A 55,213-nucleotide genomic window follows, 5' to 3' on the forward strand; every position below is an offset into this window, starting at 1 on the left:
GGCCTGCACTACCGGCATTTTTGCATCCCCATCACCTTCGCGGCCGGTGTCGCCGCCCTCGTTGCCAGCGTTCTGGCGCTGGTCATCGCCATTGCACCCGATTTTGCGGAAAACTACCTGCGCCCTGTCCTGCTTGTCTGCGGCATCGCCGTCTTCGCGCTTGCCATGCGCTTCGACCTCAGCGACCCGCAACGCCTGACCCGGCGCACCGACATCGCCTTCTGGCTGCACATGCTGGCAGCCCCGCTGGTCGTCCATCCGCTGATCAGCGGGCTGGTCGCCTCCGGAAACCTGAACGCGGCAACGTCGCTTGGCGTGCTGGCGATCTTCATCGGGCTTGCCGTGGTGGCCGTGCTGGTGGACCGTCGCGCCGTTCTGGTGTCCGGTCTTTCCTATGCCGGCATCGCCTTCGGCTCGCTGGTCCGGCAGATCGGCCTTGGCGAAGTCATGGTGCCGTTGACCCTTCTGGTGCTGGGTGCGCTGGTGCTGCTGCTGAGCGCCGGCTGGCATGCGCTGCGGCGGCGCCTGTTCGCGTTGCTGCCCGCTGCCCTTGTACACAGGCTGCCAGCCCATACATAAGCCGCAGCATCTGTTTCACGAGTTATTCAATATGAGCAATTTTTCCCCCCGCGAGATCGTTTCCGAGCTCGACCGCTTCATCATCGGCCAGAAGGACGCCAAGCGTGCGGTGGCCATTGCGCTCCGCAACCGCTGGCGCCGCCAGCAGCTCGACGGCCAGATGCGCGAAGAGGTGACGCCGAAGAACATTCTGATGATCGGCCCCACCGGCGTCGGCAAGACCGAGATTTCGCGCCGGCTGGCGAAGCTCGCCAACGCGCCCTTCGTCAAGGTCGAGGCCACCAAATTCACCGAAGTCGGCTATGTCGGCCGCGACGTGGAGCAGATCGTGCGCGATCTGGTCGAAATCGCCATCGGCCTGACCCGCGAGAAGATGCGCGAGGACGTCAAGGCCCGCGCCCATCTCAACGCCGAGGAACGTGTGCTCGAAGCGCTTGTCGGCAAGACCGCCTCGCCCGCGACCCGCGATTCCTTCCGCAAGAAGCTGCGCGATGGCGAGCTGGACGACAAGGAGATCGAGGTCGAGGTGGCCGATACCGGCAATGGCGGCATGCCCGGCTTCGACATTCCCGGCATGCCGGGCGCCAATATCGGTGTGCTCAACATCAACGACATGCTGTCGAAGGCCATGGGCGGCAAGCGCACCAAGATGCGCAAGACGACCGTCAAGGAATCCTACGATCTGCTGATCGCCGACGAGTCCGACAAGCTGCTCGATCAGGACGAGGTCGTGCGCCAGGCGCTGGAATCGGCCGCCAATGACGGCATCGTCTTCCTCGACGAGATCGACAAGATCGCAGCCCGTTCCGACGTTTCCGGCGGTCCTTCGCGCGAAGGCGTGCAGCGCGACCTGCTGCCGCTGGTCGAGGGCACCACGGTGGCGACGAAATACGGACCGGTGAAGACCGACCATATCCTGTTCATCGCTTCGGGCGCCTTCCACGTCTCCAAGCCTTCGGACCTGCTGCCCGAGTTGCAGGGCCGCCTGCCGATCCGGGTCGAGCTGCGGGCGCTGGAGAAGGAAGACTTCGTGCGCATCCTCACCGAAACCGAAGCCAGCCTCATCAAGCAATATGTGGCGCTGATGGAAACCGAGGGCGTGAAACTGGAAATCACCGAGGACGCCATCGACGCGCTGGCCGGCATCGCCGTGGACCTCAATTCGACGGTCGAGAACATCGGCGCGCGGCGCCTGCAGACGGTGATGGAGCGGGTTCTGGACGAAATTTCGTTCGATGCACCCGACCGCGACGGCACCACCGTCACCATCGATGCCGCCTATGTGCAGAAGCATGTCGGCGAGATGGCAAGGAACACGGATCTGTCGCGCTTCATCCTGTGAAGCGCGGCCCGGCCATCCTCACATCAGCCTGAACGGAATGCCGGAAGCCAGCGCCTTTACATAGCGCGGCTTCTGGTAAAGGCCGTTCAGCGACACCCGAGGCAGCGCTGTCGGCTGACCGAGGCTGGCCGCCCCCAGCACACCTGGCCGGGTGGTCACGGCGATGGAGAGCCCCGCCGCGCGCGCAGCGCTGAACTCTCGCTCCCCGGCCGCCGCGGCGAAGCCATAGGGATAGGCGAAACTCGATGGCCGCTTGCCCGTCCACTCTTCGACCGCCCGGATCGATCCTTCGATCTCGCTTGCCAGCCGGGTCGCATCGACACGCCTGAGATTCACATGGGTAAGCGTATGAGCGCCGAAACAGGCGAGCTGATCCCGCGCCAGTTCCCGTACCTCGTCCGCATCCATGATGAGATCGTCCACGATCGCCAGCGGATCAACGCCGTGCCTGATCGCTTCGGCATCAAGCCGGGCAATGGCGTCATCCTCATCTTCTGCCTGAATGAAGGATGAAAGGCGGTCGAACGCCGCCTGCTTGCGGGCAATCGTGTTCAGCGGCAGGTTCTCCGGCCCGCCGCCGAAATCGAATGTCAGCTCGTTGGTCCGGCGAATGAGGGTCTCGGCCGTTTCCCACCACAGCGAACGGGTGCGCTCGACAAAGCCACGGCACAGGAAGATCGTGTAAGGCACGCCATGCCTGCGAAACACCGGCGCCGCATGCCGCGCATTGTTGCGATAGCCATCATCCAGCGTGAAGCAAACGAAACGCCGGCGGTCGTCGGGATCGGCCAGCAATTGCGGCAAATCCTCCAGCGCCACCGGCACCATGCCGGTGCCAAGGCACGTTTCGATCGCCGCATCGAGAAATTCCGGCGTCACCGAAAGCAGGGCATTCGGATCGAACGCGTGGCCCTGATGCGGACGCACATGATGCAGGGTGAAGATAACGCCGCGCCCTGCCGCCTGCGGCCAGACCGCACCGGCATTGGTAAGTGCGACGGCTTCGAGCCCCGCCCTGATCGCCGCATTGCGGATCGCACGCCGAAGCTTGGTTTTCATGGTCATGAGCGCGCCGCGCCTTTTCCAAGCACGCGCCGCGTCAGCACCCGCCACGCCGTCAGCGGCAGGTCCAAAAGCCCCGGCCGCAAATCATTGGCCGCCCAGGCAGCACAGGCGCGGACGGACATCAGCGACACCAGAAAGGTGCCGGGCGTCAGCGCGCCGCGCCAGCAAAGCTGTGCGCCCGCGATGATGTCGCGCGACAGATAGGTCCACGCGGCGCCTTCATCGGCCTGCGCTGCGGAAGCAGTGCCGCCGCTCGTCACATCCCACAGCATCCGGCCAAGATCGACGCCCGATGCTGCCGCCAGCGCGAACCACGACCATGGCCGGGGATTGACGTCGAGCAGCTTCAGAACCCGGTCGCGCGCATCGTATTTGAACTCGATTTCCACCAGACCCGAGAAATCCACCGATCGCAGCAGAAGGCGCGCGGCTTCTGCCGCATCCAGGCGCTCGACCACCTCGACGAAGGTGCTGGTGTAGCCAAAATCGACGGGATACTGCCGCGCCCGACGCGCCGTGAATTCCGCCACCGGCTGGCCCTCATGCCAGAGCGCGGCATAGGAAAACTGGCTCTCGCCCCCACCCGGAATGAGCTGCTGCACGACGACGTTTGCCGCGCCGATTTCGCCGGCTGCATCTGCAAAAGCTGCACGGAATGAAGCGGCGTCGTCTGTCCGTAGCACCTTGGCCCGTGCCAGATGCGACGAACCGCCCCCCATATTGGGCTTCAGCACCACCGGAAAAGCGATATCTGCCGTTTCAGCTTCATCCACCGAGGCGAAGGCATAAGTGTGTGGAACGGCAAGGCCCAGCTCCGCCGCCCGCCGATAGAGCAGCGGCTTCTCGCACAGCCATTGCAGCCTTTCCCACGGCGGCAATGTCAGGCGAAAGCGTTTCTCAAGCATCTCCCGAGACTGCGAAACCAGACGCACCTCCGCATCGCCACCGGCAACGAGAAGCCAGCCGCTCAGCCCGTGCAAATCCCCAAGCCCGGTCAGATATGCCGCCGCACCCGGATCATCCGGCCCCGGCCAGCCGAAGCTGTGCCGCACATGACGCGACCAGCCCGGCAAAGGCGTGTCATGGGAGACGTAGCACACCGGCACGTTTGCCGCCCCGAGGCTGCGCGCGAGCGCCAGCGAGCCATGGGCGCCGCCAAGAATGACGACGCCGCCCGGTACTGAGGGAATTGAACTGTCCGTATGCGACACGCTGGCATTCATGAAAGAATGCTAGCGCATTTGCGTTAACAAGGGCTGGCGACAGCCGCCCTGTTCAAGCGCCTTCCACCAGCACGATCTCGCCATCGGCAACCTGCTGCCGGATGGCGGCCGCGACCTGATATTCCGGCGAATGATAGCATTCGCGGGCCGTGGCGAGCGAGTCGAACTCGATGATGACATTGCGCTCCCGGCCCGGCCCCTCGGCCACCTCATGCTCGCCGCCACGCGCCAGGAATTTGGCCCCGAAACGGTCGAAAGCCAGCTTTGCGGCGGCAACATAATCCTTGTAGCGCTCGGCATCGCGAATATCGACGCGAGCGATCCAGTATCCCTTGGGCATGATGGTGACTTTCCTCCGGTATGTCGGTATCGCGCTCAGGCCGAGCGCATGTCGTCGAGAATAGCCTGCGCAGCGGCCCGTCTGTCAACCGCGCCGACGATCGGCCGCGCCACCACCAGATGGCTGGAACCATTGCGCATGGCATCGCGTGGCGTCACGACGCGCTTCTGGTCGCCACGCTCTCCACCGGCAAGACGGATCCCCGGCGTCACCACCGCCATGGACGGCCCAACGATACGCCGCACCGCTTCGGTTTCCTGCGCCGAACAGACGATACCGCCCATGCCGGCCTGCAGGGCCTGTTCGGCGCGCCGCAGCACCAGCGTATGCGGATCAAGCTCATAGCCGGCCTCGATGACATCCTGCTCATCCATGGAGGTGAGCACGGTCACGCCAAGCAGGCACAGATCGCTGCCACGCGCGGCTTCGACAGCCGCACGCATGGCTTTCGGATAGGCATGCAGGGTCAGCATGGAAACGCCCATGCGCACGATGTTCTCCACGCCTTTGGCGACGGTGTTGTCGATGTCCAGAAGCTTCATGTCGAGGAACACCTTGTTCCCGGACGCCGCCAGATCACGCGCGAACTCCAGACCACCGGCAAAGACGAGCTGGTAGCCGATCTTGTAGAAGGAGGCGACACCCTCAAGGTCGCGGACAACCTTCTCCGCCTCGGCAACCGTCGGCACGTCGAGGCCGACGATCAGATGTTCCTTCATGTCACTTGTGGCGGTCATGCTTCCATCCTTGCTGAAACTGCCGCCTGCGCGACAAGGGCGGCAGCCACGCGCGCCATGGTCTGCTGCAGGCGCTGGTCACGAAAGTCGCCATTGTCGTCGAAGGCTTCACCGCCACGCGGCACCGAGCATTCGGGCGTCACCATCTCCATCTGGCAGCGCAGCAATGTGGCGCGCAGATGGGTGATGGCGCGAATGCCCGCGAACTGCCCCTCCGAAGACGAGCAGAGCGCCGCCAGCTTGCCGGTGAGCGGCTTCAGCGGAGCGTCCCCGTCGCGGCGCACCCTGCTCAGCCAGTCTATGGTGTTCTTCAGAAGCGGCGGCAATGAGCCATTATATTCCGGCGTGGCGATCAGCACCCCGTCATGCCCGGCAACCAGTCGCGCCAGTTTCATGGCGTTTTCCGGAATGCCGTCTTCTTTCTCGAGATCCTGATCATAGATCGGCAGCGGGTAGTCGAGCAGTGAAATCCGCGTCACATACGCGCCTTCCAGAGCAAGCGCTTTTTGCGCCGCGTCGGCGGTCTTGCCGCTGTAGGCGCCGGTCCGTACGGACCCGGCGAAAACGAGAATGCGTGGCATGGCTGTCATGGCTGTCCCCGATGCTTCGGGCAGCTATAGATCATCGGCGTGCGAAGTGAAATGCGCCTTTGTTACCGTCCACGCGAGAAGGCCGCACGGAACGCGACCACGGCAAGGATCAGGCTGGCGATGACGTTCCAGCCGGCCATGGACAGGCCGAATATGCGCAGCGCCGCCTTGTCGCAGGAGGGCGGCACGAACTGGTCGAGCGCATCCAGAACGCCGTTTCCGCCCGTATCGACAGGGGCTGCGATATTGGTGCAGTCGCTCGGCCCCGGCCACCAGCCCCATTCGACGCCGGCATGATATCCGCCGAGGAAGAACCCATAGGCCATCAGCACGCCGCCGGCGCCGAGCAGCGCCTTCACGATCCACAAAGGCAACTTAAGGAAGGCGGCAAGGGCGCCCAGCAGCATCAGCGGCACGCCGATATAATAGGGCATGCGCTGCTCGTAGCAGAGCTTGCAGGGAATATAGCCACCGATGTACTGGAAACCGAGCGCGGTCCCGACGGTCGCAGCCATGGCAACGGCCAGAAACAAGGCTGTGAACAGCAATCTGCGGCGCGGGTCGGGAGTGGCTGTGTCGGTCATCAGGTGTCTTCCGGATTGTCAGTGCAGATATCTGACCAGCAGGTAAAGCAGAATTAGGGCAGCCGCTCCCAGCGCTGCGATGGTGCCAAGGCGCTTTTCGATGAACTCGCGGATCGGCTCGCCATAGCGGCGCAGAAGCCACGCCAGGAAGAAGAAGCGCGCACCGCGTGCCACGATGGCAAGCAGGATGAACAGCAGGAGATTGACGCCGATGACGCCCGACAGGATCGTCACCACCTTGATCGGCGGCAGGTGCGCGAGACCAGAGGTAATCAGCATCAGGATGATGAAGCCGATGCCGGACGAGGTCCGCAGCGCCTCGAACTGTTCATATTTACCGTAGAATTCCAGCACCGGCCGGGCCAGCGCTTCATAGGCATAATGGCCAAGGAACCAGCCGGCGATGCCGCCCAGCACCGAAGCCACGGTCGCCACCAGCGCATAGCGGTAGGCCCGATCCGGGCGCGACAATGCCATCGGCAGGTAGAGCACATCCGCGGGCACCAGAAAGATGGAGCTTTCCACGAAAGCGATGAAAGCCAGCCACCATTCGGCCGATTTCCTTGCCGCGAGCGACAAGGTCCAGTCGTAAAGTCCGCGAAGCATGAGGGTCCTCAGATTATGCGCAGCATGCATAAAAAGAAAATCATGCTGGCACAATGGCCACGGATCACGAATGCTTGATCTCTCAGAACGATTCCGGCCGCCGATGGCCAACTGGCTGTTGACGGGCCATGCACGAACCTATAGTTCGCCGTTGGAATGAGTGTGTCGCTCATAGCTTGAAAGCCCTTGCGGGTGTGGCGGAATTGGTAGACGCAGCGGACTCAAAATCCGCCGGAGCAATCCTTGTCGGTTCGAGTCCGACCACCCGTACCATCTCATTCTGACTTATCTTCCAGAACAACACGCAGGCCGTCTTTGCCCGGCATTGACGCCTCCGTTTACGCGCAGCAAGGTATGCAGCGTGGGACTTGGGGGGGAAGACATGCGATCTCTTTTGATCATCGCCACGGTCATCATGGCCGGGGCGGCGCCTGCGATGGCTGCCGACTGCCTGAAGATCGACAACGATCTCGACCGTCTGGCCTGCTATGACAGGGAGGCAGGCCGCACACCTTCCGCTTCCACCCTTCCACAGGGTACGGGGAAATGGGTGGTGCGCAAGGAGACATCGAAACTCACCGACCAGCCCACCGTCGTGATGTCGATCGACTCCGATGAAGTCGTCGATTGCGGCTGGAACCGGGGACAGAAAATCGGTCTGGTCCTGCGCTGCATGGAAAACAAGACGGTTCTTTACTTCTCAACCGGCTGTCACATGACCGCGAGCCAATACAATGATTACGGCAACATCACCTATCGGCTGGATGATGAGAAAGCCCGCACGGTCGGTGGCGATGCGTCCACCGACAACCGTGCGCTGGGCCTGTGGAATGGCGGCAAGTCCATCCCCGTGATCAAACAGATGTATGGCAGGAAGCAGATGATCGTTCGGATGACGCCCTATTCGGAGAGCCCGTTTACCGCGACCTTTGACATTTCCGGAGCAGAGGAGGTTTCAAAGCCCTTGCGGGAAGCATGCGGCTGGTAGAGAGCGCATGCTCCCCCTGAAGGTTTTGAAACGACTTGGCGCCCTGCAGCTGCATTTTACAAGGGCAGCCGCTCCATCTCCTTCAGGCATGCCGTCAGCCGCTCGCCCCATGAGGTGACGCCTTGTGCATCCCTGATAAGGTCGTGGCGGATTTCGATCAGCGCACCGGGCAGACCACGCGCATCGGCATGAACCGGAACCGTATAGTCTTCATCGGGATGGATGTCGTAGGGCTGGTTGTCGCCGATGCACAAAGCAGGATCGGCGGCGAGGCAGTCTATAATCGCGCGGCCAAACGCCTTCGCCTCCCCGTAAAGCACGCCCGCATGCCAGGGCCGCTGCTTGCCGAAGTAGACCGGCGTAAAACTGTGAACCCCGATGATGATGGTCCGAAGTCCCTGCTGCCGGCGCTGGTCCAGACGCCGGCTGACCGCCTCGGCAAAAGGATGGAACAAGGTGTCTATGCGTTGCTGCCGCTCCGCATCGCTGAGACCGGCATTGCCCGGCACGGCCGTTGTTTCGCTGACCTCAGGGATCAGCGACGGCACATGCAGCGGCCTGTTGCAGTCTATGACGAGACGCGAATAATTCGCCATGAACAGCGGCGCGTCGAGCGCTGCACTCAGATGCTGCGAAAGCGCCGAAACGCCGATGTCCCATGCGATATGGCGCTGGCGCTCCGCGAGCGGCAAGCCAAGATCGCCCAACGCCCGCGGAATACGGTTCGACGCATGCTCGCACAAAAGCAGATAGGGTGACGAGCCATCGGGATTGATCACCGCATAGGGCGGCGGCTCATCTATTCCCAACAACGGCAATGCGGGATCATGGCGAAGCGCCGCCGCTGGCCTGACGGTCGTGTTCATATGCATTTCCGTGTCAGTAGATGGCCGCGTAGCGCCGGCACAGTTCTTCGGGAGTGGCCTCGGCAACAAGGCTGATCTCCAGCCGCTTCATGGCCAGATAGCAATCGATGAAGTCTTTCGAGAACCAGCCGGTCACCGTCTCGTCCTGCTGAAGCGCATCGAGCGCTTCCGGCAGGCTGGCCGGCAGCCGGCGGATGCCGAGACGCTCGCGCTCGGCCTCATCCATGTCGGCGGGGTCCGCGTTGGTGAGGGGCGGTGTCTCCAGTCCGGCGCGGATGCCTTCGAGGCCTGCGCGCAGCAGCACCGCAAGAGACAGATGCGGGCTGGCGCAGGCATCGGCGGCACGGAATTCCATATTGAACTGCCGCGCCGGATTGCTTCCCGGCAGATCGAGCGTCGGGCAGATGCGCAACGTCGCTTCGCGGTTCTTCTCGCCCAGACAGGTGAAGGCCGCGCTCCAGTGATGCGGCACCAGCCGCAGATAAGACAGCACAGACGGCGCGGTAAAGGCGACGAGTGCCGGCAGATGCTTCAGGACGCCGGCAGCAAAGGATCCCGCAACCCTCGACAATCTGCCGGGCAGCGAAGGATCGAAGGTAACCGGATTGCCATCCAGATCGGTAAAGCTCACATGCAGATGCACACCGTTGCCGACGCCGTCGGCGGTAGTCTTGGGCGCGAAGCTGGCGTGCCAGCCGAAATGGGCCGCAACCTCGCGGGCAACGGCACGGATGGTAGCCGCCCGGTCGGCTGCCGCCAGAACCGGTGCGGGGCGGCACGTGATCTCGAACTGGTCCTTGCCATATTCCGGCAGGAACATTTCCGGCTCGGCACCCGCCTCCTGCAGCGCGCTCATCAGCAGTGCGGGAAAGGCGCCGGTGCGGCGCTGGGCGCGCAGGCCGAAGGCGGGGGCATCCGGCCAGTCGGCGCCAAGAATCTGGAATTCCTGCTCGACCGCGCTCGTCACCCGCAGGCCCGCCTCCTGCTCATAAGCGGTGATCGTGTCCTTGAGGAAAGAACGCACGCAGCAGTCCCATGCCGAACCGTCGAGACGGGTGATGTCGGCATGGTAGAAATGCAAAGGCGTCTCACCGGGCAGGCAGCTTACGCGCACGCGGCTTTCCGCGTCCGGCATCAGCCGCAGATCGCCCTTGGAACCCCACGGGTTGTCGCCGGCAATCTCGTCGAAAGGCGTCAGCGCCAGATTGGCCGGCACCCAGCCAACGCCTTTGCGAAGATAGCTTTCCAGATCGCTGGCGAAGAAGCTGCGCCCGCGCGTGATGCCGCAGATATCGGTGGTGACGATTGTGGCAAGTTCGGCCAGATCGGCGGCCTGAATGCGATTGTCCATCTGATGTTTCCTCCGATCCGCCTGTCAGCCAGCCAGTGCGCCAAGCCGTTCGATCACGGTCGCGGTATCGGTGATCCAGCCATATCCCGAATAAGCCCGGATCGCCGCCTCGTGACGCTCCTGCGTGTAGGTCGCACAGGCGTCTTCGACGACCGTCACCAGATAACCGCGGTCGGCGGCATCGCGCACCGCCATGTCGACGCACTGGTCGGTGACCACGCCGGCAATGATCAGATAGCGGGTGTTAAGATTGCGCAGCACGTAATCGATGTTGGTCGAATTGAAGACACCGGAGGAGGTCTTCGGCAAAACGATCTCGTTCTCAACCGGTGTCAGAGCATCGATGACCGCGCCTTCCGGAGCGTCCTTCGCCACATGCATGCCGGAAAGCTTGTGGTCGAGCGAGCGGTCGCGGCCATCATTGGTCAGGCTCTGGATGATGGTGTGCAGCACATTGCAGCCGGCCGCGCGGGCGGCATCCAGAATGCGCTTCTGATTGGGCACGACCTGCTCGCGCAGGCGGCGGTGATAATAGCTGTCCGCATCCTGAGGATGGGTCGGATCGAGGTTCGGCTCGCACCAGATACGCTGCATGTCGACCAGCAGCAGCGACGTCTTGCCCTGCTCATAGGCGCTGTCGCGCGTGAGGCGCAGATTGTCGAACTCAACTTCGATGGAAGCCATCGTTTCCTCCTCAGAAAAATCGGTGCCCGATGCCTTTCAGTCGGGCTGGCTGAAGGCATCTTCGGTGATTGCATAGCTGCGCCGCAGATCTTCCATCCGCTCGATGCGTTTCATGGCCTTGTCGGAAAGACGCGCGGTGAGCGCGGCGATCAGCGCTTCGGTCTGCGCCATGGCCGGCACCATGGTATCGTAAGGCGACGCCGTATCGACCGGCACGGTCAGGGTCACCGTCGCGAACCCGGAAATGGGCGACAGCCAGCGATCCGTGAACAGCACGATTTTCGCCCCCTGCTCTGCGGCATGGCGGGCGAAACGGATCGTCGTTGTCTGGTAGCGGCGGTAATCATAGACGAACAGCGTGTCCTTGCGACCGAGATCGACCAGATGGTCGACCTCGTCGGCCTGCGCTCCCTCGATCCAGTGCGTGCCAGGGCGAAGCTGCTTCATATGCGCCCACAGCATGCCGGCCAGCATGCCGCTGAAACGGCCGCCCAGACAGTGGACCTGCGTGCCGATGTCGGCGGCGGCCTCGACCGCAGCTTCGAAATCCCGGCCGGGCAGCGTCGCCTTGGCAGTCTCCAGCGCCTGAATGCTGGCATCGAGAAAATGCTGGTAGAAATTGTTCTGGCCGGGATTGGGCTTGCGGGTTTCCATCATGGAAAGCGGCGAGCTCATGCGCTCCTGAACTTCAGCGAGAAGCCCCGCCTGGAACTCCGGATAACCGCTGAAACCAAGCTTGGTGACGAGGCGCACCACGGTCGGATCGCTGACCCCGGCCGACGCGGCCAGATGCGCGACCGTGTTGAGGCCCGAAGCCGGATAGTTCGACAGAAGCTGGCGCACGATCTTCAGCTCCGAGCGCGTGAAGTCGATGGAATCGTCGGTAAGCCTGTCCCTGATGCTCATAGGTGCCCTCCTTCCCAAAGGCCGCACGCGTCATTATGTAATTTATTACAGAAATATGTTTTCAATATCAAACTGAAATAATATCTACTTTTCTGTGAGCCATTCTCGTCATTATCCGGCACGTATGCCGATCTGCGCTACGCCCCGCATATCCGGGATCATCGACAACAGATTTGCCGTGTATTCATGCCCGGGCGCATCGAAGAGGTTTTCGGTCTCGCTGATCTCGCAAATGCGTCCGCCATGCAGGACGGTGATGCGATCGCAGATCTGGCGCACCACCGGAAGATCATGGCTGATGAACAGGATGGTGAGCGACAGCTTCTGCTGCAGATCCTTCAGCAGGTTGAGAATCTGAGCCTGAATCGAGACATCCAGCGCCGAGGTTGGTTCATCGCAAATCAGAAAGCGCGGCCGGCTGGCGAGCGCCCGCGCAATCGAGATGCGCTGACGTTGCCCGCCGGAAAAAGCATGCGGATAACGACGGGCGGCGCTGGCGTCGAGACCGACCGCGTTCAGCAGTTCCTGCATGACCGGTTCGGCTGCGCGACGGCTGGCCGCCAGTCCATAATGCACCATGGGCTCGGCGATGATGTCGCCCACCCGCATCTGAGAATTGAGCGAGGAATAAGGATCCTGAAACACCATCTGCGTGTCGCGGCGGATGCGCTGGCGCACGGCGAAAGGCGCGGCATAGACGTCCTCCCCACCGAACAGCATATGCCCGTGGCTTGGCCTCGTCAGACCGGCGAAGATGCGCGCCATGGTGGATTTTCCGGAACCGGATTCACCCACCAGCCCCATCACCTCGCCGTTGCGGATGTCAAGGTTGATGTCGTGCAGCGCCTTGAAGCCGCCGCCGCTTGCGCCAAACAGCAGGCGCTTCGCGCCATAGACCTGCTCGATATGGCGCAGTTCGACAAGGCTGTCGCCAGCCGGCTTTACATGATCGGCTTCGCCTTCCAGCAGCCACTGCATGGCAGCATCGATATCCTTCGGCGCACCGGCCACGGGAAAGCGGTCAAGCTTCACATCGGCGCGCGGTACCACCGAAATCAGCGCACGGCTGTATTCATGTTGCGGACGTTCAAGAACCGTACGGGTCTCGTCCAGCTCGACGATCTCGCCGGATTTCATCACCGCGACGCGATCCGCGATCTGGGCGATGGCGCCCATGTCGTGGGTGATGAGCATCACTGCCACATGGCGCTCCTGCGCCAGCCTGCGGATCAGCTGCAATATCTGCGCCTGCACGGAAACGTCGAGCGCCGTCGTCGGCTCGTCGGCGATGATCAGTTCAGGCTCCGAGCAGAGCGCCAGAGCGATCACCGCGCGCTGACGCATACCGCCGGAAAATTCGTGCGGCCAGTTCTTCACACGCCGCGCAGCGTCGGGAATACCCACCGCCTCCAGCTGGCGCACCGCTTCCGCTCGTGCCTCGGCCCTCGTCATTGGGCGATGCGTACGGATGGTGTCGACCAGTTGCCGCTCGATGGTGAACAGCGGATTGAGGCTGGTCAGCGGGTCCTGAAAAATGGTCGAGATGCGCTTGCCCCGCAGCGCCTGCATGGCTTTGACATTGCGCGCGTCGATCACGTCGCCGGCAAGACGAACCTCTCCGGCGCTGATATGACCCGGTGCCTGCAGAAGACCGGTGATGGCCGCGCCCACGGTCGACTTGCCCGCGCCGGATTCGCCCACGATGCCCAGAATCTCGCCGGCAGCGATGTCGAGACCGACATTGCGAACGGCGCTGAAATTGCCGTGGCGGCTTGGAAAATCCACGCACAGGCCGCGGATCGACAAAACCGGAGGATGACTGACCGTCATGCTCATACCCCTCTCGGATTCAGCGCATCGCGCAACCAGTCGCCCAGCACGTTGATGGCAAGCGCAAGCGCGAGCAGGGTGACGGCGGGGAACAAAAGAATCCACCACTCGCCGGCGAACAGGAAGTCCTGCCCGCTGCGGATCAGGGTGCCGAGCGAGGGCTGCGTGGCCGGCAGGCCGGCACCCAGATAGGAAAGCGTGGCTTCGGTGATGATGGCGAGCGCCAGCGAGATGGTGGCGATCACCATGATCGGACGGCGAACGTTTGGCAGGATATGGCGCACCAGCACGATGCGGGTGGGCAGGCCCATCATCAGGGCGGCCTGCACATATTCGCGCTGCTTTTCCACCATCACCGCGCCGCGCACCGTACGGGCATAGGAAACCCAGCCCGAAAATCCGATGGCGAGGATCAGCACGTAAACAGCCATCGTATCGCGCGCGCCCGGCGGCAGCAGCGACCGGGTCAGGCCGAAAATAAGCAGCGCAATCAGCAGCGCCGGGATCGAAAGCTGCACATCCGCGATACGCATGATGATGGTATCGACACGTCCGCCGAAATAGCCCGAAACCAGCCCCAGCGTGACGCCAAGCGTCATGGAAAGGGCCACGGCGGCAAGGCCGACCAGCAGCGAAACGCGGGTGCCGTAGAGTGTAGCGGAAAGCACGTCGCGTCCCTGATCGTCCGTGCCGGCCACGAAGAACTGACCGGTGAACTCGTTGACGCTCCATGGCGGCGTGTTGGCGGCCATGAGGTCGAGATTGGCGGGATCGAGTATATCCTGCGGCGCCCACAACGGCGCGCCGAAGCCCGCCACCACGATGACGACCAGCACCAGCGTAGCCAGCAGCGCGCCGGGCGACCGCAGATAGGAATAGCCGATGTCCGACCGGGCAAAGCGCGCGAGCCGTGTGGTCAGTGCGGTCATTGGATGGCTCCGGCGGCACGCAGGCGCGGATCGATGAGGTAGTAGATGCAATCGACCACCATGTTGATCGTCACGAAGATGAGCGAGGTCAGAAGCAGATAGGTCGCCATGATCGGCACGTCCGAGAAATTGACCGAGTTTATGAACAGCAGACCCACGCCCGGCCACTGGAACACGGTTTCGGTAACGACGGCGAAGGCGATGATGGAGCCGAGCTGGAGACCGGCGACGGTAACGACCGGCACCATGGTGTTCTTCAGCGCATAGGAGAAATAGATCAGCCTTTGCGGCAGCCCGCGCGCGCGGGCAAAGCGGATATAGTCCGAATGCATCACCTCAAGCATCTCCGTGCGCACCAGCCGCAGGATCAGCGTCAGCTGGAAAGTCGCCAGCGAGATCGCCGGGAGAATGATCGCCTGCCAGCCGCTTGCGGTAAGCAGCCCGGTCGTCCACCAGCCGATCTTCACCGTTTCTCCGCGCCCGAACGCAGGCAGCCAGCCGAGCTGGACGGAGAAGACGTAAATCAGCGCGATGCTGATGAGGAAGTTCGGCAGCGAGACCGCGATCAGCGAACCTGTCATGCTGATGCGCGAAAAGATCGAGCGCGGGCGCAGGGCCGTCATGACGCCGAGCGCAATGCCAGCCGCCATGGCGAGAATGAAGGACAGCACGGCAAGCTCAAGCGTTGCCGGCAGCCTCTCCACGATCAGATCCAGCACCGGGCGCCCCACACGGGTGGAGACGCCGAAATCGCCATGCAGGATCGAGACGATGAACCGCCAGAACTGGATGTAGAACGGCTGGTCGAACCCCAGTTCCGCGGCAAGCCGCGCCCGGTCCTGCGCGGTGGCGTCCTGCCCCAGCATGTTCTGCAGCGGGTCACCGATGAAGCGGAACGCGGCAAAAGACAGAAATGCCGTGATCAGCATGACCGGCACGGCAGAAACCAGCCGGCGCAGGAGGAAAGCTATCATTTCTCTACCGAAATGGTTTTGACGAAAACGCTGTTGGAAAGGTTCGGCGTTATCCGGATATTCTTATGCGCCGCGCGGGCCAGCATCTGCGCATGGATCGGCAGATAGAAGCTCTCGTCCTGCACCACCTCCCAGATCTCGGCGATGGTGGCGTTGCGCTTTTCGATATCGGCTTCGGAACCCAGCGTGGCGATCTTCGCGTCGATTTCGGCATTGTTGAAATTGACGGAGCTCCACGCGCCGCGCCCTTCGCTGCGGGAATGAACCAGATTGTCGAAGATGTACTGGGAATCGAAGGTCGAGGCACCCCAGCCCATCAGGTAGAAATCCGTGTTGCCATTGCCCACCATGGGGAACACCACGCCGGCCGGCTGCACGTCGAGATGCACCTTGATGCCGATCTTCGCCATCATGCCCACCAGCGCCTGGCAGATGCGCTCATCATTGACAAAGCTGTCATTGGTGCAGTTGAGCGTCACGGAGAAGCCATCCCCGTAGCCGGCCTCGGACATGAGCTGCTTCGCCTTCTCGATGTCGACCGGAGGCAGCTTGCCCATCTCCTCGGTGTAGCCGTTGATGAAGGGCGGCGCGATGGTGCCAAGCGGAATGGACTCGCCACGCATGATCGCCTTGCCGATCACCTCGCGGTCGATGGCCATGTTCATGGCATGGCGCACGCGCTTGTCGGCGAAGGGATTGCCCCTGGCTTCGCCATAGGTGAGCTTGTCGGCACCCATGTTGACGCCGAAGAAGATGGTGCGGTTTTCCGGGCCGCGCACCACGCGCAGATCGGGATTCTGCTCCAGCTTGGCAATGTCCTGCGGCGGCACGTCCTGAAGGAAGTTCACCTCGCCGCTGATAAGCGCAGAGACGCGCGTGGCAGGCGACTGGATCGGCGTGTAAACGATGCGGTCGATGTCGAGCGGGAATTCGCCGATGCCCCAGTATTTGTCATAGGCCACAAGCTCCGTGCGCCGGTCGGCTTCGCGGCTGACAAGCCGGTAAGCACCCGTGCCGTTCTCGTTGCGGGCGGCAAAATTCTCCTTGCCCGACTTGAAATCCTGCGGCGCAGCAGCGTCATTTGCTTCCGCCCAGGCACGGTTCATGATGAAGATGTTCACCAGATTGTTGACGAGCAGCGGGCTAACGCCCTTCGTGGCTATCCGGACGGTATGCTCGTCGGGCGCAGTCACGGCATCCACTGCCGTAAGCAGCGAGCGGACGTTGGAAGTATCCGACATGGCGCGCTGAATCGAGAAAACAACGTCGTCGGCAGTCAGCGGCGCACCGTCGTGGAAAGTAACGTCCGGGCGCAGCGTGAACTCCCAGATGCCCGGCTCATCAGGCAACATCTTCCATTCGGTGGCCAGAACACCGATCAGCTTGCCATCGTCGGAGCGGGCAACCAGCGGCTCGTAAATCTGATGGTTGAAGGCATGGGTGATGCCCTCATTGTACGCGTGCGGATCAAGGGTCTGCACATCCGAACCGCGCGCCCAGTTGAGCGTTTCGGCCGAGACCGGCGCTGCCGCCATCAAAGCAGCAACCGCAGCCGTCGCCAGCAGCGAAAAGAGAGGCCGGCGGCCGTCCGGGCGGGATGCGGGAGAAAGCTTCTTCACGATACAGGTCCTCCATTGGCGCGGAAAAGCGCCTCAACATGTTCGGGCTATCAGGAGCGCTTCCGACCGGTCAGGCGACGCCGCACCAGTCGAGAATGCTTGCTGCGAATATTTTTGTTGTCGTCCTGATGGATTCGACATCCGCCCATTCGTCGGGCGCATGCTGGTTAGCCCCGAAGGGCCCGTAGCGGATCGGCTGGACGCCGGCGACCGCATAGTGCGCACCGTCGGTCACGCCGATGGAGCCACGCAGCGCGGTCGGCCTGCCGAGGCTGGCGCGGCGCGCGGTGACGATCTTCACCAGCTCATGATCGGCCGAGGTGTTCATCGGCGGGAAATGCAGATCGTACAGGTCCCATTTCACCTCGATCGGATTTTCACGCAGCCACGGATCGGTCGCGCAGAAATGGGCGACGAAGGCTTCGAAATCCGCACGAATCTCGGCACTCGTCTCATGCGGCATGAATTTGTGGTCGATGTCGATCACGGCGACGTCGGGCACGATGCCGGGATTGCTCATGATGATCGGCAGACCATCCTCGCCCAGTCCCGCGCCTATGCGCACCACCCCGACGCCGAAATGATTGATGCCGGGCGCCATCATCGGATGGCTTTTCACGCGGGAGTTGGCCGCTTCATAATCCCGCAACGCCGCAAGGAAGCGGCTGGCCAGATCCGCGGCACTGATCGGCGGAGCCTTGGGATTTTCCTGCCAGGGCTGCGGGTACATGCCGGTGAAGCGATAGGCCGAGTGGCCCTGCCGGCCACGAATGGTGATGCGCAGCCATTCCAGACCGCCCTGACTGATGAAAATCTCGTCGCCGCCGGGTTCTGCAATGATGGCGGCAGGGGCCAGATGCCCGGCGCGCACCATGGCCTTTGCGCCCGAACCGCCGGCTTCCTCGTCAACCACGGAGTGCAGGGACACCCTGCCCCCGAGCGCAATGCCCGCCTCGCGGATGACGCGCAGCGCCTCCACGCAGCAGGCCATGCCCGCCTTCATATCCATGGTTCCGCGGCCCAGCACCCTGCCGTTGCGCACATCGCCGCAAAATGGATCGTAGCTCCATTCGCGCAGGTCACCCACCGGCACCACATCGATATGGCCGCACAGAATAAGGTCGCGCTCGCCATTGCCGGCGCCTTCGGTCTGGGCCAGCAGATTGGGGCGACCGGGCAACGCATCGAAGGTGCTGACCGCGAGATCGCAGCCGGACAACTCGTCGGCGATCAGTGCCTGAACCTGCGCCTCCCTGCCCTCTTCCGGTTCGTCCTGAAACTTCGGATTGACGGACGGAATACGCACGAGATCGCTGGTCAGCCCCACGACCCTGTCGGACTTCGCATCCAGACGCGCCCACACGTCGGCAACAGCGCTATCGATCCTGTCCTGCATATTTCCTCCACATGGCAGCTGCCACCGCCCGGCTTCAGGGTCCGGCTCAAGGTCAGAGGATTGGGCTGTTCTTGCGCGCCCTTTGTGTTCCCCGGTGCAATCCGCAGATCAGTATGGGCACAAATCCGTTTGTGTCAATTAAATTTCACTACCGACATAAAAATGCATAAAAAATGATTTTATTACATTTTAGGCACAGGCTTCAGCTTTCATTCCGGGTGGTCGTCAGACGCGCCACAAGATCGGAGAAACGTTCCCCCTGCACGGCGACATGCACCCGCAAAGCCGCGGCCGCACCGTTGCTGTCTCCCGACAATATGGCCTTCACGACACGCTCGTGCTCCGCCAGCGAGGTCTTCATCCTGTTGTGCACACGCAATTGCAGGCGGCGATAGGGCCGCAGCCTTCTGTGCAGAGCAAGGCACTGCTCCTGCAGGAATCCGTTGTGGCTTGCGGCATAGACTGCTTCGTGGAAGACCTCATTGTCGTAATAGTAGGCATCCGCATCCCCCGCTTCAGCCGACCGGAGGCAACGACAATGCGCTTCCTCCAGCGCGGCGCGATCATCATCGGTGTAACGCCGCGCCGCATGTGCTCCGGCCATGGCTTCCAGCTCCGCCATTACCTCGAACATCTCGTAGATGCGATGCGGTGCCGGCTCGACCACGATGGCGCCCCGGCGCGGGCGGATTTCGATGAGGCCGATTGCGCCCAGCTGTATCAAAGCCTCGCGCACCGGCGTGCGTGAAACGCCGAACCGGGCGGCGAGCTGGGTTTCGTCCAGCCGCCTGCCGGCCGGAAATTCACCGCTGACGATTCCATTCTCAATCTGATCGCGCAGCTTCTGGACGATGTTTTGCGACATGGCACCAATCTGAAAATGCAATTCTTGTATACAAGAATGTTGACTTTGTACGCATGAGGAATAGCATGAATCGAAATTGCAGGAAACCTTGCGTAAAATCTCGCATCCTCACGGGTGCCGATACTGTACGTCATTCAACAGGGCGGACCAGCCACAAAGGGGCCTATAATGGGCAGCTTCTCTTCCTTTCGCGATATGCTCGACGCCATTGCCGAGCGCGGTCGCCGGCTGCTCGGCACGTCGCAAAACCCGAAGCAACGCGTGGCGATGGAGGAGATCGTCCTGCAGTGCGAGCACCTGCTCTCAAGCCGCGGCGAAGCATCAGGCCTGGCTCTGGCGCAGGACATTCTCTCCGCATGGAAAGAACTGGATGACGAGGAGCAACCCCGGTTCATGCGGGAGTTGCTGATCAGATTCGGCGCCGATGATGCCCATATCGAAGACGCCATCGAAATGTACCGCAGCGACCGCAGCCCGGAAAACCTCGCCGCCCTGCATGAAGCCGCCGAGCCGAAGCGGCAGGAGCTGATCCGCCGGCTCAATGCCGCGCCCGACGGCACCCGCAGCCTTGTGCGGATGCGCGAAAAACTTCTCGGCCTGCTGAAGTCCGAACCGGAACTCAAAGCCGTGGACTCCGATTTCCAGCATCTCTTCGCTTCCTGGTTCAATCGTGGATTTCTGCAGCTGCGCTCCATCGACTGGACCACGCCCGCGCATATTCTGGAAAAGATCATCCGCTATGAAGCGGTCCACGCCATCAATGACTGGAACGAACTGCGCAGCCGTCTCGCACCCGCAGACCGGCGCTGCTTCGCTTTTTTCCACCCGCAGCTTTCCGATGATCCGCTGATCTTCGTCGAAGTGGCGCTGACACGCGCTACGCCCGACAACATCGGCGATCTGCTGGACGAAACACGTGCACCTTTAAAGCCCGGCGAGGCGAACACTGCGGTCTTCTATTCGATTTCCAACTGTCAGGACGGCCTGCGCGGTATTTCCTTCGGCAATTTCCTGATCAAGCAGGTGGTTGAGGAACTGCGCCGCGAACACCCTGCGCTGGAAACCTTCGTGACGCTGTCGCCGGTGCCCGGCTTCGCACGCTGGCTGAAGGCGGCGGAAGAAGGGGACGACATCCTCGAACTCGCCCGCCTGCGCGATCATCTCAGCAATGCCGACTGGCACCGCAACGCGGAAAGCATCAGGGAAGCCAGTCCGCTGCTTCAGCGGGCGGCAGCTTACTATTTCCTGACCGCCCGTGCGGCCGGTGGACGGCTGCTCGATCCGGTGGCGCGTTTCCATCTCGGCAACGGCGCCCGGCTGGAACGTCTCAATTTCCCGGGCGACGTATCGGCCAGAGGATTGCGTGAATCACACGGGCTGATGGTCAACTACCTTTACAAGCTCGACGACATCGAGCGCAATCACGAGGCCTATGCCGAACGGGGCGAAGTCGTGGCCTCGCCGGAGGTCCGCAAATGGCTTGCCGCCGGCTCGACCGCAAAAACATCTTCCAGGACGCAGGAAAAACTGAATGCCTAACCATCTGTTCCACGCCATTCGCACTGCCCTGCCGGGACAGGATGCTGTCTTCATCGAAACGCAGGACGGCCGCGTGTGGACCTATGGCGATATGCTCGGCCAGTCTGCCCGCATTGCGCGTGTGCTGACGGAACGTGGCGTGCAGCCGGGAGACCGGGTTGCAGTGCAGGTGGAGAAAAGCGCCGAAGCCCTGATGCTCTATCTGGCCTGCGTGCGTTGCGGCGCCGTCTACCTGCCGCTCAACACCGGCTATACGGTGGCCGAGCTCGACTATTTCTTCAACGATGCAAAACCTGCCGTCATCGTCGTCTCCCCCCACAATGCGGACAAGCTCGCTGAGACGGTGAAGGGCTGCGGCGCCGTTCTGGAGACACTGGACGATCATGACGGCGGCTCGCTCATGGAGAACGCCAGGGCGGCTGCCACGGATTTCGACGATGTGGAACGCGGTCCCGACGATCTGGCCGCCATCCTCTACACGTCCGGCACCACCGGCCGCTCCAAGGGCGCCATGCTCAGCCATGACAATCTGTTGTCCAATGCGCTGACACTGAGCGAAAGCTGGCGTTTCACCGCGCAGGACCGGCTCATCCATGCCCTGCCGATTTTCCACACGCACGGCCTGTTCGTGGCCACCAATGTCATCCTCGTTTCCGGCGCGTCGATGTTCCTGCTGCCGAAGTTCGATGCGGATGCCATCGTCGAGCGCCTTCCGAAGTCGACCGTTCTCATGGGCGTGCCGACCTTCTATGTGCGCCTTGCGCAGGACGATCGCGTCAACCACGACAGCACCGCCAACATGCGGCTGTTCATCTCCGGCTCTGCCCCGCTGCTTGCCGAAACGCACGACACCTTCCGCGCCCGCACCGGTCACGCCATCCTCGAACGCTACGGCATGACCGAGACGAACATGAACACCTCCAACCCCTATGACGGCGACCGCATCGCCGGCACGGTCGGCTTTCCGCTGCCCGGCGTCGACATCCGCGTCGTGGACATGGAAAACGGCGCCACCCTTCCGGCCGGCGACACGGGCATGCTGGAAGTCAGGGGGCCGAATGTTTTCAGAGGCTACTGGAACATGCCGGAGAAAACCAAAGCCGAATTCCGTAATGACGGCTTTTTCATCACCGGCGATCTCGGGCTGATCGACCAACGTGGCTATGTCCATATCGTCGGGCGCGGCAAGGACCTCGTCATCTCGGGCGGTTACAACATCTACCCGAAGGAGATCGAGAGCGAGATCGACCTGATCGATGGCGTCCTCGAAAGTGCGGTCATCGGGGTGCCACATGCGGATTTCGGCGAAGGCGTGACTGCCGTGGTGGTGCCGAAGAACAGCGCCGCGCTGAAGGAAGACGAGATCCTTGCCACGCTCGGCGAACGGCTGGCCCGCTACAAGCTGCCCAAGCGGGTGCTGTTCGTGGAAGAGCTGCCACGCAACACCATGGGCAAAGTGCAGAAAAACCTGCTGCGCGAAGCATGGAAGGATCTTTACGCCTGACGGCGGAACACATCCGCCGCTCCGAACCGGAACCTGCTTGACCACCACCGCTGCGCCCGCCGCAGCGGTTGGATATGGTGGCGTCAGGCCGGCCTCTTGCGGATGAGGCGGCGGGCCTTGTCGCGCAGGCCGCGCATGACGTTGCGCGCCTCCCGGTAAAGATGCATCTGCGAGGCGGCCTGTCTGGCTGCCTTGTCGGCAGCGGGCGTCAGCCCGATGATGAGCGTTCCCATGCGCATCCGCTCGCTCCACAGGCGGCCCATCACCGGATGGTCGGGCACCGCGCAGGAATCCGTGAACTGGATGTTCGGATCCTCCAGATGCTGACGGGTCACTTCGAGCATCAGCAGGGTCCCGGGGGAGAAGGTGGAAAGGCTTTCGTCATAAGCCGTCTTCCACGTATAAGCGACGCCCTGCTCGACGAACACGACAAGACTGGCGATCACACGGCCGTCCAGCGTCAGCGAATGGATGCGGCACATGTCGCGCTCCGCCAGCCTGTGCACCGCCTCGCGGGCGAATGCGGCCTGAAAGCGATCGACCGTCATGGCCGTGCCCTTGCGGCCCTTCCAGCCGGCGGCCTCCAGAGCAAGGAAGCTCTCCATCGCCGTGCGCACCTCTTCCGGCCCGCGCGCCACCTCATGCGCAACCGCGCCGAGCTCCTCCAGCCGACGGCGCAACCGACGAAATTCGCGCACGTGATGCGGACGCAGCGAGGCCTTCAGATAGGCATCTCCCTCCAGTTCGCTGTCGAGAACCGGCCGCTCGACCTCTGCGACTGTGATCAGGGAAAGCTGGCGCGTTTCCGCCACCGAGCGCAGCACGCGCGCCATCTGCCCTTCGAGGCGCATGTCGGGCAGCACCAGAACCTGCGGCAGTTGCAGATGCCGCCGTGACAGGATGGCGAGGCAATCCTCCACCACGCCCAGCGGATCGTCATAGTCCACCAGCGGCGTGCCGACCGGCCCGAACGGGTTCGACCATGCCCGCATCACCGGCACCGAGAATGGTACGTTCGGACGCTCCACGGAAAACGGCATCAGAAACCGCAGCCGCGAGCGATGCTCGTCGCCGTCCCTGATCACCGCCAGACGCACTTCGCGGTCCTCCAGCCTCGGCATCGCCGGAGCCAGAAAGCGCGGATTGAAGAAGATGTTGGGCTCGATGGCGCGGGCAACGAGGTGATCAAGTTCCTCGACCAGTTCAAAGCCCGCATTCGCCGGATAGATGGCCAGCGTACGCTGCGGGCGCCGGTTGGTGAGCAGTTCAAGCTGCGAAGGATCGGTGCCCTCACGCACAAGCCCGGCAAGCTCCGAGACCAGCGTGCCGGCCGGTCCCCCGCTTGCCTCCTCGATCAGCGGAACAGCAGCCATTATGCAGCGCTCCTTGCCGGAATGAAGATCGTCATGACAATACCAAGTTTACGCCAGACCGTGAAGGACAGGCCGGCGGCTTCAAAGATCATGGCAAACGCGGTCGCCATGGCCGCTCCCCACAGGCCGAAAGTGGGAAGAAGCAGAACGTTGAGCACGATGTTCAGCGCCAGCGTGGCGGCGAACACCACAGCGCAGCTGTTCTGGTGTCCGCTCATCGTCAGGAGGCTTTCGCACGGCCCGACGGAGGCGCGCGCCACCACGCCGACGACAAGCAGGAAAAGAAGCGGGTAGCCGGACTGGAACCCCTCGCCGAACAATCCGAGCATCGGCCTGCCCAGAGCCAGAACCACGACCGCCATGGCAAGCGAGGGCCAGAAGGTCCAGGACACGGTTTCGCGCGCGAAGGCGGCAAGCCGGTGCCGATCACCGTGAGCGAATTGCGCATAGCGCTGGCCGGAGCCGGCTTTGACCGCGAAATAGACGAAATGCACCAGCGCCAGCGTTTTCACCGTGGCGAAATAGACGGCCACTTCCTGCGGGTCGCGATAGAAGCCGACCATCAGCACATCGGCATTGGTGAGCAGGTAAAAGAAGCTGTCGACGAGGAAAATCGGCAGGGAGATGAAAAACCACTGGCGCAGCAGGATCCGGCTGTCGCCGGCGGGAATGGTTGCCGAAACCCTGCTGCCAAGGCTCAGCAACTGGCCGAGCGCGGTGACATAGGTGGCCGCGATTGCCGCGATGATGGCCGTGGTTGCATCGGCCGGACAGCCGGCGAGCAGGGCTGCCCCCATGAAGACGAGGATGAGCACCGGCCGCGAAATATAGGTCGGCAGCAGGGCCGACAGCGCCCATGAATGCGCGCGCGACACGCCCTGCAGAAGATCCGTCAGCGCCACCATGGGAAGGCACAGCAGGCCAAGCAGAAACGGCACCACATAATAATCTTCGATACGATCGGCGAAGAGCCAGACACCGGCAGCCCCTGCAACAGCGGTCAGGGTGGAAGCGGCCAGAACCACATGCCGGCTGACGCGGACGATACCACGCAATTCCGCCAGCATGCCCCGTTCGCGGAATTCCGGAATGAAGCGGATGACGGAGGTACTGAAACCGAGGCAGGAGATGGAGCCGACGATCAGCATCGTCACCCATACCAGAACGAAGATGCCGTATTCGAAACTGCCCATCCAGCGCGCCATGAGCACCTGGCTGAAAAAGGCGATCGCAGCGCTGACGACGCGGACCATGAAAGCGATGGCGGACATGCGCCCTGCGGCGCCGCGCTCATCCGAACCCGACGCGATGGCATCGATCTGCGCCAGCAAAGGCCGCAGGCGCAGCGCAAGGCGCTGCGGCAGCAACCGGTCAGCCGCCATGGTTGCGGAAAAACGCACCCTCTACATCTCCGTAATCCGCAAGGTCGAGATCCCTTCTAGGAGCCAACCCCTTAAGAAACGGTACGGTGATGGGATTTGGGGGCCGGCGGCCCCGCAGCCGCGCTATGCCGCCAAAACGTCCTGCCATTCCTTGTGGCGGCGGAATTCGGCCGCCACATAGCCGCACACCGGCGTGATTTTTGTGCCGGTCTCACGGGCATCGGTAACGGCATGGGCAACCAGCTGCGCGCCCACGCCCTTGCCGCGCGCCGATGGCGGCACGAAGCTGTAATCGATCGAAATGTGGCCGGGGCCGCCGCGCACATAGGTGAGATAGGCTTCCTCACCGCTCTCCAGTGGCAGCACGTAGCGACCCTTGCCGCCATCTTCGGTCTTGCTGATTTCCGTTCCCATCGCGATCTTCACCCTTGCTTCTTCAACACATCCGACCATTCGGGATGACGTTTGAACTGAGCCGCAGCAAAGGGGCACAGCGGAATGATGAGCTTGCCAGCCGCCCGTGCATCCTCGACCGCCCTTGTCACCAGCCGCAATCCCGCACCCTGACCACGAAAGGCGTCCGGCACGCCGGTATGGTCGATGATGATCTGATTGGCGCCCACCTTCGTGAACGTCATCTCGGCCTCCGCACCATCCGGCCCACGCAGGACATAGCGGCCCCTGGAGGCGGTCTCTTCGATTTCCACGTCCGGTATCTGTTCACTCATCGGGATGCTCCTGTAACCGGCACGGCCGACAAAAAGCGGCGTGCAGCCTCAACCTCACTGGGGCGCAGCTCATGCCCGCCCTCATGCCATTCCAGTTCTGTCGTCGCGCCCTGACTACGGAAATACGCTTCCAGCCGCAGGGTCAAGTCAGGCGGGCATATGGGATCGTGCCGCCCCGCCGTGATCAGCACCTCACGCCCGGCAAGCCCCGCCTGTGGCCCGGGCGCAAACGGGATCAGCGGATGCATCAGCACCGCGCGCGAAAACAGTTCCGGAGCAGACAGCATGACCGAAGCAAGGATATTGGCTCCGTTCGAATAACCGAGACCGTAAATTTCCCCGGCTCCCGGCGTCCGCGCCCTCGCATCGGCATGTGCTTGCACGAAACCCTTCATCTTGTCCGTCGCACGGGCAAGATCGACCATGTCGTATCTGCCTTCGGCGAGACGGAGAAAGAAACGCGCCGCGCCCATTTCCGAAACGTCGCCACGCGGCGCCACCACCGTAGCGCCGGGCAGCAGGTTACGCGCCAGCGGCAGCAGCTGCATTTCATTGCCGCCGGTGCCGTGAAAGACGAACAACAAGGGACCGCCTTTCACGCCCTGCACGATACTGTGCACATAGGCATCGGTACTCATTAACGGGCTCCTCAGTCTTCGAGCGGTTGCAGATGCTGTTCGAGATAGCTGCGCAGATGCTCATGCTGTGTCGGAAGCTTCAGCGCATCGCCGAGATGCGCGCGATCCTCGTCACGGTCGAAACCGGGCTCGTTGGTTGCAACCTCGAACAGAACGCCACCGGGTGTGCGGAAGTAGATCGCCCAGAAATAATCCCGGTCGATGACCGGCGTGACCTGATAGCCGGTATCCAGCAAGGCCTTGCGCACTTCCAGCTGCTTTTCGCGGTTTTCGACCGAGAACGCGACATGGTGAACCGAGCCGCCGCCAAGATTGGCAAACGCCGCACCCGGCATCACCTCGATGTCGACGGTATCGGCGCCATTGCCGTGCTCAAGCGCAAGCCGGCGCAGATTGCCGGACCGCCCGACCTCGCGATAGCCCATGAAGCCGAGAAGCTCTTCAGTGGCTCCGCCATCGCGCAGGAGCACCGAAACGGAATGGAAGCCGCGAATGCCCACATCCTCGGGAACACCTCCATGGGTCCATGGCGCGCGCGTGTCACCGTCCACCTCGACGAGGGCGAGGCCTTCGCCATCGGGGCCGGCAAAGGTCAGGCGCTGTTCGCCAAACCGCTCCTGCCGGGCAAGCTCCGCCACCCCTGCATCGCCGAGACGGCCTTCCCAGAAGCCGAGCGAACCACGCGGAACGGCGTAGACGGTGGTACCCACTTCGCCGACGCCGGGACGGCCCTTGCCAATATTCGGGAAAGGAAAGTAGGTCATGACCGAACCCGGCGTGCCAACCTCGTCTGCGTAATAGAGGTGGTAAACATCCGGCGCGTCGAAATTGACAGTCTGCTTCACACGCCGCAGACCGAGCGCTCCGGTGAAGAATGCATTGTTGCGGCGGGCATCACTGGCCATGAGCGTGACGTGATGCAGTCCCCTGATCTGATCGAGCATGATGTGGCGCTCCTTTTTGGAGGGTACGGCCCATAAATCCATGAAGGGCCGTGTTGATCGCCAATATGGGCGCAGGCATGCCGCGCGCAAAGATATCGGAGCGGCAATAGTCCGTATCCGAAAGGTGAACAATGGCACTCGCTTTGTTCACCAAGCAGAAGGCCCGCACCAGCGGGTGCGGGCCTTTGCAGAAAGCAGAGGTCCTCAGCGAACCATAAGGCGCTGCTGCTCGCGATTGTCAGCGTAGCTGTCCTTGTCGTACGCCGGATGCGCCTCAAGCTGTTCCTTGGTGAACTCGGTGTACAGATACTTCTTGCCGTCCTTGTCGGCCATTACCCTGAAAGTATCCATGCCAACCGCCACCGGCTTGGAGCCGATGCCGAGGAAACCGCCTACATCGATGATGACCGCATCGACCTGCCCGTCCGGAGTGAGCACGGCATCCCCGATCTCGCCGACCTTGACATCATCGGCGCCGTAGACGGTCGTGCCATCCAACTCCTTGGCGGTGACATCGGTCATCTGCACCTCGGTCAGGGTCGACTTGTCGATGGCAGCTGTCGAAGTCGCGTCACGCTGCTCGTTCGGGGCGGCAGCCGTATCGGTCGCCGGAACTGCTGCCGGAGCGGCGGCCGAATTGTCAGCGCTTGTCGTGGGGGCAACGTCATAGGCGCGGCGGTCGAAGTCCGGCAATGCTTCCAGCGATTCCTTGGTCGCCTCGACCACCAGCCAGCGATCGCCGTCACGCTCGGCCCATGTCGCCTTGTCGAAGTCGAGGGCGACATTCTTCTGGCCCATGCCGAGGAAACCGCCAACGCCGATCACCAGCGATTGAGCCTTGCCTTCAGGTGAAAGCACGACATCATTCACCTTGCCGATGTCCTGTGCCTCATCCCCGGTGCCGTTGTAGACGCTTTCACCAATGATGAGGGAAGCAAGATTGCCTTCGGCCGGCGCGATCACCGGTGCGGTGGCGGCAGGCGCTTCGCTCACGGTATCCGTGGTCGTCACACCCGGAGCGCGCTCCGTTGCAGGCGCAGGCTTATAAGGGGTGGAATCAAAGGCCGGCTGAGCTTCCAGCGCCTCCTTGGTCACGTCGGCAATCAGCCAGCGATCTCCATCCTTTTCAGCCCATTGCATCTTGTCGAAGTCGAACGTCACATCCTTGGCACCCAGCCCAAGGAAGCCGCCGACACCGATGACGGCGGACTCTACGTTGCCATCCTTGTCCAGAACGAGATCGGTGACCTTGCCGATATTCTGGGCATCTTCAGCCGTACCGTTATACACGGTTTCGCCGATGATATTGGAAGCCAGATGGCCATCGGCGCGAACCGCGGGTGCTGCCGGCTGTTCAGTGGCCGCGGTCGGCGGCGTGGTTGTCGCAGGCGCGGTAGCGTCCTGGGCCATGGCACCAGTGGCAACCAGCGTTGCGAGCGCAGTCGTTGCAAGAAGCTTGCGGATCATATCGTCTCTCCTCGTGTATCTTCGGTTCAGAAACCGTGAGCATCGCTGCGAATATCATGATGAATCCGCAGCCTGATTGCTGATTTGAGAACGTGTGATCTTGCCCCTTGTTCCAAAAAAACATTTCTCCATTCGCAGGAAAAATCCACCTGATATAGCGGAACTAAACTTCCACTGTTCCGTTACATGCGGCGCCTGAGAGACCTGCCGGCGCAATTCTTTTCGCGATCTGAAAGGATGCGACATGCGATTTTCCGCAGTGCTCAACAGGGACGGTGGAACGCTGCGCACGACCGATCTCGACGGTTTTTGCGCCTTCATGTCCCGGACGTTGCAGGCAGCGGGCCATCATGTCGACATCGCCGTTGTATCCGGCACCGAAATGCCCGCCGCGATCAACAAAGCGGCGGCGGCCCCGGACATTGACATTCTGCTTGCAGGCGGAGGCGACGGAACCATATCTGCCGCCGCTGCACGGCTGATGGGCAAGCAGAAGGCCCTTGCGGTCCTGCCAGCCGGCACCATGAACCTCTTTGCCCGCAGCCTCGGCATCCCCCAGTCACTTGAAGCCGCAGTGGAAAGCTTTGCGGGCGGCACAGTCAGGAAGGTGGATATCGCCACGGCCAATGGGCGCCCGTTCATCCACCAGTTCTCCGTCGGCATGCACGCCCGCATGATCCACCTGCGCGACAAGATGGAATTCGGCTCGCGTCTGGGAAAGATCGGCGCATCTTTCAGGGCCGCCTGGGCAACGCTGATCGACCCGCCGGCGATGCATGTCACGCTGATCATGAGCGAAACAGAGATAGAGGCACGCGCCAGCGCCGTCGGAATCACCAACAACCTGTTCGGCGAAGGTCATCTGCCCTATGCCGACAACCCGGCTGGCGGTGTTCTGGGCATCTATCTGACGATGGCGCAGACACGCGGCGCGGTGCTGAAGTTCGCTTTCAACGCGGCGCGCGGCAAATGGCGTGACAATGAGCATGTCGAAATCCATCAGGCCGAGCGCCTGACGCTGAAAATACGCGCTTCAGGAAAAAAGCCTCATGCGGCCATGGACGGCGAGCTTGTCGGGCTGGACAATGAGACTGTCATCGAAATTCACCCCAGGGCTCTGAACGTTCTTGTTCCGGCGACAGTCTGAGGGGCTCACTGTTGAGTCGGTACAGTCCCGGTGGCAGAGGTCTGCCCGACGGGAGCATCCGGCTTAGGCACCAGCAGAGCGGTGGCGGCCCATGCCGCCAATGCCAGAACGATGGCGCAGATCAGGATGACGAGCACGCGACGCCCTTTGCGTCCCTGCCTGACTGCCTGCTCGCGAAATATCCTGGCCATATCCTGCCTCCTTGCCGATGACGGGGCGCGGATGCCCCACCTTGCAGGTTCAACGAGGCCGGAAAGCTATGGTTCCCGGCCAGAAGCCTCAGTTCCGTTCGGTATCGGGATCAGGCCCGCGGCGGCGGGGCGCCGAGTTTTCACGGTAGATCACATAGGCCAGAACAGCTGCCGCCGGTCCAAGAATGAGACCCGGGCCAGCCTTGCTGCGCGCCAGCGCCGGCAGCACGGCTGCAAGTGCTGTCATGCCCAATGCCGTCATGTCAGCGCCTCGCCTTCTTCTGAGGCGGCGCGCTCTGGAACGCGCGCTGAAGCGGAATATCAGGACGATAAGCCCGGCAAGGAGGAGAAAGCCCACCCCAAAGCCGACAGATGTTTCAAGCGAGCCATAATGACGGGCGGCCCAGACATAAAGCGCGCCGATGAGAAATCCGACACCACACAACGCGGCGGTGGCGGCCAGCCCGTAGCTTATCGCCGCGATTCTGGCTCGCTTCAATGCGTATGCGGTCTCGCCCGAGGCGAGACCGGTGATCAAAGATACGAGTGCCCCCATGGGATCGACGCCGTCAGCGGCGCGACAGGAGGCCGACCAGGAAGCCGAGGCCCGCCGCAATGGCAAGCGACGTGACCGGCTTTTCCCGAACGTTCACGAGAACCTGCTCTTCCAGATCACGGGCGTTGGTCTTCAGGCTGTCGATGGCTGCCTCACCCTGCACGCGCAGCTGCTCCACACCCTGTGCTGCGGCCTTGCGCGCTGTACCATAACCCTGCTCGCCGGTTTCCGCGAGATGCTTGCCCAGCTTCTCGATATCGGCCTTGAGCTGACGAATCTCTTCTTCAAGGTCAACATTGTTCTTGTTGTCGGTCGCGGATTTTCCGGCTGCTGCGGCCATGATAAAACTCCTTGGTGGTTGATGTAGCCGGGATGACAACGCCGTGAAGGCGCTAAGGTTCCAGCCCGATTGTCCGGAATGGAAGGCTTTTTTCACGTCCAAGTCCAGCGCGCATTGCAACTTCACACAAGCGGGCGCCGGCCCGTCCCCAGCCCCTCCCATCCGGCGATCAGCATCAGTTCCTTCAGATTGATGACCCTGCATCCCCCTTCCTGCCACTCGATCATGCCGAGCCGGGAGAGCTTGCGCAGCGTCTTGTTGGTATGGACAAGCGAGAGCCCGAGCGTATCGGCAACATGCTGCTGGGTGACGGGAATGATCAGGCGGCGGCCGCTGCCAAGTCCCGTGCAGCGCGCCCTTTCGTGAATGAAGGCGATGAGATATGCGGCCCGTTCCATGGCGCTGCGCCGGCCGACGCTGAGCAGGTTCTCGTCAAGCATGCGTTCTTCCCGCGAAGCCAGCCAGGTAACATCGTAGCCCAGCCCGGGGTGCTTTCTGTAGAGTTCCAGGAGCCTGCTTCGGTCGAACACGCACAGGATGGAGTCCGACAGCATTTCTATGGAATGCTGCATCTCCCCCTCGATGCTTCCCTGCAGCCCGATCAGATCACCCGGCATCAGGTAGTTCAGGATCTGCCGCCGACCATCTTCCAGCAGCTTGAAGCGGAATCCCCATCCGGACAGCAGGGTGTAAAGATGCGGAGTGCGGCTGCCCTCGACAAGAACGGCGCTCCCCTTCTGCGCCAGCAGTTCCCCTTTTTTGAAGCGATTGAGGAACTCCAGTTCGTCCGGCTCCGCTTCGCGAAACGCTGGCAGGGAGCGCAGGGGGCAGCTTTCGCACGGATACAGCCTGCCCTGCACGGTGGCCGGCAGGACATATTGTTTTGTGTGTGTTGAGGTAATTGTCATCGTTGAGAAATCGCCTGCGGGGCGGAAGGTTCCTCCGCTACGGAAATGACGCCTTCCCTATGTCATTTTTAAATGACAGGAACATTCCCGAAACGGCATTCTGCCGTTTTCGGGAGTATCTGCCTGTGCCTGGCCCGCTTAACGGACTGCGAATCCTACTCGTCGAGGACGAGTATCTTATTGCCATGGATGTAGAGACGATCTGCCTTGAGCAGGGGGCCGCCAGCGTCTCGATTGTCGGACGCAGTGCGGAACTGGAAGACGATACACTGTTGCAGGAAATCGACGCGGCCATCATCGATGTGATGCTGGCAGGAGTTCCGACATTCCCGTTCGCCGGGCGCCTGCAACAGGAAGGCATACCTTTCATATTCGCGTCTGCCCACGGGCAAAGCGAATATATCAGCACACACTTTCCCGACATAAAGCTCGTTGAAAAGCCTTATGCCGGGTCCGATCTGGTCGAGGCCCTCGCCGAAGCGAGGGAGGCATCGAGACCTCAGTCGGCCGGTGACGTCATCACCTGAGTTGAGATCGCGTCCGGCCCAAAATCCTCTTCCCCGGAAATCTTGAGGATTTCCTGCAGGCGCGTGCGTGCGCGGCTGACGCGGCTTTTGATCGTGCCAATTGCGCAATCGCAGATTTCAGCCGCTTCCTCATAGGAAAATCCGGAAGCTCCGATCAGGATGATCGCCTCGCGCTGGTCGTCCGGCAAGCGTTCAAGCGCGCTGCGGAAGTCCTTGAGGTCAAGCTGGCCGTGCTGGGCAGGGTGAACCGCCAGCCGCGCCGTCATGATGCCGTCGCTGTCCTGAACCTCGCGTCCGCGCTTGCGCATCTGCGAGTAGAATTCGTTGCGCAAAATGGTGAACAGCCAAGCCTTCAGATTGGTGCCCGGCTGAAAGCTCTCATGCTTGTCCCATGCCTTGACGAGCGTTTCCTGAACGAGATCGTCGGCCTTGTCGACATTCTGCGACAGCGACACGGCGAATGCCCGCAGACTGGGTATGGATTTCAGAAGTTCGTCTTTAAAACCCGCGGATACGGCCATGCATCAGTCCTTGTCCTGAGACGTCTCGGCGTGCTCGAGTTGACTGAGCAATTGCGCAAAGCGATCAGGAACCTCGTCATGGACCAGATCGTCGTAATATTGCTTCAGCTTGCGTCCGATCTCGGAATTGGGTCCAAGATTGTCTTCGGCCCTGCCCTGGCGTCCCGGGGTTCCGGCCGCTCTGTTTTTATCCAATGTGTTCATTCTGCCTTTCGTCCCTACCCTGACCGTCTGTTGCATCACGCCGTCGCACGAAACGAAACAGACGCAGCCCCCGCTGGTTGATCGATCCGGGCGCAACGTCTCTTAGCCAAATTAGTTCCACGATTGTTGGAACTTTTTGCATTCCTGCGGGTTTTCGGAGCCTGAGGTCTTGCATAACCATGCATTCGGCCTTTCAAGCAACGCGTCACATGAGGGAGACGTATATCGTGAGTCTATCCGCCGCCATTGCCCCGCATCTGCCTTTCCTGCGCCGTTTCTCGCGAGCCGTCTCAGGCTCCCAGGAAAGTGGCGACGCCCTCGTCGCGGCAATGCTTGAGGCGATCATCGCCGACACCAGCATCTTCCCGAAAGCCTCCAGCGACCGCATCGCCCTGTACAAGATATTCACGCGGATGTTCACCTCCGTCTCCATCCGCATTCCCCAGGACCAGTCCGAGGCGCCCGACTGGGAGCAGCGCGTGGCCGCCAATCTCAATGCTCTGGCCCCCCGCCCCCGTCAGGCTTTCCTGCTGGTTGCGGTGGAAGGCTTCGATGAAAAGGAAGCCGCCGAAATTCTGGATCTGGACGACGCCAGCTTTTCGAGCCTCCTTTCGGAGGCCAGCAACGAAATTTCACGGCAGGTGGCCACAGATATCCTCATCATCGAGGACGAGCCGCTGATCGCCATGGACATCGAGGAAATGGTGGAAAGCCTCGGGCACCGTGTCGTTGGCATCGCCCGCACCCACGCGGAAGCCGTCGGCATCTTCGCCAAGTCGCATCCGCGCATGGTTCTGGCCGACATTCAGCTTGCCGACGGCAGTTCGGGCATCGATGCGGTCAATGAAATCCTGGCCGCCACGTCGGTGCCGGTGATCTTCATCACCGCCTTCCCCGAGCGGCTGCTCACCGGCGAGCGCCCGGAACCGGCTTTCCTCGTCACCAAGCCGTTCAACCCCGACATGGTCAAGGCGCTGATCAGTCAGGCCCTGTTCTTCGACCGGCAGGCGAAGGCGGCCGCCTGATATTTTTGCACATGCCACGGAACCATAGGCCAGTGACGGCGTTTTCCTCCATAGACGCAAGAGAAGATAAAGAGGATAAAGATCAATGCTTTACTGGACCCTTGTATTCCTTGTGGTGGCCATCATCGCCGGAGCTCTCGGCTTTGGCGGCATCGCTGGAGCATCAGCCGGAATCGCCAAGATCCTCTTCTTCATCTTCCTGGCGTTCGTGGTCATATCGCTGCTGGCGGGCATTTTCCGCCGGACCTGACCGCGTCGGTTTCCCCCAAACTGGAAACCGCCCCCCTCAACCGGTTTCCAGCCGCCGCCGGGCAGCGCTTTCCAGAAGAGCACTGCCCGGCGGAACGCATTTTGACGAATTCTCTTTAGTAGGATAGCCCTACCGGCACCAAGAGAGCAGAACACAAAATGGGTTCAGACAACGGTTCCAGATCGCCTCTGCGGCGGGAAGAGGAGGTCATAGACCCTTCTCTTCGGGATGAATCCGTGCTTGGCCGGGCCTTGCTCCACGCGTTGCGAAACGCCGGCGTTTCCGTGTTGTTTCAGGACAACGAACTCAGAACGGTGTGGGCCCGCAACATGGCCGCCCCGTGGATGCAGGGCAGCCAGGGCGACACCATCCTGCCCCCGTCCCAGACCGCCCGGATCATCGCGGCGCGGGAGGACACCATTGCCACCGGCAACGCCCACCGTTTCGAGATCAACGCTCCCGGGGAAGATGGCCTGCGGTGGTTCGAGATCTGGGTAGATCCCGATCACGACGAGCAGGGCAATATCCGCGGCGTCATGACCACCAAGGTGGAGACCACGGATCGCAAACGCCGCGAGCAGAGCCTGCGTGCCTTGCTGCGCGAAGTCAGCCACCGCTCCAAGAACCTGCTGGCGATCATCCAGAGCATCGCCAGTCAGACCGGCCGCCATTCCGACAATATTTCCGATTTCCTGACCAGCTTTCAGGGCCGCCTGCAATCCCTTGCGGCGTCTCAGGATCTTGTGACCTCGTCGAACTGGCGGGGAGCTGAACTCCGCGAGCTAATCAACGGCCAGCTCGGCCACAACATCGCCTATGCCGACAGCGAGCTGATTTTTGAAGGGTCTAACCCCTACCTCAACCCCAATGCAGCTCTGCATATCGGCCTCGCCATGCATGAACTGGTCGTGAACTCCCTTTCCTACGGTGCACTGTCACATCCGGGCAGCCGCATTACGGTGCGATCCAGGATGGAGCCGCCAGAGGAGCTTGCTGATGCGCCGGCGCTCCATCTGTCATGGGTGGAGCAACTGGACGAAGGCAGCGTGCTGCCCCCCCACCGGGATTTCCGGCGCGTCACACTGGAGCGTGTCGTGCCGGCGGCGCTGAGCGGACAGGCTTCGCTCGAACTGGTGGACAACAGGCTGGAATATCATCTGGTCATACCAGCAGCGAATTTTGAGAGCACAGGCGACGAATCCACCGCGACGCCTTAGGAACCTTACGTCAACCCGCGCGTTTTCTTTCCCAGAGGAAAACGCCATGGAACACATAGCCGCAGTTCTGCTGATTATCGGATGCTCCGGTGACCTGACGGAATGTGTCGAGTTGCCTGCTCCGGCTACAGTCTTTGAAACCTACGAGGAATGTCGGGTCGAACGCCAGCCCGCGCTGAAAGCGCTGTCGGGTCGAACGGACCGCGTCTTCGGCACCTGTATTCCGGTCGATCCGGCTCTTGAAGATGACTATGCCGAGATCGTGTGGAAGGTGCATCCGGACGGCAAGCTGGAAGCAAGTGTGGAGAAGGGCGAAACGCAAGTCGCTTCAAACGGTCATCACCCTTGAAAGAGCGATATTGCCCGAAAACAAAATCGCTGGCACAAGCTTGACGGTATCGGCTTGTTCGGCAAGTGATCGCTGCAAGGCGAGGGAAAGAGAAGCGAGAGGAGTGACTAAATGCGGAAGATAATCGTCGCCCTGGCGGCAATCGTGGCACTGAGCGGCTGCACCACCACGGAACAGGATGTTGGTGTGGGTGCTGTCGCTGGCGCAGCCATCGGCGGCATTGCCGGCGGCACCAAGGGCGCCCTGATCGGCACCGCTGTCGGTGCTGGTTCCGGCTTGCTGGTGCGTAACCTGCGCAACGGCTACTGCCAGTATCGCGACCCGAACACGCGCCGGATCTACACGGCCCGCTGCAACTGACCGGCGAATGGGGCGCGCATCTTCCTCAGCCGGATAAGTTTTCCGGACGGAAAGAGTTCTCCATGATCCTGCGAAAAAGGCCGGCTTAGCCGGCCTTTTTTCATATGTGTGCCACTGCGGTTCGAGCGCTCACTTCAGCGGCACCTTGATCTCGACCTGCAGGCCGCTTGGCAGGAAGCGGCGGTCTATCGAGCCATAAAGCTCGCGGGTAATGTTCATATTGATGAGCTTGGTGCCGAAACCCGTCGTTGCAGGCTCCTTGAGGCCCGCCTGTCCCGACTCGCGCCAGTTCAGGACAAGCGATTTGTTTCGACCGGCCTTTTCCACCCGCCACTCCACCTTGAGCGCGTCGACCGAGTTTCCCGCCTCGCCATATTTCAGTGCATTCGTCGCAAGCTCGTGAAAAGTAAGGCCAAGCGCCTGCGTGGCTGTCTCGTCGAGCAACACCTGCGGGCCTGACAGCAGCCCCTCGGGCAGATCCTTGCCAAACACCTGACCGAGCTCGATCCGCAGCAACTCGCGCAGATCCGCCTTCTGCCAGCGCGAGCGCGTGAGCATGTCCTGCGAGGCGGCCATTGCCTGCAGACGTGCCGCGAAAGAATCGGAAAACTCCTTCACATCGGCGGAATGCGAAGCCGTCTGGCGCGCAATGGCCAGAACCCGGGTTATGAGATTCTTGATCCTGTGCTTCATTTCCTGAAGCATCAGATCCTTTTCAACCAGACTGTGCTCGGCCGTCTGGTGCAGCTTTTCAGCCGCATCGTAAGCCCGCTCCTTGTAACGGGCAACGAGCGCGATGGCGCCGGCCAGCAGCAGGCCGAAGAGCCCGAGCATGACGGGAATGGCCCGCGACGAAGGCGGGGAGAATGCCGTGGTCGGCTCGAACTGCAGGGTCCACTGCCGGCCGGCGATCGTAAGCCGCCGGATGTCCACGATCCTGCCCACACCGGTGACGGCTGGCGTGGCGGAAGTGAAAATCTGGTTCTGCGCTTCTATGGCGCCATCGTAGATTTCCAGATGAACAGGCAGCAGCGGCAAGCGCCGCAAGGCCGTCTGGAACAGCTCACTCGCCTGAAACGCCGCGTACAGAACACCGGGCGTAGCGGAAGCCTCGCCGGAAGTGCCGGCTTTGAGGCGGGAGAAGACGATAAAACCCGGATAAGGCTCGACGCCGCTGTTCCCACCCAGCATCATCGGGGCGGTGGCATGCTGCGTGTCGTCGCGCATGGTCGCTTCTATCGCCTGCCGGCGAATGGGTTCGCTGAACATGTCGAAACCAAGCAACGTGTCGCTGGATGGCTTCAGCGGCTCGAAGAAAACCACCGGCGCACGCCACTTCTGATCCGACTGGGGATAGATCTGACGTTCCACCCCCTGTTCGTCGCGAATCCGGCGTTCAACGAGCGCCTCGCTCCCCACGTCAACGAGTTGCAGAAAACCGATGCCGCGCAGGCCGGGAAAGCTGCCCTCTATATCAAGCGCCGAAATGAAAGCCCGGAATTCATTTGCCGAAACACGGTTGTTATGTACCGCGAAGAATGCCTGGGTGGCCTTGAGCAGGGTCAGATGAAGATCAAGGCGGGTTTCGATGCGCGAAATGGCGTCATCCACGGTCGCTTCGAACTTGATGCGCGTCGCTTCCTGCGTCGCGAAATAAGCGAAACCGGCCATCACCATGCTGATCAGCGCGACAGCCAGGAATGTCAGAAGCGGAAAGAGTTTCTTCAACTGGCGACGCTACTCCGAAGCAGGGAATGCATTTCTAGCAAGTCCTCACGCCAAGGCAAGCAGGGCTCGGAGCAGCGCCGGTAACAGCACGGCTGTCACGCGGCGATTTTAAGGGCTCCCGGCCCCGGAACGGCACCGGGCGGGCATTTGCCCAGAATGATCATGCCAAGAACCTCGTCCTGCGTGACGTCCTGTGTGCGTGCCGTGCCGACCACCTGCCCGTTCTTCATGACGCATACCCGGTCGGCGAGATCGAACACGTCATGAATGTCGTGGCTGATGAGGAAGATGCCGATGCCGTCGGCCTTGAGCTGGCGCACCAGTTCGCCGACCTGCGCCGTCTCCTGCGGACCGAGCGCCGCCGTCGGCTCGTCCATGATGAGGATGCGCGCGTTGAACAGGATGGCGCGGGCAATCGCCACTGACTGGCGCTGCCCGCCGGAGAGCTTGATCACCGGCTCCTTGAAGCGCTGGAAGCGCGGATTGAGGCGGCCCATGACCTTGCGCGCCTCAGCTTCCATGGCGACGTCGTCCAGCGTGTTCCAGCGCGTCATCAGTTCGCGGCCGAGGAACAGATTGGCGGCCGCATCGACATTGTCGGCCAGCGCCAGCGTCTGGTAGATCGTCTCGATGCCGTATTTCTTGGCATCGCGCGGATTGCCGATCGCCGCCTCTTCGCCATTGACGAAGATCTGCCCGGCGTCGCGCTTGTAGGCGCCGGACAGGATCTTGATCAGCGTCGACTTGCCGGCCCCGTTGTGGCCGAGCAGCGCCACCACCTCACCTGGATAGAGATCGACCGAAGCGTCGTCGACGGCGCGAATGCCGCCAAAGGCGATGGAGATGTTGCGCATGTCGATGAGCGGGACAGCGCTGCTGTTTCGGGACTCTGCCATGGCCGTTCCTCCTAGACCCGCTTGCGGTAGACGGTGTCGAGCCACACCGCGATGACCAGCACGGCACCGACGACGATGTTCTGCAGAGGCGAGTCGATGCCCAGCAGGACCATGCCCGATTGCAGCGACTGCATCAGCAGCGCGCCGAGCATCGCCCCGATGATGGTGCCGGAGCCGCCAGCCAGCGACGTGCCGCCGATGACGGCCGCCGCGATGACCAGAAGCTCGTCCAGCGTGCCCAGCGCATTGGTCGCCGCGTTGAGGCGGGCCGAGGAGATGGCTGCGCTGATCGCCACCAGCACGCCCATGATCATGAACACCTTCATGGTCACCCAGCGCGTGTTGATGCCGGCGAGGTTAGCCGCCTCCGGATTGCCGCCGATGGCGAACACGTAACGTCCGAATCGGGTGCGGTTGGTCACGAAGGTCATGATGATGCCGACCGCGACGGCCATCAGCACCGGAATGGCGATGCCATGGGCGATGAACAGCCCCCCTTCCGGCACCTCGATGCCCTGCGCCGCTGCATAGCGTCTCACGATGCCCACCGGCCATGGATAGGAATTGGCGACCCACACCGCGCCCACAATGGCGGCGCAGGCGACGCCCCCGAGCAGCAATTCGGCCCATACCGGCCGCAACGGGAAGCGGAACCGCTGGCGCTGGCGGCGGCCACTGACCATCAGAAAGGCGACGCCAAGACAGCCGGCCACGGCCACGACCCAGCTCCAGCTGGCGCCGATAGCGCCCAGCGGTCCACCGCCCATCAGCTGAAATGTTGCGTCGAGCGGCGCGACGGTCTGCCCGCTCGTCACCCACCACGCGGCACCACGCCAGATCAGCAGCCCGCCAAGGGTGACGATGAAGGCCGGCACTTCAAGATAGGCAATGATGAATCCCTGCAACGCGCCGATGAGGAGCCCCGCAAGGATGCCGCAGGCAAGGGCGATCACCCAGATCCACGGATCGCCCAGCGAAAAGCCGAACACGCGGATCAGGATCTGCGCCTGCAGCACGCCCATGACCATGCCGACGATGCCCTCCATGGAGCCCACCGACAGGTCGATGTTGCGCAGCACGATGACCAGCACCATGCCGGTTGCCATTATGGCCACGGAAGATGTCTGGACCGAGAGGTTCCACAGGTTGCGCGGCGTCAGGAACAGGCCGCCGGAAAGAAAGTGAAGCAGGAGCCAGATCAGCACCAGCGCCCCCAGCATGCCGAGCATGCGGGTGTCGAGCTCCGTCGCCTTGAGGAACTTCGCCAGCGGCCCGAGATCGGCCTCCCGCGCCCGGTCGCCCGTCGCTGCCGAGGTCGCATCACTCATGGTTTCCTCCCACCGGCCGGTTCTGGCCGTCAAATGCGCCGCACCATCATGCTAGACCAAATCCGGCAAAAGTGCACAGCGGTCTTGCAAACCGGGACAGCAAACGCCCCGGCCCGGCCAATCGCTTCGGAAATTTGAGGGTTTCATGCCGGGCGCGGCACCGCAGACAGCCATATCCTGCGGGAAGCGCAGGCACCCCAACGCTTCCCGTAAACTGGACAGCTCAGTCGCAGGCAGCGACACTGCCTGCCGCAACGCCCGTGCAGACCGCATCCTTGGTGATCCAGCCGGCATCGATGACGACGTTGAGATTGTCCCTGGTTATCGCAATCGGCGTCAGGAATACGGACTTGACCGTATTGCCGCCGGGCGTGGTGAAGTCCTGCACATTGGCGATAGCGGTCATTTCCTTGCCGTCGGCCAGTTCGCTGGCGATCTGGGCGGCATTCTTGCCAAGCTCGCGCGCATCCTTCCACACCGACACGGTCTGGGTGCCGAGCGCGATGCGGTTCAGCGCGGCATGGTCGCCATCCTGACCCGAAACCGGCACCGAGCCGGCAAGGCCCTGCGCCTGAAGTGCGGCGATCGCACCACCGGCAGTGCCGTCATTGGAGGCCACCACCGCATCGACCTTGTTGTCGTTGGCGGTCAGGAACTGCTCCATGTTCTTCTGGGCATTGGCCGGCAGCCAGCCATCAGTATAGGCCTCGCCGACATTCTTGATCGCGCCGGAATCCAGCGCTTCCTTCAGCACCTCGACCTGCCCGGAGAACAGGAAGTCGGCATTGGGATCGGCACCGGAGCCCTTGATGAAGACATAGTTGCCTTCCGGCTTCAGCTTGAACACCTCGCGGGCCTGCATGCGGCCCACTTCCTTATTGTCGAAGGTGAGATAGAAAACATCACTGTTCTCGATCAGGCGGTCATAGCCGACGACCGGAATGCCCTCGTCGAGCGCCTTCTGAACAGCCGGACCGATGGCCGAGGCATCCTGCGCCAGAATGATGAGAGCATTGGCGCCCTGGCTTATCAGGCTTTCGACATCGGTGAGCTGCTTGGAGGCGGACGATTGCGCGTCAGCCGATATGTACTTGTCGCCCGCCGCCTCGATCGCGGCCTTCATCGCCGCTTCGTCGGTCTTCCAGCGCTCTTCCTGGAAATTCGACCAGGACACGCCGATGACCTTGTCCTTCGCCTGTGCGGCGAGGGGAAGCGTCAGAGACAAGGCGACACCCGCCAGAATGGCAGCCGTAAAATTCCTCATGATTTCCTCCCTGCGCCCATGGGCGCGACGTTGTGACCCGTGAACAAGCCATGCCGGTGAACAAGTCGGGGCAAGGACTTTTTTCGAGCCTCGAAAAAATGTGGCGCAACGACCTGACCGTGTCAACGGATTTTCTGACCGTCCGTGAATTATTTCGAAACCCGAATTAAATAATGACAGCCTTCGCCGCTTCTGACAAAGTTCACGGCCTGCTATTCAACGTCGGCACGCAGGGAGGAAGAGTACAGTAATGACTGTTGGCATGCGGCACGACGATCTGCGCCGGCGCAACCGCGCCATGGTGATTTCGGCCGCGCGGCGTGGCGGACAGGTTTCCCGCACCGAAATCACGACTATCACGGGTCTCAGCCATTCCACCATCTCCGCTATTTCCGCCGACCTGATCGCCGAGGGCATTCTGGCGGAGGCCCGACAGGATGATGCCCCTGCCCTCAGACGCGGAAGGCCCCAGATCGGGCTCGAACTCGACCCCGCAGCAGCCAGCGTGGTGACGCTGATGCTTTCCCTCAACAACCTCTCCGCCGTCCGGCTCGATTATTCGGGATCTGTTCTGGACGAAGAGCAGTTGCGGCTCGACACGCGCGCCCTCTCCCGCGAGGCGCTGATCGGCGAATGTGTGGCAGTGCTTCAACGATGCCTTGCTCACCCCGCCGCAAAGGCTGGCCCGCCATTGCGTATCGTCTTTGCCGTTCAGGGCATCACCGACGCGGAAGCGCGTTCCATGCTGTGGTCTCCGATCACCCCGCACACGGACATCCCCTTCGCCGACATTCTGGAAGCGGAATTCTCTGTTCCCGTAACGGTGGAGAACGACTGCAACATGATGGCCGAGGCGCTGCGCTGGCGCGATCCGGCCCGCTATCGCGACGATTTCATCGCCATATTGCTCTCGCACGGCATCGGCATGGGGCTGGTGCTCAAGGGCGAGATGTTCACCGGCACCCATTCCTCAGGCGTCGAATTCGGGCACATGATCCATAGGCCGGACGGGGCGCTATGCCGTTGCGGGCGGCGCGGCTGTATCGAAGCCTATGCAGGAAGCTACGCCATCTGGCGCAGCGCCGCCGGCCATGACCAGAACGAGGAACCGCGGGGCGATATCGGGGAAGCGGAGATGCAGGCGCTGGCGGACGCGGCCCGGGACCATGAAGGGCGCGAGCGCGAGGCGTTCCGCATCGCAGGCGAAGCGCTCGGCTTCGGCCTCGGCAGCCTGTTTGCGCTTATCGACCCTGCCCCGGTGGCATTGGTCGGCCTCAATGCAGCCGCCTTCGACCTGATCGAACCGGCCCTGCGCGATGCCATCGCGCGCACTGCCGGCGGCCAGCATTCCGGCTCGATCAGCTTCAGCATCGAGCCGGACCAGATCGCCCTGCTGCGCGAAGGCTGTGCCATGCGCGCGCTGACTTACGTCGATGACAGGATTTTTGCCGGCGGACGGTCCCTGCAGGACGGCCCGGCCGCGCGTCACTCTTCTCTGCCCGTCACTCTTCCCTGATCGCGTAGCCTGAACCGCGAACGGTGCGGATCACGTCGGGCATGCGGCCGGTGTTGACCGCCTTGCGCAACCGCCCGACATGCACATCCACTGTGCGTTCGTCGATGTAGATCGTCTCGCCCCAGACATTGTCCAGCAACTGTCCGCGCGAGAAGACGCGACCGGGATGCTGCATCATGAATTCGAGCAGGCGGAACTCGGTCGGCCCCAGCCGGATCTCGCTCTTCTTGCGGTAGACGCGGTGCTGCTCGCGGTCGAGCACGATGTCGCCCACCTTGAGCACAGAGGACAGCACCTCGGGCTTAGCACGACGCAGAAGCGCCTTTACCCGCGCCACCAGCTCCGGCATGGAGAAGGGCTTGACCAGATAGTCGTCGGCGCCGGTGGAAAGGCCGCGCACCCGGTCGCTTTCCTCGCCGCGCGCAGTCAGCATGATAATGGGCAGCCGTTCGGTCTGCTCGCGCATGCGCAGGCGCCGGCACAGTTCGATGCCGGAGATCGCCGGCACCATCCAGTCGAGCACCAGAAGGTCCGGCACATTTTCCTGCAGCCGCAACTCGGCCTCGTCACCGCGTGTGACGATCTCGACCTGATAGCCTTCGGCTTCGAGGTTGTAGCGCAGAAGCACGCCCAACGGCTCTTCGTCCTCAACCACCATGATGCGGGGTGCGATCATGCTTCGTCTCCTCGATCCTGCTTCAAACCGCAGGTGCCGGTATGCCAGTCTCGTCCTGCTTGGGACGATGAGCCGGCAACTGCTCGCCGGTCAGCACATAATAGGCATTTTCGGCAATATTGGTCACGTGGTCGCCAATGCGCTCCAGGTTCTTCGCACAGAAAAGCAGATGCGTGCAGGCCGTGATGTTGCGCGCGTCCTCCATCATGTAGGTCAGCAGTTCGCGGAACACAGAGGTGTATTTGACGTCGACCAGCTCGTCCTCGTCGCGCAGCCGCACCAGCCCTTCCGGGTTGCGCGCGCCATATTCGTCGATGACGCCCTGCACCTGCTCAAGAACCAGTTCGGACATGTCTTCGATGGAGCGGGCGAAGGCGCGCGGCACGCTCGACTGCCCCACCGCATCGACGCGCTTGGCGATGTTCTTGGCCAGATCGCCAATGCGTTCGAGATCGCCGGCCATGCGGATCGCGCCCACGATGGCACGCAGGTCCTGCGCCATCGGCTGGCGCTTGCCGATCAGCGTGATGGCGCGGTCGTCCAGACGGCGCTGCAACTCGTCCATCACCGCATCCTCGGAGATGACGCGCTGGGCCAGCGCATTGTCCGGCACGATCAGACTCTGTGTCGCCTCATCGACCATGGACCCGGCCAGGCTGACCATGTCACGCACCAGCCCTTCGATCTCGCCAAGATCGTCGTCGAAGGCGGTCACCGTATGAGCACCCATTATACGTTCCTCGTCTGTTGGAATGGCCGCAGTAAGACTCAGCCGAACCGGCCGGTGATGTAGTCCTGCGTGCGCTTGTCGTCGGGGTTGGTGAACATCTTCTCGGTCGGGCCTTCCTCGACGAGATTGCCGAGATGGAACATGGCCGTGCGCTGCGAGACGCGCGCCGCCTGCTGCATGGAGTGGGTAACGATGACGATGGTGTAGTTCTCGCGCAGCTCGTCGATCAATTCCTCGACGCGCGCGGTGGCAATCGGATCGAGCGCCGAGCAGGGCTCGTCCATCAGGATCACTTCAGGCGACACGGCGATGGCGCGCGCAATGCACAGGCGCTGCTGCTGACCGCCGGAAAGACCGGTGCCGGCATCATGCAGGCGGTCCTTGACCTCGTTGAAGAGGCCGGCGCGCTTCAGGCTCGATTCCACCACCGCATCCATGTCGGCCTTGCTGCGGGCCAGACCGTGAATGCGCGGGCCATAGGCGACATTCTCATAGATCGACTTCGGGAACGGGTTCGGTTTCTGGAACACCATCCCCACGCGCGACCGCAGTTCCACCACGTCGATGTCGCGGTCATAGATGTCCTCGCCGTCGAGCGTGATCTTGCCCACCACCCGCGCATTGTCGATGGTGTCGTTCATGCGGTTCAGGCAGCGCAGGAAGGTGGACTTGCCGCAGCCCGATGGGCCGATCAGCGCCGTCACCTGATTCTGGCGGACCAGAAGATCCACATCGAACAGGGCCTGCTTGTCGCCATAGAAGACGCCGACCTTCTCGCCCCGCATCTTGATGGGTTCGTTGACGGCGGCCACCTTGGCGTTCACGGCATTTTCCAGAGTTGCTTCGCTCATAATGTTCACGATCTTTGTTCCTTAATTACCAGCGCCGTTCGAAGCGCCGGCGCAGCAGGATCGCGGCCAGGTTCATCGCGGCAAGGAAAAGCAGGAGGATGATGATGGCGCCGGAAGTGCGTTCCACGAAGGCACGTTCGGCTTCGTTCGCCCACATGTAGATCTGCACGGGCAGCGCGGTGGCAGGGTCCATCGGCGTGGCGGGATAGTCGGCCACGAAGGCCACCATGCCGATGAGCAGCAGCGGAGCGGTCTCGCCCAGCGCCTGCGCCAGACCAATGATGGTTCCGGTGAGAATACCGGGGGCTGCAAGCGGCAGAACGTGGTGGAACACGGTCTGCATCTTCGAGGCGCCGACACCCAGTGCACCGGAGCGGATCGAGGGCGGCACAGCCTTGAGGGCCGCGCGGGTGGCGATGATGATCGTCGGCAGCGTCATCAGTGTCAGCACGAGACCGCCGACCAGCGAGGCCGATCGCGGCAATCCCATGAAGTTCACGAACACCGCAAGGCCGAGCAGACCGAACACGATGGAAGGCACGGCCGCCAGATTGTTGATGTTGACCTCGATCAGGTCGGTCCAGCGGTTCTTCGGGGCGAACTCCTCCAGATAGATGGAGGCCGCCACGCCGATCGGCAGCGCCAGCGCCAGAACGATCAGCATCATGTAGACCGAGCCGATCAGCGCCACGCCCATGCCGGCGGTTTCCGGCCGGCTGGATGCGCCGAAGGTGAACAGGCCGCGGTTGAAACGCTCGACCATGGCGCCGTCGGCGGTCAGGGTCTTCATCCAGGCGACCTGCTTGTCCTTGACCTTGCGGCGCGACTCGGGAACCGACATGTCGATCTGGCCCTTATGGGCGGAGTCGACGTCCGCGGCAGCCAGCACCCACACATTCTGCGTGGTGCCGATGATCGACGGATCGGCGATCACCATGTCACGGAGTTGCGTGCGCACGCCCTGCGAGATCATGCCGGACAGGAGGCGCAGGTCAGCCCTGTTCTCCTCGGCTTCGACATCCAGCCCTAGCTTTGCGGCAAGAGCATTGCGCGCCAGCAGCGGATAGTTGGCGGTAGCCAGCACATTGGCATCGCTGTCGCGCTTGCCTTCCGGGTCGATGACGCCGGCATCAAAGGTAACCGGCAGGCTGATCGAGGTCTGCCAGAAGGCGGTATAACCACCCCTGATGACCGTGAACATCAGGGCGCCGAGGAAAAAGATGCCGATGGCGATTGCCGCGATACCGTAGAAGCGGAACCTGCGCTCGGCGCGGTAGCGGCGCTTGAGGCCGATGTCGCGGCGGGCCGGAGCGGTGGCCGTCACGGTGTTGTCGAACGGGATGTCGGTCATTCGTACTGTTCCCGATATTTGCGCACGATGTAGAGCGCCAGCACATTCATGCCGAGCGTGATGACAAAGAGGGTGATGCCGAGGGCGAAGGCCACCAGCGTCTGCGGCGAGGTGAATTCAAGGTCGCCGGTCAGCTGGTTGACGATCTTGACGGTGATGGTGGTCATCGCCTCACCCGGATTGATGGTGAGGTTGGCGGCCACGCCTGCGGCAAGCACCACGATCATGGTTTCACCGATCGCCCGTGAGGCCGTCAGCAGCAGCGCGCCGACGATACCCGGAAGCGCTGCCGGCAGGATGACGTTGCGCACCGTTTCTGAGCGCGTGGCGCCAAGGCCGAGCGAGCCATCATTGAGAGAACGCGGCACCGCGCTGATGATGTCGTCGGAGAGCGAGGACACGAAGGGGATGAGCATGATGCCCATGACCAGACCCGCCGTCAGCACGCTCTGCGCCGCGATGAAGGGCTGGCCGCCCGACAGCGCCGCCGAAATGTCGCGCAGCAGCGGACCGACCGTCACCAGGGCGAAAATACCGTAGACGATGGTGGGAATGCCGGCGAGCACTTCCAGCACCGGCTTCACGATCGAGCGCACTTTCCGGGACGCATATTCCGACATGTAGATGGCTGCGAACAGGCCGACCGGCACAGCGAACAGCATGGCCACCAGCGCGATGTAAAGCGTACCGGCAAGCAGCGGGATCAGACCGAACTGACCGGTCGCGCCGCCCGAACCGGCCGCAGCGAAGCGCGGGTCCCACACCGTTCCGAAGAAGAAATTGGAGAGCGGCACGGACTGGAAGAAGGACAGCGTCTGGAACAGCATCGACAACACGATGCCGACGGTGGTGAGGATGGCGACGGTCGAGGCCGCGATCAGGCCCCACAGCATGACCCGCTCGACATTGTTGCGGGCGCGGCGGCGAAGCGTGATGCCCGACAGCCCGAACCATGCACCTGCCAGCGAAATCAGGATTGCGCCGATGGCGGACCAGAGGGACGAGGCGTCGCTCATCGATCTGTAGGATTCAGCGGCGGGCACCATATAGGGCTCGCCATTCGAGGCCAGCGCCAGACCCTTTGTGGCAAACAGTGCCTTGAGGTCTGCCTGACCGGAACGCACCTGCTCGATTTCAGCGGCGTCAAGCCGGCGCAGGCCGTCGCCGATCGCGTAGATGGTGCCCATCGTCAGCGAACGGTTCACATCCGGTGCGGAGGTCACCTGCCCGGGCAGGCCGCGCCACACGGCGCTGTCGATATAAAGCGGGCTTGCCGCTTTCCAGATCGCAAAAAAGAGGAGGGCCGGGAAGATCGCAAGGACCAGCGCGTAGGAGCCATGATAACCCGGCAGGGAATGCTGCTTGACGCCGGGTTGCGGCTCCAGCCGCGAGGCGCGCATACGCGCCACGAGAAAAGCCACCACGCCGATGATCAGAACGATGGCAAGAACCCAGGAAACGCTCATGAAGTCTGTCCAATTGGCTTTCAGGGGCAGGCCCTGGATTGCTTCACGCCTAAGATGGCAGGGGCGCGCCTTGGATGGCGCGCCCCGAACCGGTTCTGATCAGAGGGTCTTGCCGGCTTCGAAAGCCGAGCGCTGCTCATCGCGCTCCGCATCGGGGGCCGACACCAGACCGTACTCGGCCAGCGGGCTCTCAGGGCCGACCATGTCGTCGGAGAGGAAGAAGTTCACATACTCCTTCAGGCCCGGAACGACGTCGAGGTGAGCCTTCTTCACGTAGAAGAACAGCGGACGCGACACCGGATATTCGCCCTTGGCGATGGTCTCGACCGAGGGGCTGACGCCTTCGACGGTGGCGACCTTCAGCTTGTCGGCGTTGTTTTCGTAGAAGGCGAGGCCGAACACGCCAACGCCGGTCTTGTTGGAGTCGATGCGGGCCAGCGTCTCGGTGTAGTCGCCATCGATGTCGACAGCCTTGCCGTCCTTGCGAACCGCGATGCAGGCAGCAGCAGCGGCCTTGTCGTCAGCGCCGGTTGCCTTGATGGCTTCGAGAGCGCCGGCTTCCTTGCAGCCTTCCGTCATCAGCTTCTCTTCGAAGACTTCGCGGGTGCCGTGCTTTTCACCGGGGATGTAGGCAGCGATATCCCAGTCCGGCAGGGCCGGGTTCACTTCGTTCCACTTGGCGACCTTGTTGTCGACCAGCTTGCCATCGACGACGACCTGAGCGGCGAGCGCCTTGTAGATGTCCTGCGCGGTCAGGGCCCAGTCGGGACCGTTGATGTCGGTGGCGAAGACGATGCCGTCATAGCCGATGCGCACTTCCTGGATGTCGGTGACGCCAGCATCAGCACAGGCCTTCACTTCCGATTCCTTGATCGGGCGCGAGGAATTGGCGATGTCGATGGTGTTCTCGCCGACGCCCTTGCAGAATTCCTTGAGGCCGCCCGAAGAGCCGCCCGATTCCACGACCGGGGTCTTGAAGTTCGAGTAAGCCTCGGAGAAGTTCTCGGCGACGATCTTGGCATAGGGAAGAACGGTCGACGAACCAGCGATCTGGATCTGGTCGCGCGCCGAGGCGAAGCCGGCCGTCGCGGCCAGTGCGAGCGCCGCAACCGACGCGGTGAGAAGGTATCTGTTCATGTGGCCTGCTCCTGTTCGGATGATCTGGCAGCGCTCTTTTCCTAGCGCCCGGTGTGGCCAATAGACCCCGATTATTACAGTCGCATGACAGTTTCGTGTCGGTCCGGTAAAGCTTGCCGCGCAAGGCTTTTTTGCGCGAAAGCCGATCGGTTTGCCCGCCGGATGCGCAAACTGCCTATGTGGTTGTTATCCTGAAATTTGTAGCGGCGGAGGGCGGCGCTGAAGATGCAGAAAACGCGCCTGCGAAAAACAGCCCCGTTTTCCGCCTGATCCGCAGGCTGTCTGCAAGCCGGGAAGGCGCCGCACTTCAGCGGTGTTGTTTTTCCGCCGCGCCGGAGGGCCCCAGCCAGCGCTCGAGCTTGGCCATGAGCGCCCGGGGGCTGACAGGTTTCGGCAGATAATCGTCCATTCCGCACTCCAGGCACCGCTCCCGGTCGCCCTTGAGCGCATGCGCAGTCACGCCAACGATCGGTACATGCGCCCCGTCGGGTCCTTCGCTCATCCGGATGCGGCCGGTGGCCTCGTAGCCGTTCATCTGCGGCATCGAAACATCCATCAGGATCATCCGCGGCCGCATCCGGTGGAATGCCTCCACGGCGAGCCGTCCATTCCCCACGATCTCGAAGCTGTAACCGCTGTCGCACAGGATCTGGGTAAACACGAGCTGGTTCACCTCATTGTCCTCGGCGACGAGAATGTCGAGGCGGTCATCCTGCGCTTCACCATGGAGGAGCGAGGTCGCCGCAGGCACCGCCTCGCGGACGGGCTCCACAGTCTCGCTTGCGGGTTCCGGAGATTGTTCCGCCTCATCAGAGATGGAAAGGCTCCGCTGGCGCTGGATCGCCTCCACCATGGTCTGCAGCAAGGTGGAGGACCGGACCGGCTTGGTCAGATGCGCATGAATGCCGAGATCACGGCACTGTGGATCGGCAATGGAATGATCCACTGAAGTCAGCAGGATGATCGGCACGTCGCGCAGGCCTGGATCGCTGCGCACCGCGGCAGCCACATCCGGGCCATTCATGCCGGGCATCTGATAGTCGAGCACGATGCACTCGACCCCCAGCCCCCGCGCGACGGCCGCTTTCAGAACCTTCAGTCCTTCCACGCCGTTCGCCGCAGCACAGGAATCGAACGCCCACGCCTGCATCTGCTCGGTCAGGATCGCGCGGTTGACGGCATTGTCGTCGATGATCAGCACGCGCGCGCCGGTTACATCGACGGGCAGCACCGGCCCCGCTGCCGCACGGCTTCCCTTTTCCAGCGGAATATCGAACCAGAAGGTTGAGCCCCGGCCGGCTTCGCTTTCCACGCCGATCTCGCCTCCCATCAGCGCCACGAGGCGCGACGAGATGGCAAGGCCGAGACCGGTGCCCTCATGCCGCCGCGTCGAAGACCCGTCGACCTGGCTGAACTTGTCGAACACCATCGCCAGCTTGTCGGAAGGAATTCCGATGCCCGTATCTGTTACCGCAAAATGCAGAGTGGCCGGACCGTCTGCCTGGCAAGCCGATACGTCGACCAGCACATGGCCGTGGTCGGTGAACTTCACCGCGTTACCGAGCAGATTGAGCAGGATCTGGCGAATGCGGCCCGCATCCCCCAGAAAACACGTCTCCATGCCGGGTTCGAGGCGAACGACAAGCTCCACGTCCTTTTCGCGGGCGCGGGCGGCCACCAGCGCAACCGCGTCTTCAACCACCTCCCCCGCTTCAAAGGAGGCCCTCTCCAGTACCATCTGGCCGGCATCGATCTTCGAAAAGTCGAGAATGTCGTTGATGATCGAAAGCAGGGCATTGCCCGATTTGACAATGATGTCGGTAAACGTCTTCTGCTTCGGATCGAGATCGGTCTTCGACAGAAGCTCAGCCATGCCAAGCACCCCGTTCATCGGCGTCCGGATCTCGTGGCTCATATTGGCCAGGAACTCGGATTTGGTGCGGTCCGCCTGCTCCGCGCGCTGGCGCGCATCCACCAGCTCCGCCTCGCGCAGCTTCAGTTCGGTGATATCGGTCGTGGAGCCGATCAGATAGCACGAGCCGTCCGAGGCTTTCATCGCGCTCTTGCGCGCGAACTGATAGCGGACCTTCTGACCCGCCCCGACGACCATTTCCTCGCCTTCCTGCGTATCGCCGGTGCGCAACACGGCCAGATCGCTGCCTGTCATCTCCCGGCCATGGATGCCGAACAGCTCCATGTCGGTCTTGCCGACGGCTTCCGCCGAGCTGATACCCGTCAGCTCGGTCCAGCCGCGATTGACGTAGAACAGCCGGAGATCCTCATGCTTGGCATAGATGGAAACCGGAACGTTATCGATGAGGCCGCGAAACAGCTCGTTCTCGCGCATGGTTGCGCGCAGCGCTTCCTCACGATCCTTCAGCGCGGTGATGTCGTAATAGGAGATCAGCCTGCGCCCGCCGGAAAGGGCGGTCACGGAATAGATCATGGTGAGACCATCGGCCCGGCGGAATTCGCGCGGCAGCACCTCGCCGCTTCTGATTTCCGCCTCCCGGCCTGCAACGTATTCCTCCCATTCGCGGTCCTCCACACCGTAGATACCCGTGTGGCGATCGGCTTCAAGCAACGCGCGGAAGGCGTCGCCACCGACCTGAGCGGGAGAAAGGTTCCAGAGCTTCCAGAAAGCGTTGTTGACCAGTTCCACATTCAGATGCTCGTCGACGATGACGATCGCCATGTCGAGCGAGTTCACCATCATTTCGAGGTCGAACCGCAACGCCCTGCTTCTGGCTTCAGCCCGGAGAGCCTCCGCCTTGTGCCCCTCCAACTCTGTCACATCGCTGCAGGTGGAAATGCGCATTCCCGTGTCGGTACGGATCGCACGGCTGAGAAGCACGCGACCATTGGTGAACCGGATCAGACTGGACTGATCGGAAGCACTGGCACGGGCCTGCAGCATGTTATCGCGCCAGACAGGCCCTTCGAGACCTTCGGTATCCCACACACCACGCTCAAGTCCGGCATCGAGAATATCGGAATATGAAATGCCCGGTCTGATCACATCGGCAAGAGAACAATAAAGCCGCAGCAGGGCATCATTGTGAAGCACCAGCAAGTCGTTCTCGTCGTAGAGGCACATGGCCTCATTGATCGCGTTGAGCGCCGCAAGGGCCTGTCGCGTTTCGCGAACGGCCGTGGCGGGCGCGGGTACAAGGTCGCGCACCTGTTCAGCGATAGCCGTTATATTGCGCGCGGTGCCCCGGTAGCCGGTGAAGCGCCCATCCGCGTCGAAACACGGCTCGCCGCTGGTGGAAATCCAGCGGCATTGCTGTGTGCCGTTCTTCAACTCATAAACGAAATCACGGAAGGCTTTGTGACTTTGCAAGTCGTTCAGGTGGGCAATTGCCTTTTCATTGCCATGCCGGACCCGATCCATGAAATCGAAACGAAGGCGGCCGATCATGTTCTCCGGCGGAATGCCCGTCGCCGCCAGATAATTGTCTGAAAAACGGATAAAGCGCAGGTCCGGTCCGGTTTCCCAGGACCAGCTCAAATTCGCATCGGTCTCGGCCGGATGATGAGACGGGTCGGCATCTGAAACGAGGTCGTCGCCATGCGGGACGCAGGCAGATGCATCCACGCCGTGCTGCCGGATCGGCCCCTGCGCATTCCCCATATGAATCCAGCCCTGATCCTCCCGCCGGATACTCCGCATATACATCTTCGGAGCGCGGAAATGTCAGGCTAGCGGCAGGTTTCTCATTAGGCAAGGCAGACACTTGGAACTTATGCCCTATCTATGGATGCATATCTGCAACTTCGGGCCTGCAGGACTGCTTTGTCCACATTGCCATCGGCCGGATGTCGCGCTATCGGATTGAACAACATGGTCAGACTGACGCCGCTCCCGATGCTCCTCCTCTCGGCAAGCCTGCTTGCAGGCAGCGGCTGCGCGCGCACGGACGACGGCACCGTGATGATCCCGAAGCAGGTCGATGCGCGGCGTATCTGGGATCGCGGTCCCTCCGGGACCCAGACCCCGCCCGTACAGAGCGGCTCGACCTTCGCGCCGGTCGCTTCGCCGCAATATCAGCCGTCACGCGGGACACGCTCCGCACCTTCCCGGCGTAATGCATCCGCACGACCGGACCAGCATTCGCCCTCCTCTTCGGCCCCCGCGAAACCGATTTCCTGCGGTCCCGCGCAGGATGCCGGCGGGCGCATACAGATGGTGTGCGACTGAACACACGCTCCGTAAACCGCGTCAGGAGCAGGCTGGCCGGGCAGCGTAAATTTCAGGACTTGCGCACGGAAGCGCAGGCCGCGACCATGAGCGCGCCGATCACCGTGATGTGCTCAATGACGACATAGAACTCTATCGTCCTGATGGGTTCTTCCATCGCCCAGAAATTATGCGCCAGCGAAATGGTGAGAGCGGTGAAGACGGCGAGCGCGCCCGCCCCCAGCCATGCCCATCGGTTGAAGATGATCAGCAGCGATCCGCCGATCTGCACGACGATGGTCGCTATGTTGAACAGCCAGCCGGGTTCGAGCCCGAAATGGACCATTTCGCCGACCCCGGCATTGAAATCGATCAGCTTGGCGAGGCCGCTCGACCAGAACATGAACGTCAGCACGATCCGGGCAAGATAGCCGAACCATCCGGAACCCAGTATGGCATTGATGATCTGCGGCATGAAACGCCCTCGTCTCGCATTGACGGCGCGCATGAAATCATCATGCCCGGATGCGCGCAAGCGCGCTCACCTGAGCATGAAGTTCCAGAACAGGCAGCAGAGCGTGAGTGCCGCAAACCCTGAGAATGCGAGGCTGCGCAGCAGGACATTGCGGCGCAGGCTGTTCAGCGCCAGATGGCATCCCACGATCGCCACGGCAAACAGGAAGCGCCAGTCGCCAAGCGTGTTCAATATGCTCGACTGGCCGAACGCCCAGCGGGCAAGCACGCTGCCGACAATGGCCGCCAGCAGGGCGATAGCCGTCCACATCAGGGCGTCCGCGGCATTGACCAGAACGATGCTCGCCGCCTTCAGCGGCAGGATCATCATGAGCATGGCGCTGAAGAAATAGATGGCGGCCAGCGGCAGGAAATTCTGGGCCGAGGCGATCGCGTCGAGACGGCGCACGCCGACCAGCCCGAACGGATAGCCATGACGTGCGACGGCAAGGCTGAGTGCCATCAACAGGCCGCTGAAGACGGCGATCAGGACGAATGACGTAACGGCCTTGCTCATGACGGACCCATGCAACAGATAAGGAACTTCCATAGGGGTGGTAGCGCACCACGCCCGCCGCTGCCAAGCCGCGACACGCATTCCGCAGATGAGGAAAAACCCGGGAAAAGAGTTGGTACGCCCAAGGGGAATCGAACCCCTGTTTGCGCCGTGAGAGGGCGCCGTCCTGACCGCTAGACGATGGGCGCAGCCGAGGTCCGCGATATAGGCTGCCGGATCATAAAAAGCAACAGCCTCAATCCCATTTCCTCAACATGCCCGGAAAAAGATGAAGCCCCCCGTTTCAGCCGCGTCCGTTGCGGATGGCGGTCGAGGACAGCGTCGAGCGCGGCCCGTGGATGAAGGTCCATGCGGGCGCTTTCATGCGCGCCAGACGCGGCGCGTTCATTTCGTCGACACGTGCGTAGTCGAAGGAC

58 protein-coding genes and 2 tRNA genes (2 of these 60 running past the window's edge) are annotated in these 55,213 nt (G+C 62.2%); 15 read left to right on the forward strand and 45 right to left on the reverse strand.

Annotation, left to right across the window (positions count from 1 at the left end; translation table 11 throughout):
• Together AC5XE7_RS04495 and hslU are read left to right on the forward strand one after the other, a co-directional pair.
• On the forward strand, positions 1-579 hold the 3' portion of the coding sequence (locus tag AC5XE7_RS04495) for a hypothetical protein (protein ID WP_495364993.1). It extends 486 nt beyond the left edge of the window; the window shows 579 of its 1,065 coding nt (coding positions 487-1,065); its start codon lies beyond the left edge, outside the window; its stop codon occupies positions 577-579.
• A gap of 31 nt (positions 580-610) precedes the next feature.
• The gene (gene hslU, locus AC5XE7_RS04500; RefSeq protein WP_495364994.1) at positions 611-1,921 is read left to right on the forward strand and encodes an ATP-dependent protease ATPase subunit HslU; all 1,311 of its coding nucleotides are present in this window, start codon (positions 611-613) and stop codon (positions 1,919-1,921) included.
• Between the two features lie 18 nt (positions 1,922-1,939).
• On the opposite strand, the gene AC5XE7_RS04505 is transcribed toward hslU, so the two are convergent.
• From AC5XE7_RS04505 to AC5XE7_RS04535, 7 genes are all read right to left on the reverse strand, one after another.
• A complete protein-coding gene (locus AC5XE7_RS04505; RefSeq protein ID WP_495364995.1) occupies positions 1,940-2,986 on the reverse strand; it encodes a polysaccharide deacetylase family protein in 1,047 nt (348 codons plus the stop codon).
• Positions 2,983-4,209 (reverse strand): carboxylate--amine ligase, encoded by a 1,227-nt coding sequence (locus AC5XE7_RS04510; protein WP_495364996.1) that lies wholly within the window; start codon positions 4,207-4,209, stop codon positions 2,983-2,985. The genes AC5XE7_RS04505 and AC5XE7_RS04510 overlap by 4 nt, the downstream gene beginning before the upstream one ends.
• Positions 4,210-4,261: 52 nt before the next feature.
• Positions 4,262-4,549, reverse strand: coding sequence for a DUF1330 domain-containing protein (locus AC5XE7_RS04515; RefSeq protein ID WP_495364997.1), 288 nt, complete (start codon positions 4,547-4,549; stop codon positions 4,262-4,264).
• A 35-nt stretch (positions 4,550-4,584) separates the two neighbouring features.
• Positions 4,585-5,286: an orotidine-5'-phosphate decarboxylase gene (gene pyrF / locus AC5XE7_RS04520; protein WP_495364998.1), complete on the reverse strand. Its 702-nt coding sequence runs from the start codon at positions 5,284-5,286 to the stop codon at positions 4,585-4,587.
• Complete coding sequence (locus AC5XE7_RS04525) at positions 5,283-5,876, reverse strand: NADPH-dependent FMN reductase (RefSeq protein ID WP_495364999.1); 594 nt, start codon at positions 5,874-5,876, stop codon at positions 5,283-5,285. The genes pyrF and AC5XE7_RS04525 overlap by 4 nt, the downstream gene beginning before the upstream one ends.
• Before the next feature lie 62 nt (positions 5,877-5,938).
• Complete coding sequence (locus AC5XE7_RS04530; protein WP_495365000.1) at positions 5,939-6,460, reverse strand: disulfide bond formation protein B; 522 nt, start codon at positions 6,458-6,460, stop codon at positions 5,939-5,941.
• An 18-nt stretch (positions 6,461-6,478) separates the two neighbouring features.
• On the reverse strand, positions 6,479-7,066 hold the full coding sequence (locus AC5XE7_RS04535; RefSeq protein ID WP_183824280.1) for a YqaA family protein: 588 nt from the start codon (positions 7,064-7,066) through the stop codon (positions 6,479-6,481).
• Between the two features lie 188 nt (positions 7,067-7,254).
• Between AC5XE7_RS04535 and AC5XE7_RS04540 the strand changes: the two genes are divergently transcribed.
• Positions 7,255-7,339, forward strand: a tRNA-Leu gene (locus AC5XE7_RS04540).
• 109 nt (positions 7,340-7,448) lie between these two features.
• Complete coding sequence (locus AC5XE7_RS04545; RefSeq protein ID WP_495365001.1) at positions 7,449-8,054, forward strand: type VI secretion system-associated protein TagO; 606 nt, start codon at positions 7,449-7,451, stop codon at positions 8,052-8,054.
• A 56-nt stretch (positions 8,055-8,110) separates the two neighbouring features.
• Here AC5XE7_RS04545 and AC5XE7_RS04550 read toward each other — a convergent pair whose 3' ends face one another.
• The 10 genes from AC5XE7_RS04550 to AC5XE7_RS04595 form a co-directional block, all read right to left on the reverse strand.
• Complete coding sequence (locus tag AC5XE7_RS04550) at positions 8,111-8,920, reverse strand: N-formylglutamate amidohydrolase (protein ID WP_495365002.1); 810 nt, start codon at positions 8,918-8,920, stop codon at positions 8,111-8,113.
• Between the two features lie 13 nt (positions 8,921-8,933).
• Complete coding sequence (locus AC5XE7_RS04555; RefSeq protein WP_495365003.1) at positions 8,934-10,271, reverse strand: glutamine synthetase family protein; 1,338 nt, start codon at positions 10,269-10,271, stop codon at positions 8,934-8,936.
• A 24-nt stretch (positions 10,272-10,295) separates the two neighbouring features.
• Complete coding sequence (locus tag AC5XE7_RS04560) at positions 10,296-10,955, reverse strand: cysteine hydrolase family protein (protein WP_495365004.1); 660 nt, start codon at positions 10,953-10,955, stop codon at positions 10,296-10,298.
• A 36-nt stretch (positions 10,956-10,991) separates the two neighbouring features.
• Positions 10,992-11,861: a MurR/RpiR family transcriptional regulator gene (locus AC5XE7_RS04565; RefSeq protein ID WP_495365005.1), complete on the reverse strand. Its 870-nt coding sequence runs from the start codon at positions 11,859-11,861 to the stop codon at positions 10,992-10,994.
• 111 nt (positions 11,862-11,972) lie between these two features.
• Positions 11,973-13,697, reverse strand: a complete 1,725-nt coding sequence (locus AC5XE7_RS04570) for a dipeptide ABC transporter ATP-binding protein (RefSeq protein WP_495917655.1) — start codon at positions 13,695-13,697, stop codon at positions 11,973-11,975.
• Positions 13,694-14,620, reverse strand: a complete 927-nt coding sequence (locus tag AC5XE7_RS04575) for an ABC transporter permease (RefSeq protein ID WP_495365007.1) — start codon at positions 14,618-14,620, stop codon at positions 13,694-13,696. Before AC5XE7_RS04575 ends, AC5XE7_RS04570 begins: the two co-directional genes overlap by 4 nt.
• Positions 14,617-15,594, reverse strand: a complete 978-nt coding sequence (locus AC5XE7_RS04580) for an ABC transporter permease (RefSeq protein ID WP_280198388.1) — start codon at positions 15,592-15,594, stop codon at positions 14,617-14,619. The genes AC5XE7_RS04575 and AC5XE7_RS04580 overlap by 4 nt, the downstream gene beginning before the upstream one ends.
• Positions 15,591-17,213 carry an ABC transporter substrate-binding protein gene (locus AC5XE7_RS04585; protein ID WP_495365008.1) on the reverse strand — a complete coding sequence of 541 codons (1,623 nt, stop codon included), beginning with the start codon at positions 17,211-17,213 and terminating at the stop codon, positions 15,591-15,593. Before AC5XE7_RS04585 ends, AC5XE7_RS04580 begins: the two co-directional genes overlap by 4 nt.
• A gap of 70 nt (positions 17,214-17,283) precedes the next feature.
• On the reverse strand, positions 17,284-18,609 hold the full coding sequence (locus AC5XE7_RS04590; protein WP_495365009.1) for a M20 family metallopeptidase: 1,326 nt from the start codon (positions 18,607-18,609) through the stop codon (positions 17,284-17,286).
• A 202-nt stretch (positions 18,610-18,811) separates the two neighbouring features.
• On the reverse strand, positions 18,812-19,474 hold the full coding sequence (locus tag AC5XE7_RS04595) for a GntR family transcriptional regulator (RefSeq protein WP_495365010.1): 663 nt from the start codon (positions 19,472-19,474) through the stop codon (positions 18,812-18,814).
• Positions 19,475-19,642: 168 nt separating this feature from the next.
• On the opposite strand from AC5XE7_RS04595, the gene AC5XE7_RS04600 reads away from it, so the two are divergent.
• Entirely contained in the window at positions 19,643-21,013 is a 1,371-nt protein-coding gene (locus AC5XE7_RS04600; RefSeq protein WP_495365011.1) for a malonyl-CoA decarboxylase, read from the forward strand.
• Positions 21,006-22,517 carry a malonate--CoA ligase gene (locus AC5XE7_RS04605; protein ID WP_495365012.1) on the forward strand — a complete coding sequence of 504 codons (1,512 nt, stop codon included), beginning with the start codon at positions 21,006-21,008 and terminating at the stop codon, positions 22,515-22,517. Before AC5XE7_RS04600 ends, AC5XE7_RS04605 begins: the two co-directional genes overlap by 8 nt.
• Before the next feature lie 83 nt (positions 22,518-22,600).
• Here the strand turns inward: AC5XE7_RS04605 and AC5XE7_RS04610 are convergent, their stop codons facing one another.
• The 7 genes from AC5XE7_RS04610 to AC5XE7_RS04640 form a co-directional block, all read right to left on the reverse strand.
• A complete protein-coding gene (locus tag AC5XE7_RS04610) occupies positions 22,601-23,890 on the reverse strand; it encodes a GNAT family N-acetyltransferase (protein WP_280198395.1) in 1,290 nt (429 codons plus the stop codon).
• Positions 23,890-25,290 carry a lipopolysaccharide biosynthesis protein gene (locus AC5XE7_RS04615; RefSeq protein WP_495365013.1) on the reverse strand — a complete coding sequence of 467 codons (1,401 nt, stop codon included), beginning with the start codon at positions 25,288-25,290 and terminating at the stop codon, positions 23,890-23,892. The genes AC5XE7_RS04610 and AC5XE7_RS04615 overlap by 1 nt, the downstream gene beginning before the upstream one ends.
• Positions 25,291-25,395: 105 nt before the next feature.
• Entirely contained in the window at positions 25,396-25,698 is a 303-nt protein-coding gene (locus AC5XE7_RS04620; RefSeq protein ID WP_495917657.1) for a GNAT family N-acetyltransferase, read from the reverse strand.
• Positions 25,695-26,000 (reverse strand): GNAT family N-acetyltransferase, encoded by a 306-nt coding sequence (locus AC5XE7_RS04625; RefSeq protein WP_495365015.1) that lies wholly within the window; start codon positions 25,998-26,000, stop codon positions 25,695-25,697. The genes AC5XE7_RS04620 and AC5XE7_RS04625 overlap by 4 nt, the downstream gene beginning before the upstream one ends.
• Positions 25,997-26,638 (reverse strand): alpha/beta hydrolase, encoded by a 642-nt coding sequence (locus tag AC5XE7_RS04630; RefSeq protein ID WP_495365016.1) that lies wholly within the window; start codon positions 26,636-26,638, stop codon positions 25,997-25,999. Before AC5XE7_RS04630 ends, AC5XE7_RS04625 begins: the two co-directional genes overlap by 4 nt.
• Before the next feature lie 11 nt (positions 26,639-26,649).
• Positions 26,650-27,582 carry a VOC family protein gene (locus AC5XE7_RS04635; protein WP_495365017.1) on the reverse strand — a complete coding sequence of 311 codons (933 nt, stop codon included), beginning with the start codon at positions 27,580-27,582 and terminating at the stop codon, positions 26,650-26,652.
• 204 nt (positions 27,583-27,786) lie between these two features.
• Entirely contained in the window at positions 27,787-29,049 is a 1,263-nt protein-coding gene (locus AC5XE7_RS04640) for a PRC-barrel domain-containing protein (protein ID WP_495365018.1), read from the reverse strand.
• A 244-nt stretch (positions 29,050-29,293) separates the two neighbouring features.
• On the opposite strand from AC5XE7_RS04640, the gene AC5XE7_RS04645 reads away from it, so the two are divergent.
• Positions 29,294-30,196, forward strand: coding sequence for a diacylglycerol/lipid kinase family protein (locus AC5XE7_RS04645; protein ID WP_495365019.1), 903 nt, complete (start codon positions 29,294-29,296; stop codon positions 30,194-30,196).
• Positions 30,197-30,201: 5 nt separating this feature from the next.
• Here the strand turns inward: AC5XE7_RS04645 and AC5XE7_RS04650 are convergent, their stop codons facing one another.
• From AC5XE7_RS04650 to AC5XE7_RS04665, 4 genes are all read right to left on the reverse strand, one after another.
• Positions 30,202-30,387: a hypothetical protein gene (locus AC5XE7_RS04650; protein ID WP_495365020.1), complete on the reverse strand. Its 186-nt coding sequence runs from the start codon at positions 30,385-30,387 to the stop codon at positions 30,202-30,204.
• Between the two features lie 88 nt (positions 30,388-30,475).
• The gene (locus tag AC5XE7_RS04655) at positions 30,476-30,943 is read right to left on the reverse strand and encodes a hypothetical protein (RefSeq protein WP_495365021.1); all 468 of its coding nucleotides are present in this window, start codon (positions 30,941-30,943) and stop codon (positions 30,476-30,478) included.
• Positions 30,944-30,956: 13 nt separating this feature from the next.
• Positions 30,957-31,283, reverse strand: a complete 327-nt coding sequence (locus tag AC5XE7_RS04660; RefSeq protein ID WP_183824355.1) for an ElaB/YgaM/YqjD family protein — start codon at positions 31,281-31,283, stop codon at positions 30,957-30,959.
• A gap of 122 nt (positions 31,284-31,405) precedes the next feature.
• The gene (locus AC5XE7_RS04665) at positions 31,406-32,191 is read right to left on the reverse strand and encodes a Crp/Fnr family transcriptional regulator (RefSeq protein ID WP_495365022.1); all 786 of its coding nucleotides are present in this window, start codon (positions 32,189-32,191) and stop codon (positions 31,406-31,408) included.
• A gap of 125 nt (positions 32,192-32,316) precedes the next feature.
• Between AC5XE7_RS04665 and AC5XE7_RS04670 the strand changes: the two genes are divergently transcribed.
• Positions 32,317-32,718 carry a response regulator gene (locus AC5XE7_RS04670; protein ID WP_495365023.1) on the forward strand — a complete coding sequence of 134 codons (402 nt, stop codon included), beginning with the start codon at positions 32,317-32,319 and terminating at the stop codon, positions 32,716-32,718.
• Here AC5XE7_RS04670 and AC5XE7_RS04675 read toward each other — a convergent pair.
• Both AC5XE7_RS04675 and AC5XE7_RS04680 read right to left on the reverse strand, forming a co-directional pair.
• A complete protein-coding gene (locus AC5XE7_RS04675) occupies positions 32,691-33,239 on the reverse strand; it encodes a sigma-70 family RNA polymerase sigma factor (RefSeq protein ID WP_183824361.1) in 549 nt (182 codons plus the stop codon). The two genes, AC5XE7_RS04670 and AC5XE7_RS04675, sit on opposite strands and share 28 nt — an antisense overlap.
• Before the next feature lie 3 nt (positions 33,240-33,242).
• A complete protein-coding gene (locus AC5XE7_RS04680) occupies positions 33,243-33,443 on the reverse strand; it encodes a NepR family anti-sigma factor (RefSeq protein WP_183824364.1) in 201 nt (66 codons plus the stop codon).
• Between the two features lie 227 nt (positions 33,444-33,670).
• Here AC5XE7_RS04680 and AC5XE7_RS04685 point away from each other — a divergent pair, with 227 nt between their 5' ends.
• The 5 genes from AC5XE7_RS04685 (at position 33,671) to AC5XE7_RS04705 (ending at position 36,644) form a co-directional block, all read left to right on the forward strand.
• Entirely contained in the window at positions 33,671-34,468 is a 798-nt protein-coding gene (locus AC5XE7_RS04685; RefSeq protein ID WP_239799641.1) for a response regulator, read from the forward strand.
• An 85-nt stretch (positions 34,469-34,553) separates the two neighbouring features.
• Positions 34,554-34,718, forward strand: coding sequence for a DUF1328 domain-containing protein (locus AC5XE7_RS04690; RefSeq protein ID WP_495365024.1), 165 nt, complete (start codon positions 34,554-34,556; stop codon positions 34,716-34,718).
• A gap of 158 nt (positions 34,719-34,876) precedes the next feature.
• Complete coding sequence (locus AC5XE7_RS04695) at positions 34,877-35,935, forward strand: sensor histidine kinase (RefSeq protein ID WP_495365025.1); 1,059 nt, start codon at positions 34,877-34,879, stop codon at positions 35,933-35,935.
• Positions 35,936-35,981: 46 nt separating this feature from the next.
• Positions 35,982-36,284 (forward strand): hypothetical protein, encoded by a 303-nt coding sequence (locus AC5XE7_RS04700; protein ID WP_239799644.1) that lies wholly within the window; start codon positions 35,982-35,984, stop codon positions 36,282-36,284.
• 111 nt (positions 36,285-36,395) lie between these two features.
• Positions 36,396-36,644 carry a YMGG-like glycine zipper-containing protein gene (locus AC5XE7_RS04705; RefSeq protein WP_183824382.1) on the forward strand — a complete coding sequence of 83 codons (249 nt, stop codon included), beginning with the start codon at positions 36,396-36,398 and terminating at the stop codon, positions 36,642-36,644.
• A 129-nt stretch (positions 36,645-36,773) separates the two neighbouring features.
• On the opposite strand, the gene AC5XE7_RS04710 is transcribed toward AC5XE7_RS04705, so the two are convergent.
• From AC5XE7_RS04710 to xylF, 4 genes are all read right to left on the reverse strand, one after another.
• Positions 36,774-38,372, reverse strand: a complete 1,599-nt coding sequence (locus AC5XE7_RS04710) for a CHASE domain-containing protein (RefSeq protein WP_495365026.1) — start codon at positions 38,370-38,372, stop codon at positions 36,774-36,776.
• A gap of 95 nt (positions 38,373-38,467) precedes the next feature.
• On the reverse strand, positions 38,468-39,268 hold the full coding sequence (locus AC5XE7_RS04715) for an ATP-binding cassette domain-containing protein (RefSeq protein ID WP_495365027.1): 801 nt from the start codon (positions 39,266-39,268) through the stop codon (positions 38,468-38,470).
• Positions 39,269-39,279: 11 nt separating this feature from the next.
• Positions 39,280-40,596, reverse strand: coding sequence for a sugar ABC transporter permease (locus AC5XE7_RS04720; protein ID WP_495365028.1), 1,317 nt, complete (start codon positions 40,594-40,596; stop codon positions 39,280-39,282).
• 223 nt (positions 40,597-40,819) lie between these two features.
• Positions 40,820-41,860, reverse strand: a complete 1,041-nt coding sequence (gene xylF, locus AC5XE7_RS04725; RefSeq protein ID WP_183824398.1) for a D-xylose ABC transporter substrate-binding protein — start codon at positions 41,858-41,860, stop codon at positions 40,820-40,822.
• 250 nt (positions 41,861-42,110) lie between these two features.
• On the opposite strand from xylF, the gene AC5XE7_RS04730 reads away from it, so the two are divergent.
• The gene (locus AC5XE7_RS04730) at positions 42,111-43,376 is read left to right on the forward strand and encodes an ROK family protein (protein WP_495365029.1); all 1,266 of its coding nucleotides are present in this window, start codon (positions 42,111-42,113) and stop codon (positions 43,374-43,376) included.
• Here the strand turns inward: AC5XE7_RS04730 and phoB are convergent.
• The 7 genes from phoB to AC5XE7_RS04765 all read right to left on the reverse strand — a co-directional run bounded on the left by phoB (position 43,363) and on the right by AC5XE7_RS04765 (position 53,260).
• A complete protein-coding gene (phoB, locus tag AC5XE7_RS04735) occupies positions 43,363-44,052 on the reverse strand; it encodes a phosphate regulon transcriptional regulator PhoB (protein ID WP_183824403.1) in 690 nt (229 codons plus the stop codon). The genes AC5XE7_RS04730 and phoB overlap by 14 nt on opposite strands.
• Before the next feature lie 22 nt (positions 44,053-44,074).
• Positions 44,075-44,782, reverse strand: a complete 708-nt coding sequence (gene phoU, locus AC5XE7_RS04740) for a phosphate signaling complex protein PhoU (RefSeq protein ID WP_239799649.1) — start codon at positions 44,780-44,782, stop codon at positions 44,075-44,077.
• A gap of 38 nt (positions 44,783-44,820) precedes the next feature.
• Positions 44,821-45,642 (reverse strand): phosphate ABC transporter ATP-binding protein PstB, encoded by an 822-nt coding sequence (pstB, locus tag AC5XE7_RS04745; RefSeq protein WP_239799650.1) that lies wholly within the window; start codon positions 45,640-45,642, stop codon positions 44,821-44,823.
• Between the two features lie 16 nt (positions 45,643-45,658).
• Positions 45,659-46,984 carry a phosphate ABC transporter permease PstA gene (gene pstA, locus AC5XE7_RS04750; protein WP_495365030.1) on the reverse strand — a complete coding sequence of 442 codons (1,326 nt, stop codon included), beginning with the start codon at positions 46,982-46,984 and terminating at the stop codon, positions 45,659-45,661.
• Complete coding sequence (gene pstC, locus AC5XE7_RS04755; protein WP_183824411.1) at positions 46,981-48,450, reverse strand: phosphate ABC transporter permease subunit PstC; 1,470 nt, start codon at positions 48,448-48,450, stop codon at positions 46,981-46,983. The genes pstA and pstC overlap by 4 nt, the downstream gene beginning before the upstream one ends.
• Positions 48,451-48,549: 99 nt before the next feature.
• Positions 48,550-49,587, reverse strand: coding sequence for a PstS family phosphate ABC transporter substrate-binding protein (locus AC5XE7_RS04760; RefSeq protein WP_495365032.1), 1,038 nt, complete (start codon positions 49,585-49,587; stop codon positions 48,550-48,552).
• Between the two features lie 307 nt (positions 49,588-49,894).
• The gene (locus tag AC5XE7_RS04765; protein WP_495365033.1) at positions 49,895-53,260 is read right to left on the reverse strand and encodes a response regulator; all 3,366 of its coding nucleotides are present in this window, start codon (positions 53,258-53,260) and stop codon (positions 49,895-49,897) included.
• A 171-nt stretch (positions 53,261-53,431) separates the two neighbouring features.
• Here AC5XE7_RS04765 and AC5XE7_RS04770 point away from each other — a divergent pair, with 171 nt between their 5' ends.
• Positions 53,432-53,788, forward strand: coding sequence for a hypothetical protein (locus AC5XE7_RS04770; RefSeq protein WP_495365034.1), 357 nt, complete (start codon positions 53,432-53,434; stop codon positions 53,786-53,788).
• Between the two features lie 52 nt (positions 53,789-53,840).
• On the opposite strand, the gene AC5XE7_RS04775 is transcribed toward AC5XE7_RS04770, so the two are convergent.
• The 4 genes from AC5XE7_RS04775 to AC5XE7_RS04790 form a co-directional block, all read right to left on the reverse strand.
• Positions 53,841-54,242, reverse strand: coding sequence for a DoxX family protein (locus AC5XE7_RS04775; protein WP_495365035.1), 402 nt, complete (start codon positions 54,240-54,242; stop codon positions 53,841-53,843).
• A gap of 66 nt (positions 54,243-54,308) precedes the next feature.
• Complete coding sequence (locus AC5XE7_RS04780) at positions 54,309-54,797, reverse strand: hypothetical protein (RefSeq protein WP_239799656.1); 489 nt, start codon at positions 54,795-54,797, stop codon at positions 54,309-54,311.
• 113 nt (positions 54,798-54,910) lie between these two features.
• Positions 54,911-54,985: transfer RNA gene (locus AC5XE7_RS04785), tRNA-Glu, on the reverse strand.
• Between the two features lie 95 nt (positions 54,986-55,080).
• On the reverse strand, positions 55,081-55,213 hold the end of the coding sequence (locus tag AC5XE7_RS04790) for a nicotinate-nucleotide adenylyltransferase (protein WP_495365513.1). It continues 452 nt past the right edge of the window; only the last 133 of its 585 coding nucleotides appear in the window; its start codon lies beyond the right edge, outside the window — the gene reads right to left on this strand; it ends in the stop codon at positions 55,081-55,083.

It is taken from the genome of Aquamicrobium sp. YD-1-mutant5 (genome assembly GCF_059509755.1).

Excerpts from the sequence above, each read along its gene's own strand:
- AC5XE7_RS04605 (WP_495365012.1), top strand. The coding sequence starts at position 21,006 with ATGCCTAACCATCTGTTCCACGCCATTCGCACTGCCCTGCCGGGACAG.
- AC5XE7_RS04660 (WP_183824355.1), bottom strand. The coding sequence starts at position 31,283 with ATGGCCGCAGCAGCCGGAAAATCCGCGACCGACAACAAGAACAATGTT.
- phoB (WP_183824403.1), bottom strand. The coding sequence starts at position 44,052 with ATGATCGCACCCCGCATCATGGTGGTTGAGGACGAAGAGCCGTTGGGC.
- pyrF (WP_495364998.1), bottom strand. The coding sequence starts at position 5,286 with ATGACCGCCACAAGTGACATGAAGGAACATCTGATCGTCGGCCTCGAC.
- AC5XE7_RS04720 (WP_495365028.1), bottom strand. The coding sequence starts at position 40,596 with ATGAGTGATGCGACCTCGGCAGCGACGGGCGACCGGGCGCGGGAGGCC.
- AC5XE7_RS04505 (WP_495364995.1), bottom strand. The coding sequence starts at position 2,986 with ATGACCATGAAAACCAAGCTTCGGCGTGCGATCCGCAATGCGGCGATC.
- AC5XE7_RS04770 (WP_495365034.1), top strand. The coding sequence starts at position 53,432 with ATGGTCAGACTGACGCCGCTCCCGATGCTCCTCCTCTCGGCAAGCCTG.
- AC5XE7_RS04715 (WP_495365027.1), bottom strand. The coding sequence starts at position 39,268 with ATGGCAGAGTCCCGAAACAGCAGCGCTGTCCCGCTCATCGACATGCGC.
- AC5XE7_RS04760 (WP_495365032.1), bottom strand. The coding sequence starts at position 49,587 with ATGAACAGATACCTTCTCACCGCGTCGGTTGCGGCGCTCGCACTGGCC.
- AC5XE7_RS04765 (WP_495365033.1), bottom strand. The coding sequence starts at position 53,260 with ATGCGGAGTATCCGGCGGGAGGATCAGGGCTGGATTCATATGGGGAAT.
- AC5XE7_RS04680 (WP_183824364.1), bottom strand. The coding sequence starts at position 33,443 with ATGAACACATTGGATAAAAACAGAGCGGCCGGAACCCCGGGACGCCAG.
- phoU (WP_239799649.1), bottom strand. The coding sequence starts at position 44,782 with ATGGGTGCTCATACGGTGACCGCCTTCGACGACGATCTTGGCGAGATC.
- AC5XE7_RS04695 (WP_495365025.1), top strand. The coding sequence starts at position 34,877 with ATGGGTTCAGACAACGGTTCCAGATCGCCTCTGCGGCGGGAAGAGGAG.
- AC5XE7_RS04595 (WP_495365010.1), bottom strand. The coding sequence starts at position 19,474 with ATGTCGCAAAACATCGTCCAGAAGCTGCGCGATCAGATTGAGAATGGA.
- AC5XE7_RS04655 (WP_495365021.1), bottom strand. The coding sequence starts at position 30,943 with ATGGGGGCACTCGTATCTTTGATCACCGGTCTCGCCTCGGGCGAGACC.
- AC5XE7_RS04600 (WP_495365011.1), top strand. The coding sequence starts at position 19,643 with ATGGGCAGCTTCTCTTCCTTTCGCGATATGCTCGACGCCATTGCCGAG.
- AC5XE7_RS04550 (WP_495365002.1), bottom strand. The coding sequence starts at position 8,920 with ATGAACACGACCGTCAGGCCAGCGGCGGCGCTTCGCCATGATCCCGCA.
- AC5XE7_RS04530 (WP_495365000.1), bottom strand. The coding sequence starts at position 6,460 with ATGACCGACACAGCCACTCCCGACCCGCGCCGCAGATTGCTGTTCACA.
- AC5XE7_RS04780 (WP_239799656.1), bottom strand. The coding sequence starts at position 54,797 with ATGAGCAAGGCCGTTACGTCATTCGTCCTGATCGCCGTCTTCAGCGGC.
- AC5XE7_RS04690 (WP_495365024.1), top strand. The coding sequence starts at position 34,554 with ATGCTTTACTGGACCCTTGTATTCCTTGTGGTGGCCATCATCGCCGGA.
- AC5XE7_RS04555 (WP_495365003.1), bottom strand. The coding sequence starts at position 10,271 with ATGGACAATCGCATTCAGGCCGCCGATCTGGCCGAACTTGCCACAATC.
- AC5XE7_RS04635 (WP_495365017.1), bottom strand. The coding sequence starts at position 27,582 with ATGCTCGATCAGATCAGGGGACTGCATCACGTCACGCTCATGGCCAGT.
- AC5XE7_RS04510 (WP_495364996.1), bottom strand. The coding sequence starts at position 4,209 with ATGAATGCCAGCGTGTCGCATACGGACAGTTCAATTCCCTCAGTACCG.
- AC5XE7_RS04545 (WP_495365001.1), top strand. The coding sequence starts at position 7,449 with ATGCGATCTCTTTTGATCATCGCCACGGTCATCATGGCCGGGGCGGCG.
- AC5XE7_RS04625 (WP_495365015.1), bottom strand. The coding sequence starts at position 26,000 with ATGAGTGAACAGATACCGGACGTGGAAATCGAAGAGACCGCCTCCAGG.
- AC5XE7_RS04650 (WP_495365020.1), bottom strand. The coding sequence starts at position 30,387 with ATGGCCAGGATATTTCGCGAGCAGGCAGTCAGGCAGGGACGCAAAGGG.
- AC5XE7_RS04575 (WP_495365007.1), bottom strand. The coding sequence starts at position 14,620 with ATGACCGCACTGACCACACGGCTCGCGCGCTTTGCCCGGTCGGACATC.
- AC5XE7_RS04580 (WP_280198388.1), bottom strand. The coding sequence starts at position 15,594 with ATGATAGCTTTCCTCCTGCGCCGGCTGGTTTCTGCCGTGCCGGTCATG.
- AC5XE7_RS04775 (WP_495365035.1), bottom strand. The coding sequence starts at position 54,242 with ATGCCGCAGATCATCAATGCCATACTGGGTTCCGGATGGTTCGGCTAT.
- AC5XE7_RS04565 (WP_495365005.1), bottom strand. The coding sequence starts at position 11,861 with ATGAGCATCAGGGACAGGCTTACCGACGATTCCATCGACTTCACGCGC.
- AC5XE7_RS04535 (WP_183824280.1), bottom strand. The coding sequence starts at position 7,066 with ATGCTTCGCGGACTTTACGACTGGACCTTGTCGCTCGCGGCAAGGAAA.
- AC5XE7_RS04645 (WP_495365019.1), top strand. The coding sequence starts at position 29,294 with ATGCGATTTTCCGCAGTGCTCAACAGGGACGGTGGAACGCTGCGCACG.
- pstA (WP_495365030.1), bottom strand. The coding sequence starts at position 46,984 with ATGACCGACATCCCGTTCGACAACACCGTGACGGCCACCGCTCCGGCC.
- AC5XE7_RS04640 (WP_495365018.1), bottom strand. The coding sequence starts at position 29,049 with ATGATCCGCAAGCTTCTTGCAACGACTGCGCTCGCAACGCTGGTTGCC.
- AC5XE7_RS04700 (WP_239799644.1), top strand. The coding sequence starts at position 35,982 with ATGGAACACATAGCCGCAGTTCTGCTGATTATCGGATGCTCCGGTGAC.
- AC5XE7_RS04705 (WP_183824382.1), top strand. The coding sequence starts at position 36,396 with ATGCGGAAGATAATCGTCGCCCTGGCGGCAATCGTGGCACTGAGCGGC.
- AC5XE7_RS04665 (WP_495365022.1), bottom strand. The coding sequence starts at position 32,191 with ATGACAATTACCTCAACACACACAAAACAATATGTCCTGCCGGCCACC.
- AC5XE7_RS04525 (WP_495364999.1), bottom strand. The coding sequence starts at position 5,876 with ATGACAGCCATGCCACGCATTCTCGTTTTCGCCGGGTCCGTACGGACC.
- AC5XE7_RS04630 (WP_495365016.1), bottom strand. The coding sequence starts at position 26,638 with ATGAGTACCGATGCCTATGTGCACAGTATCGTGCAGGGCGTGAAAGGC.
- hslU (WP_495364994.1), top strand. The coding sequence starts at position 611 with ATGAGCAATTTTTCCCCCCGCGAGATCGTTTCCGAGCTCGACCGCTTC.
- AC5XE7_RS04560 (WP_495365004.1), bottom strand. The coding sequence starts at position 10,955 with ATGGCTTCCATCGAAGTTGAGTTCGACAATCTGCGCCTCACGCGCGAC.
- AC5XE7_RS04730 (WP_495365029.1), top strand. The coding sequence starts at position 42,111 with ATGACTGTTGGCATGCGGCACGACGATCTGCGCCGGCGCAACCGCGCC.
- AC5XE7_RS04610 (WP_280198395.1), bottom strand. The coding sequence starts at position 23,890 with ATGGCTGCTGTTCCGCTGATCGAGGAGGCAAGCGGGGGACCGGCCGGC.
- AC5XE7_RS04515 (WP_495364997.1), bottom strand. The coding sequence starts at position 4,549 with ATGCCCAAGGGATACTGGATCGCTCGCGTCGATATTCGCGATGCCGAG.
- xylF (WP_183824398.1), bottom strand. The coding sequence starts at position 41,860 with ATGAGGAATTTTACGGCTGCCATTCTGGCGGGTGTCGCCTTGTCTCTG.
- AC5XE7_RS04675 (WP_183824361.1), bottom strand. The coding sequence starts at position 33,239 with ATGGCCGTATCCGCGGGTTTTAAAGACGAACTTCTGAAATCCATACCC.
- pstC (WP_183824411.1), bottom strand. The coding sequence starts at position 48,450 with ATGAGCGTTTCCTGGGTTCTTGCCATCGTTCTGATCATCGGCGTGGTG.
- AC5XE7_RS04570 (WP_495917655.1), bottom strand. The coding sequence starts at position 13,697 with ATGAGCATGACGGTCAGTCATCCTCCGGTTTTGTCGATCCGCGGCCTG.
- AC5XE7_RS04590 (WP_495365009.1), bottom strand. The coding sequence starts at position 18,609 with ATGCAGGACAGGATCGATAGCGCTGTTGCCGACGTGTGGGCGCGTCTG.